The sequence below is a fragment of the Nitrospira sp. ND1 genome, assembly GCF_900170025.1.
Taxonomy (GTDB): domain Bacteria; phylum Nitrospirota; class Nitrospiria; order Nitrospirales; family Nitrospiraceae; genus Nitrospira_A.
The window spans coordinates 2,003,869-2,061,188 of sequence record NZ_FWEX01000006.1; the positions used below are offsets into that span (position 1 = coordinate 2,003,869).

Here is a 57,320-nt window from a genome sequence, read left to right on the forward strand (position 1 = left end):
GAAGCGAAATTGAAACTCATCCGTGATCTTCAGGCAGGAGGCCGACTCGTGGCCATGACGGGCGACGGCACCAATGACGCGCCGGCGTTGGCGCAGGCGGATGTGGCCGTGGCCATGAATACCGGCACCCAGGCCGCCAAAGAAGCGGGCAATCTCGTCGATCTGGACTCCAATCCCACCAAATTGATCGAGATCGTCGAAATCGGCAAACAGCTACTCATGACGCGCGGCGCGCTCACGACCTTCAGTATCGCTAACGATATCGCGAAGTATTTTGCGATCATTCCGGCGGCGTTTGCCGGCACCTATCCGGCCCTGGGCGCGTTGAATGTCATGGGACTGGCGACGCCGGAAAGCGCCGTACTGTCGGCCGTGATTTTCAACGCCCTGGTCATCATCGCGCTGATTCCGCTCGCGCTTCGGGGAGTCAAGTTCCGGCCGATCGAAGCCTCCTTGCTGCTGCGCCGCAATGTGCTGGTGTACGGACTGGGAGGGATCGTTGCCCCGTTCATTGGAATAAAGCTGATAGACCTGGTCCTGGTCGCCCTGGGATTGGTCTGAGGAGATCACAATGGTCGTTCAACTTCGATCCGCGCTGATGATGTTTTTCATTCTGACGATCCTGACCGGCGTGGCCTATCCGCTGGCCGTGACAGCAATCGCGCAGCTGCTGTTCCCCCATCAGGCCAATGGGAGTCTGATCTCTAAAGACGGCAAGCCGATCGGTTCTACGCTGATCGGCCAACCCTTCGACGATCCCAAGTATTTCTGGGGACGCCCTTCCGCGACCGCTCCCTTCCCCTACAATGCGGCGGCCTCATCCGGTTCGAATCTGGGCCCTACCAATCCCGCGCTGATAGAGACGGTCAAAATGAGGGTGGCTGCGTTGAAAGCCGCGGATCCCGGCAATGACACACCGGTTCCGGTCGATCTCGTGACCGCCTCAGGTAGCGGTCTCGACCCACATATCAGCCCCGCTTCGGCCGAATACCAAGTACGCCGGGTTGCTCGTGCACGGGGGAGGGAGGAAGCATTCGTCCGGACGTTGGTGAGTCAGCATACCGAAGGACGTCAGCTGGGGATGCTTGGTGAACGCCGGGTCAATGTGCTGGCGTTGAACCTTGCATTGGATGCGACCGACCCTCCTCGTTGACGCTTTTACGTCTGTCTTTTAGAATTCGCTCTGCCAATCTTGTGTCATCTCGCATCCATCATCAGATTCCTTTGTCAGGAGTGCCATGGAGAACCAGCGTCCGGACCCCGATGCCTTGCTGAGGCGCGTGCAGGCTGAAGAGGCCGAACAGGTGCGCGGCAAGTTGAAGGTGTTTTTCGGCGCGACTGCAGGGGTTGGGAAGACCTATGCCATGTTGCAAGCGGCACATGAGCAGCAACGCGACGGCATCGATGTGATGATCGGGTGGGTTGAGACTCACGGCCGGGCCGAAACGGAAGCCCTGGTTCAGGGGTTGCCGGTTCTTCCATCCCGGGAAGTGGTATATGGAGGCTCCAGGCTCCGTGATTTCGATCTGGACGCAGCCCTGTCGCGCCGGCCGCAGCTTTTGCTAATGGATGAACTGGCGCATACGAATGCCCCTGGGTCCAGGCATCCCAAGCGGTGGCAGGATGTGAGGGAACTCCTGCAGGCCGGTATCCACGTCTATACTACCGTCAACGTGCAGCATATCGAAGGCCTCAATGACGCCGTGGCCCAAATTACCGGTATTCGCGTGAGCGAAACCGTGCCGGATTCCATTCTCGAACAAGCTGACGACGTCGAATTGGTGGATCTTCCCCCGGACGATCTCCTGCAACGGCTCAAGGACGGCAAGGTCTATCTGCCGGACCAGGCGCAGCATGCCATCAAACACTTCTTTCGGAAAGGCAACTTGATCGCGTTGCGTGAGATGGCTCTGCGTCGGACGGCTGAGCGAGTCGATCAACAAATGGAAGTGTATCGCCGGGACCATGCGGTCGTCGGCACCTGGCCGGCAGCGGAAACCATCCTGGTCTGCGTGAATCTAAAATCCCGCGGGCCGATGTTGGTTCGCGCGGCCAGAAAGATGGCTACGGGCCTCCATGCCAGGTGGATCGCGGTCTATGTGGAAACGTCCATACATCTGCGGTTGACTGAGCAGGAGCGGAGCCAAGGTGTCGACACCCTGCGGTTGGCCGAGCGTATGGGCGCAGAGACAGTGACGTTGACCGGGGATGACGTGAGTGCGCAGCTGTTGGCGTATGCCCGGAGCCGCAATGTCACTAAAATCATTGTCGGAAAACCATTGCGCTCGCGCTGGAAGGAATGGCTGTTCGGTTCGGTGGTGGACGACCTCGTTCGCGGGAGCGGAGATATCGATATCTACGTCATGACCGGTGAAGCGGGGACCGGTCAACCTCTCGTGACCGGATTACTTCAACGGACCAGTGAGCGCCGGAACTACGGCTACGCCTCGGCGTTGGTGATGGCCTGCACGGCGCTGAGTGGGGTGATGGCTCCATACTTCGGGCAGGCCAATCTGATTATGGTGTATCTGTTCGGGGTGGTGGTCATTGCCACCAGATGGGGACGAGGTCCTTCGGCGCTGGCGTCATTGATGAGCGTCGCGGCCTTCGATTTCTTTTTCATTCCCCCTTACTATTCATTCGCCGTTTCCGATGTGCAATATCTGCTGACATTTGCGGTCATGCTCGTGGTCGCGCTGCTGACCAGCGGGCTTGCGTCTCACAAGAGCCGGCAGGCCGAGTCGGCCTTGATTCGTGAACAACGAACTGCCGCGCTCTACGCCATGAGTAGAGAATTGATCACTCAGCGTGAAGTGAACAAGCTGGCTTCTGTCGCGTCCCGTCATATCCACGACGTGTTCCATTGCCAGGTGGCGGTGTTTCTGCCCGATCGAGACGGGCGGGTGCATCTCCATCGAGGCGATGCGCTCCACTTTGACCTCGATCCGAAAGAAGCCGGCATCTCGCAATGGGTCTTCGACCATAAAGAATCTGCTGGTCATGGCACGAATACCCTTTCCGGATCGGATTCGCTCTATCTGCCATTGTTAGGATCTCATGGGGCGGTTGGTGTCCTGGCGGTGCGATCGTCGCGACCCGCCGAATTACTGGCTCCGGAGCAGCTACATCTTCTCGAGACCTTTGCGAATCAGATGGCGTTGGCGTTGGAACGTGCGCGCCTGGCGGAAGAAACACAAGAAGCCCACGTGCAGACTGAAACGGAGCGCATGCGAAACGCTGTGCTGAGCTCAGTGTCCCATGATCTCAGGACGCCGCTTGCCACGATTGTCGGAGCGAGCAGCGCGATACTGAACACGACCCGGCCCCTGTCGATTGAGAGTCAACACGAACTGGTCCGGTCCATCAGCGATGAGGCTGGTCGTCTGGATCGGTTGCTGAAGAACCTTCTCGATATGACCAAATTGGAGGCGGGTGCCATGCAGCTGCGAAAGGAATGGCATGCGCTGGAGGAAGTGGTCGGTACGGCGTTGGCTCGAGTGAAATCGCGCATCGCTACACATCCGGTGTCGACAACGTTCCCGGACAGTCTCCCTCTGGTGCTCGTGGATGGCGTCTTGATCGAACAAGTGCTGATCAATTTATTGGAAAATGCTGCGAAATATTCTCCTCCGGCCTCCCCCATCGATGTGACGGCCTCGGTGAAGGAAGGGATGATCGTGACGGAAGTCGCGGATCGAGGGCCCGGTATTCCGCGAGGGGAAGAGCGGAGGATCTTCGAAAAGTTTTATCAACTCCATCCCGATCGGGAAGGTGGCGTCGGGCTGGGACTGACGATTTGCCGAGGGATTATCGAATCCCATGGCGGGCGCATTTGGGTGGAAGCCCGCTCCGGCGGCGGATCGAGCTTCTGCTTCACGCTTCCGACAGAGCACAATCAGCCGACGGTCGAACCGGAACAGAACGGGCATGACCGCGCAGTCACCTAGGATCTGTTTGCACATGTCATCGACGCGGAGCCATGACGTGACCGTGCTGCTCATCGAAGATGAGGCGGAGATCAGGCGGTTCCTTCGCTCAACTTTGCCGGCTCATGGCTATCGGCTGTACGAAGCGACCACCGGCGCGGATGGACTGGCGCAGGCCTCCGCTCGCAATCCCGACATTATTCTGCTCGATCTCGGTCTTCCCGATATGAACGGCACCGCAGTGATTGAGAAAATCCGCGCCTGGTCGAACATGCCGATCATCGTGCTTTCCGCACGAGACCAGGAACAGGTCAAGGTGCAAGCCTTCGATCTTGGTGCCGATGACTACGTCACGAAACCGTTTGGCGTGGATGAATTGCTGGCCCGCATGCGCGCGGCTCTTAGGCATGCGACTCGCCCGGTTGGAGACGGGGTGGACGCGAGCTGTACGTTCGGCGATGTGACCGTCGATTTAGGGCGAAGACAAGTGTTTGTCTCGGGGGCGGAGATCCACCTCACGCCGATTGAATACAAGTTGCTGACGACGCTCGTGCGGTATGCCGGGAAGGTGGTGACGCATCGTCAGTTGCTCAAAGAAGTGTGGGGTCCCCTTCATGTAGACGAGGGACACTATTTGCGTGTGTATATGCGTCAATTGAGGAATAAGATCGAAGCCGATCCCGCTCAGCCGCGCCATTTAGTGACGGAATTGGGTGTCGGATATCGTCTCCGAACAGAATGAGAGCTCCAACGGACTTTTACAGATTCTTTACGCCTCCATGTTCGCTTTTAATCCTGTTTTGATGCGACATCACCTAATGTCTATGCCGTGAGAAGGTGGAGCGATGAGTGTCAGATGAAACCTGCTTTGCTGTTGCATAACGATGTCGGCTCAGCCATGGAGACTGCTCCTGCCGGTTTTTTGCGCCGACTCTGGTGGGTACTTCTCCTCTGTACGTTGGTCGTACCGGCGCATGCCGGTGAAATCAGCATCGCACCCGATCCGATTCCGGCAACCGGCACTGACCTCTGGCATTACGGGGCCTACCTTGATGTCGGCTACGTCGTGAATCCAAACTTTCCAGAGAATCACCTCTGGCGGAATCGTGCGACGGCGGCGCGGCACAATGAGTTTGCTCCCAATATGGCCCTGGCCTATGTTCGGAAAGACGCGACTGAATCATCGCGTTGGGGCATGGAACTCGGTGTGCAAGGCGGCTACGACTCCGAACGCTTTGCGTTTTTACAGGGTGAGCGTGAAGTCGGCGGGGCCGATACGCTTCGGCACATCCATCGTGCGAATGTGTCCTATCTGGCTCCGGTCGGGAAGGGGCTCACGATCACCGCCGGGCTTTTTAATAGCCTCATCGGCTACGAATCGCTCTATGCCAAGGACAATGTGAACTACACCCGGTCATGGATTGCCGACAACACGCCCTACATGATGTTCGGCGTCAATGCGAAATATCCGGTCACCGACAAGCTGACGGTCGCGGGGTTTATCGTTAACGGATACTATCACCTGTCGCATCCGAACGACCAACCGAGTTATGGGGGGCAGTGGGCCTACAAAGCGACTCCGCAACTCACCCTGACCCAGACGGTCTACGGGGGGCCGGATCAGACCAACACGGCACTGCAATTCTGGCGCTTCTACGCGAATCACATCGTCGAATGGAAAGGGGAGAACCTGACATTCGCGGCTTCCTATGATATCGGGACCGAAAACATCGCCGATCGTCCCGGAAATCCCAGGGCATTTGTGATGGGAGGCAATGTGGTCGCGCGATGGCATGTGACCGGACCTTGGGCTCTGGCGGTCCGGCCGGAGTTCTATTGGGACCGGAACGGCCGTTGGACCGGTTCGGAGCAATTCGTCAAGGCCGTGACCTCAACGATCGAATATCGAATCCCCTACAAGTGGACCAACACGACGCTGCGGCTTGAACATCGATGGGACGAATCGACCGGGGCGGGCGGGGGATTCTTCAGGCGTGGGGAGATCCAGCCTGGTGTGCTGAGCCTGACGCCGAATCAGCATCTGGTATTGCTGGGCATTCTCTGGACCTTCGACTCTCCGTGACCGGGCACTGAAAATGGCTTCGGGCTTCGTTCTCGCTTCGCTCAAGCCTTCGACGTACTGCCGGGAACGCCTCAGCCTCTCGCTCACTGCGGCCTCGCCCGACAGCCATGTTGAGCGCCCGAGAGACCAAGTTCCGCGGCGGGCTTCGGCTTCAACTGCCTCGCGACGATGCGCAGAAAACATCCGGGCCACAATCGGAATAAGGAGCGGTAGAAGTCTTACTTCATCGCTCTCTGCTTCTCCCTCAAGAGCCGGAGCATTTCGGCGAGTTCTTTGCTGAACCGTTCAAGTGCCACGTCCTTGGCTTCGGCCACTGCGGTCCTGTCCTCAAGCGATGGCGCCGGGCCGACGAGGGTCGTTTCCCCTTCCGCTGTTTGCGTGCCGTACAGATAGCCCGTGCGGACATCCCACAGGGTCCCTTCCATCATGAACAGCGCGTGGCTTTCGGTGCCGTGGGCGAGGTAGGCGCCGATGCCGGTGGCGTACCAGGCGGCGTGCCCGTTGTTGTACCGTTCCACGGCGGAGGCCCCATCGATGATCAGAAGCGCATCGGCGTTGTAGCGGGCGGCGGCCAGGCGAATGTCACGGAGTGTGGTCCCTTGGACCGTGGAGTTGGCGAGGAGGAAACTCTGCTGAAGAATGCCTTCTTCCTGTACCGGCGCGAGCGCCCGTTGCACACGGTCGGCGTCTGTGCTGACCCAGTCCACCCGTTGCAGCGCCGGGCGGCTTGGAAAATCTTCCTGTTTGAAAAAAACAGCCAGGCGATAGGGCGTCGGCAGGTTCGCCTGCAAGGTCATGGTGGATGCGATATCACGATCGGTGACCACCTCGGGATGATCGTGAAACGATTCCTGCAGGAGCTGACGGTTGAGACCGCGGGCTCCGGTGCAGGCGGAGACCGTGACCGACAAGAGAAGAAGGAGAAGAATGCGCAGAGGAACGGTTCTCATAGAACTCCCGTGGTTACGTTGATGCCGAAGGCCTGACCGGATTGATATGCGACAGATCTTCCAGTGCCAGCATTAGGGCATGGGTGCCGGATCGGCCATGGCCGAGCGCTTGTACCTTTTCATATAATTGATGCGCGAGTGTGAGTCCGGGCAAGGTGAGCTGTCGCCGTTGCGCTTCTTCCAACGCAATGCCCATGTCTTTGATGAAATGTTCGACGAAGAACCCCGGGTCAAAATTGCGGGCCAGAATGCGTGGCGCTAAATTGTCCAGTGTCCAGCAGGCTGCCGCGCCGCCGCGGATCGATTCCAGCATGCGATCTAGCTGCAGCCCCGCCTTGTAGCCATACAGGAGACTCTCGCAGACGCCGATCATGGTGCCGGCGATGACGATTTGGTTACAGAGTTTGGCATGCTGCCCCGTGCCGGGGCCGCCCTGATGGAGGATTGTCTTGCCGAGGCATTGCAGCAGCGGCATGATGGCTTGAACGGCGTTGGTCGTCCCTCCGACCATGATGGAGAGGGTAGCGTTGCGCGCGCCGACATCGCCTCCGGAGACCGGCGCATCCACGGTGAAGGCCCCGCGTGATTGAGCCGCCTGGGCGATCTCCTGCGCGAGCGACGGTTCGGTGGTGGTCATGTCGATCAGCACCATGCCCGGACGTGTGCCCGCCAGGATACCCTGCTTGCCGAAGTAGACGTCGCGTACGTCACGGGGGAATCCCACCATCGTCACCACGACCTCTGTCTGCTCAGCCACTGCGCGCGGCGAATCGGCCCAGGTTGCGCCCTTGGCCAGAATCAGCGATGCCTTGCTGCGATTTCTGGTGTAGAGGGTGAGTCGATACTGGTTGGCTTGGAGATGCTGGCACATGGGTGCGCCCATTATGCCGGTACCGATCCAGCCGACGTGTGTCTGTGCGGGAGTCACGAGGCGGGGAGATTGTTCAGGGAGAGGAAGCGCCATGAGTTATTCCACCAGCGGCATAATCCGGTTCGCGATGGCCTGTACGACGCCCTCCTGATCCATGGCGATCTTTCCGCTCTTGAAGCTCAAGGCATACCCTCCATGGCTCGGGGCCTGGACCGTGGCCTCCACTACCACGCGCGCCCCGTCTTCCACGTCAGGGTCTTTCACCATCGGGACGCCGCAGAGTCCCGGGACCGCGACCGGGAGCGTGGCCGTGTCATCTTCCAGGTTGAAGAGATAGCCGCCATAACAGGTCGAGCCGGCGGGGATCTCATAGGGATCGAGCGGCTGGACGTTGCGGGCTGTCCCTCGCAACGTGATCTGCCGCAAGTGGAACAGCGCGGGATCAGTCAGGATTTCCTGCACGGTGACGGCTTCTTGCGCGGCGACCATGTCGGTATGGAGGACCAGGAACGCCGTCAGGCCGAAGAGCAGTTTCGCAATAGAGCGATTCAGGATCTGGGAGCCATCGTGGATCATCGAGCGCATTCTACCATTCTTTGTCTCGATCATCGCCCTCATAGGCTTTCCGCCTGCGAGTCGATATAATCGCCGGCGATCACAGGGAGGCACAGCGATGAGCGACTTGCAGCGCCAGTTAGATACCTACATTAAGGACATTCGCCCGCGCTACGAAGACATGCTCGGGCAGGCAGTGGAAATTCCCTCTATCAGCATGGATCCCCGACATACGCCGGATGTGCGCCGGATGGCGGAACTGGCGGCGCAATATCTGCGGGCCGCCGGGGCGGAGACGCACATCGTCGAGACCCCGGGCTACCCGGTCGTGTCAGGCGGATGGACGGTCGATCCGAGCTACCCGACCGTGACCGTCTACAATCACATGGATGTTCAGCCGGCGCAGGAGCCGGAATGGAAACAGGCCCCCTTTGCGTTTCAAAACGACAACGGTATATACCGGGGACGAGGGGCGACGGACGACAAAGGCCCGGCGTTGGCGGCCTTGTTCGGCGCGCGTTATGCGATCGAGCAGGGGGTGCCCATCAACGTGCGATTCTTGTGGGAACTGGAAGAGGAAAACGGCAGTCCAAGCTTTGCGGCGGCCATCAAGAATCGTGCGGCGATCCCACGTCCGGACTCGGTGGTGATTTCGGATACGATCTGGCTGTCGAAGAATCAGCCTGCGATGCCCTATGGACTGCGGGGGCTGCTGGGCGCGCGCCTCCTCCTGCGTACCGGCTCCAAGGACGCCCATTCGGGCGTGACCGGCGGCGCGGCGCGAAACCCGCTGGCCGAGTTGATGGACATCGTCCATGCCTGCGTGGATGCCAAGACCGGTAAGGTGAAGATTCCGGGCTTCTACGAAGATGTGGTCGAGCCGACAAAGGCAGAGATCAAGAGTTTCCTGCAGTCTGGATTTCAAGTGAGCAAGTTCAAGCAGGCCTATGGATTCAAGACGCTTCGCACCCAGGATCCGGCAGAGGTCATGCGCCGTATTTGGGCCGCGCCGACGTTTGAGGTGCACGGACTCGTCGGCGGCTACCATGGGCCGGGGGTGAAAACGGTGGTCCCTGGCCATGGGGAGCTGAAGGTCAGCATGCGGCTCGTACCGAATCAGACTCCGGAGAAAGCCTTTGCGCTGCTCAAGAAACATGTCGCCAAGTTGAATCCGGAGGTGACGGTCGAGCGCGAGGGGATGTTGCATCCGTTCAGAGGCGTGTTTGACGGGCCATACGTCGATGCGGTGAAACGCGCCGTGAAGGCCGGATTCGGAAAAGAACCGGCCTTTATTCGCGAAGGTGGCTCGATCGGCGCGGTGGTGACGATGCAGAAAGCCTGGAAAGTTCCGATTCTGTTCATGGGCTTGAGCCTGCCTGAGCACGGCTACCATGCGCCGAACGAATATTTCGACTGGGGCCAGGCCTCAGGCGGGATGAAGGCGTTTGTGCATTATTTTGCGGAACTGGCCGCGAAGCGCTAAGCGGTATCCTGAGCTGTAGGAGAACGCCTACCAGTCCGGAGGTAATTTAAAAACATGACAATTGTCATATTGGTTTGAACTGACGATTCGGTATCCTGCCTGGGGTTCTGAATGAACCCATACCCATTCACTTTCAACAGGAGGAGCCGCAGCATTATGACAGTACGTAACATCCGCTTTCGTCAATCTGTGATTCGCACGGTCTTGGGATTGGCCGCAGTCTCGGGCCTGGCCATGCAGCCGGTCGAATCCGCGTTCGCGAAAGTCGTTGAAGTTTCCATGACCGCCGTAGAAACGAAACTCGTCATCGACGGGGAGGGACATACATATGACGCCTGGACTTTTAACGGTCAGTTTCCCGGTCCGGTGATTCGTGTGCAGGAAGGTGACGAGGTTGTCTTTTCACTGACGAATCCCGAGACCAACGGTCGCCCCCATTCCATGGATTTTCACGCGGCGGAGACCAACTTCCTGGAGCACTACAAGGAAGTGCGTCCCGGCGAGTCGCTGCAATATCGTTTCAAGGCCAAATGGCCGGGCATCTTTGCCTATCACTGCGGTGCCTCTCCCATGATTCAGCATATTGCGCGCGGCATGATGGGCGCCATTATCGTCGATCCCAAGGATCCCAAGGCGCTGCCGAAAGCCGATCGCGAGTATGTGCTGGTGCAGAGCGAACTGTTCAAGGATCCCGACGATGTTGACGGGATGTTCGACCGGAAGTATCAGCATGTGGTGTTTAACGGCTCCGTCTTCCGGTACGATCCTGTGCACAGCAAGGCGGGAGGCGACTTCCTGGACGCCAAGCCGGGGGAACGGGTCCGGTTCTATTTTGTGAATGCCGGCCCGAACAACGTGTCGGCGGTCCATCCGATCGCTGAAATCTGGGATGATGTGTGGGAGAGCGGGAATCCCGCCAACCATACGCGCGGCGTGCAGACGCAGCTGATTCCGCCGGCGGGCGCGGCGATCCTCGATATGGTGCTGGACAACAACGACGGGGTTTACCCGATCGTCACCCACTCCTTGACCGACGCCCTTCGCGGTGCCATTGCCCTGTTGAAGGTGGACAAGGATGCGCGGCAGTTGCCGCTCATGCCGTTTGTCACTCCTGCCAAGTAGTGGTGGATTCGCCGGGCGGCCTTGCGGCCGCCCGGCCTGCCGCTTCATTCGACTCTCCCACTTTCGTGAGCCGCTCTCAGTTTCTGCATTCGCTGACCACAGGTTCTGCCCCCACCCGATTTGAGTGGGTGCGCATAGAAGGCGAGCCCGTGCCTGGTTGGGACTCATCTCTGAGAGCGTCGGATGCCAGGCGCTACGTCAGGGAACTCATATCGATCACGAAGCGATAACGCACGTCGCCCCGAACAAGACGGTCGTAGGCGGCATTCACCTGCTGGATGGGAATGACTTCCACATCTGCGCCGAACATGTGTGTGCCGCAAAAGTCGAGCATCTCTTGAGTCTCCTTGATCCCGCCGATCAACGATCCGACCAGTCGCCGTCGGCGCATGATCAGGGGAAAGGCGCCGAGCTGCGCGGGCTTATCCGGAACCCCGACCAGAATCATGGTGCCGTCGGTCTTCAGCAGTTCCAGATAGGCATTCAGATCATGGGGCGCTGAGACGGTATCCAGGATGAAGTCGAACCGTTTGGTGAGTTGGGTCAACGTTTCGGGTTTTGCGGTAGAGTAGTAGGCCTGTGCGCCCAGCCGCTTCGCATCGGCTTGTTTCTTGTCGGAGTGGCTCAGGACGGTGACATGCGCGCCGAGCGCCTTGCCGATTTTGACGGCCATGTGCCCGAGGCCGCCTAACCCGACCACAGCGAGCCGATGGTTCTTGCCCACCCCCCAGTGCCGCAACGGGGAGTAGGTGGTGATGCCGGCGCACAAGAGCGGCGCCGCTTCTTCAGGGCGCAACCGTTTGGGAATCCGCACAATATAACGTTGATCGACGACGACCTTGGTGGAGTATCCGCCGTAGGTGGGTGTGACGCCGTCCCGCTCTTTACCGTTATAGGTGAAGGCGAGGTGGCCTTCGCAATATTGCTCCAGGCCCTTCTTGCATGCCTGGCATGTCCGGCAGGAATCGACGAAGCAGCCGACCCCCACGGTTTGACCGACGGAGAATTGTTTGACGGAGGCCCCGACTTTTTCCACCGTGCCGACGATTTCATGGCCGGGCACCATCGGAAAGAGTGATCCGCCCCATTCATCCCGCGCCTGGTGCACATCCGAATGGCAAATCCCGCAGTACTGGATCTTGATCAATACATCCTGTTTGCCCACTTCGCGGCGTGAAAATCTGAACGGCGTGAGCGGGGATTGAGCGTTGAGTGCAGCATACCCGTGGACGTCGATCATGATGGTCTGCTCCTGAAAAAATGGCGTGTTTGTGCTGTGATGCAGGCGTCGCTAAGGCGCTTGGGCCGGTTGATGTGTGTCGGGTTCGAGGGTGATGCCGAGAGTGGAGGGGTCCTGTTCCCACGCGCCCGGCGCAATCAGTCCGAGCAACGGAAGAAGGAACAATGCGCCCCCGATGACATCGACGATCCCGGTGCTACTGAGTTTCCGGCCCGTCACTCGGGACTGAGTCTGGTATCCCGTTTTGTGCACTTCGACGGTGAGGTCACCTCTTCGGGGGACCTGATACTGCAACGGCGTCGTTCCGGCTGCGGTGCCATTGATGAGGACCTGTGCGCCGGGTGGCTCTGAATTGACCATCAGTGGTTGCGTGCTTCCACCGAAAATTGAGCAGCCGGTCAGGCTGAAATGAGACGCGATCAGGGTTGCGACGATGGCACAACGACTTGCGCTGGCGGTTCTGGCCGTGACGGGCATGGACTCCTCCGTGGACATGATGATCACCATGGTTAGCACAGCGTATGCGGGCTGACAAGGCGGCGGAGGCTGGAGTGCGCGGGGCGGTGGAGTACTTCTGACTCCACCGCCCCGCTCCGTGTGTTGTCAGGCGTGGGGGGCGGCGGCGGTTGCCAGGATCGGTTGGAACATCGGATCGGCGTCCAGCACGGCTTTGAGCAGTTCCGAGTGCAGGAAGTACCGCCACACCTCATCCGACTTGCCGGGTACCTCGTCGAACCACCGCTTGGCTTCGGTCAGGTGCTGAAGCATTTTGGCCTTGTCCCCGTAGTTCGGCAAAAAGATCATGGTGTAGGCCATCGCATATTCGGCCAGAAACTTATCGAGTGGCAGTTCGGCCTGTGCCAGGGCGGCCTCGGCATCGGCATAGGCCCGAGGCGTCTCCGTATCGTGAAGGATCCGGTTCCAGGACACTTTGTTGATGCGGGACCAGGCCAGCTGGAGCAGGGCCTCGGACTTGGGCGTTCTCCGGTGCTCTGGAATATCCTTTACCAGGGATTCGAAGGTCTCGACCATGGGGAGCTGGTCGTTGTTCCATCGGTAGGCGATTCCAAGTCGAAACCGGTTGTCGAGTTGTTCCGGTCTGACCGAAACGAGCGTTTGAAGCGCCGGGATGAGACGATAGAGAAAGTCTGCCGGGGTCGGCTGTGAGAGCCCGCCCATTTCCATCCCGTTCGAGAGATCCAAGCGGGCTCCCTGCGCATAAATGTTCCAATAAAATTCGTCCACCACAATGCCCAGGGCAGGATCCTTTATGGGCACCTGATGGCTATTGCGGGCTTCACGCAGCAACACGCTATACAGGTGGCGGGTCAAGACCGTGAGGGCATCCGGCTGCTTCGGGTCGATGAGCAAGACGCGGTTGAGTAAGGCCACCCGGTCGCGCAGATCGGGAAAGATGGCGGCGCGTGCCGCAGCGGCTGTCAACGTGCCGGGTTGATCGTTCGGTCCCCACCAGGCCAGGGACTCAGGCAGTGCGCGGCTTGTTTCGGTGGCAAACGGAATCTTGTCTGCCATCATGCCCGGGGCTTCCGGCTGCGAGGCGACCGGCAGATTGAATACGGCGGTATCGCCGGGAAATCCATGCTGCTTCAGCCCGGTGAAGACGACCCACTGGGTAGTCACGGATTTCAATGCCAGTCTCGGGCGCTTGATCGTGTTCGTCCACTTGACGTTGCCGGGGGCATACGTGACCGGCGAGGTCAGGGGATCCTGATACTGCACAGACAGTTGGACCAGCGTCGTTGGAACTCCGAGCACCTTTCCTGCGCGTCCCAGGCGGAACGAACCGGACGGAATGGTGCGGCTGCCGACGACGGTCACGTGAAGGCCGCTCCCGGGGGGTGAGGTGCCCAGCACGTCGGCCACGAAGGTCGAGGCCGGCGCCCTCGGGAGATCGTCACCGAAAAACATCAGCGGGCCGGTGCTCGGCCAAATGATATCCATGGCAATGTCCGACCGCTTGAGCATGGGCGCATAGGCATCGGTCAGGGTTTGCCAGCAGGAATCGTAGGACGTGTCATTGGCCGGCGCGAATTGTTTCACCTTCGCCGGAGAGGCAACGACGTATCGGTATTGGCAGGCAAAGTCCAATTGTCCGGCGGTGACGCGATCGCCGTGCGCAAGGGCTTCGGCATATCGGACGGCGGTTTGGACCGCCGGTGGTTGCTTAGCGGAGGCGGTTGGGCGATGTCCCTTCCCGCCGGTAGCCGGTGCCGACTCGGCTGTCCCGGCCCAGAGACCGAGCGAGAGCGCGAGGGTCACGATGGCAATGGTCTGTCGTCGATGGAACAGGTTCCCGCGAATCATGCGAACGACCTCCGGTGGCAGTAAAAGAATGTCACTGTACCACGGGGCTCTTTTCAGGTGAAAGGGGCGTGCTGGGGCGATGCAAGATTACGGACCCGGTGGAGGGGGAGCGAGTGGCCGGGCAAAGCGGACCAAGGAGCGGATGTATTGGAGGACGGCCTGCTGATCCTCGGCGGGCAGCACGTTCTGCCAGGCCGGCATGGCCGTGCGGGGTTTTCCTTGGGCGATCGTGCGGAGCAACTCTTGATCCGTTTTGGCAGAGGTCGCCGCCGAGATGAGATTGCCCGGTCGAGGGGAGAGAAACGGGGCCTTGACCCCGTCGCCCTTGCCGGTTGTGCCATGGCACTCCATGCAATGCTCACGATAGATGGCTTGCCCGTGGTCGAAATTTTCTGAAGGTTGCGCGAGCAGGACGCCGGTTCCACCGCAGGTCAATAGAAGGGCGAGCAGGAGGCGGTCTGACATCGAAGGCAAATATCGTTGCGTCGGGCACAGCCGCTGATCACTCAACGACTCGTCTCTCGCCCCCTCTGCCGGTTGTTCCCCGGCCGGCGTGATCATCGGGCCAGTCACGATCGGGTTACGCCGTTGCCGCAGCCTTCAAAATCTGTCGGCGGAGGTTCGCACGATCGTTCTTGGAGAGTGCCGGGGAAGGACGGTTGCGGCAGAGCTGCACGGTTTGGCGCAAGGAGTCGAGAAACACTTCGCAATTCGGACAATCGCCGAGGTGGGCGCGAATTTCCTGACAGACGTCACCGGAAAGCTCGTCATCCAGATAGGCAGACAGCCGTTCGAGCACTTTGACGCAATTTCGTTTTCCGTGACCCTGGTGGAGGGTGGGCTTACGGGTGCCTGGATATGTGCGTACGCGATCAGCCATGGCGGTGCTTCTTCTTAGACTATACCAAACTATCGGTGCCCGGTGGTAATGTCCGGGTGAAATTCTGTCGCCAATCCTTTGCCGCTGAGTTCCTTGCGGACAAAGAGGCGGGCTCGATGCAGCCTCGATTTGATGGCCCGTTCGTTGAGCCCCAGAATACTCCCCACTTCTTTGGCGCTCAATCCTTCCATGTCGCGGAGCACCAGCACCATCCGGTATTTGCGCGGCAACTGTGCGATGGCGCGATCGAGTATCTGACGCAGTTCTTTGTTTTCAAGCGCCTCTTGAGGGCTGAGGCCCTCCATCGGGATCTGCAGGGCAAACTCGCCCTCCGATGTCGGCACGAATTCGGTCAGGGATAACTCGCGCTCCGGCTCGCCTTTGCGTTTGCGCCGCATACGCTGGCAGGCATGGGAGGCGATGGCGTAGAGCCAGGTCGAGACCTGTGCGTCGCCACGAAATCGGTCGTAGGCGCGATAGGCATTCAGAAACGTTTCCTGGACCAGATCTTTGGCCGCCTCGGCTTCACCGCACAGGCGATAGGCAAAGCGGTACATCACGTCGACGTGATCACGATACAGCTGATCGAATGGAGCGGAGGTGGAGGGGGAGACGCCGCGCCCGTCGGGGATTTCCGGCCGACTGTTCTTCCGTGATGCCATACGCGTCAGGGAGTCTACGGGGGGCGCCGGGCACTGTCAAGAAGCGGCCCGGATGTCGAGGCGCCGAAAGAGGGGCGTCAATTGACCCGTCGGATATCGACGAGTTCACCCTGCTGGTTAAGTTCGACGGTGATCGGGAGCCCTTCCTTTAGGGTTGCGAGAGCAGCCGGCCGTTGCGTGAGGGGAATGGACTGGGCTCCCTCGGGGCCCTGCATGGTGAGGGTGTCATGCGCGTCGGAACCGTAGGCCAGCGGCCCGGTGAGGAATCGGCGCGATGGACTTGTAAGACCGTCTTGATACAGATCGATGGCCACATGTCGATCCTGGATCCACACCGACATCTCCTGCCCGACCTTGGCGTTCCGTACACCGGTCTTTCCGCTGACTGTCACGATGCCCAGGGGGGTTTTCAGGAACACATAGTTCGACTTCAGTTTCGAGACCGTGCCGTTCAACAAGAGATGCAGCGACGAAGGTGTGCGGGGAACCTGATTGACCTGGAGGTCGAACTGCACATCGTGCAGACCTTTGATGGTTCCGGTCCCATCGACCTCGATGGTCAATGGTTGGTGATCCTGGCGTCCGGCGATTTTGGTTTCAAATGCGCCGAGTGTGAAGGATTGTTCGCCATCCGGAGTCCAGAGTGTGAGGGCGTTTTTCTCAGGGGAGGTAAAGTTCGGCATGCCGGTGACATACCGATGGACGAGTTTGTCGACACCCCTCTCGCGGATGTCGATGACACTGGTCGTACCATGCACCCACAGGGTGATCTTTTGTGAGGTCTTGATATCGCGAAGGGTGGATTTCGAACTCAGGGAGAGTGGCCCGATCGGGGTTTGCAGAAATACGATGCCGGGTTTCGACCGCCAGATCGCGCCGGAAATCTGAACCGAAGGGGACACAGGCGCGGGAGCTACCGCCGGTTCAGGGTTGTCTTCCGCGACCGGTTCGTTGGACTCAGCGAGCGGGGGCGGTTCAATGAGGGGTGTGGCGGTGTCCGCCCACGCTGGTTGTGCCAGGATAAGACAGGCGCCCAACCGGATCGAGAGAAAGAGGAGTCGCTGAGGGGAATTCGTAGAGTAAGCCATAGTGGTTATGAAATCGTCTTGAACGGAATGGTATGACGCCGAAAGAGTGGAGGAGAAACCTCCCATAGCTGGAGCGGGCCGGTTCCTGCCTTATCGCGCGTGGCGTACAACGTCTCCTGTGCGAATAACATGCTGATCCGCATGAGTCAAGCTGAAAGCCGTTCGAGACTGGCGAATCGCCTGGGCCGTGCATGGCGCAGGCTGAATCTTACCAAGGGGAGGGGCTCGACTGGTAATGGACTGTCAGGACGACGCGTGACTGCTGGCGTCTGGCTTGGTCTGGAATGCCGAATCCCCGGAGACGCACCGTGCCGCCGCCCCATCGGGCGAGGCGGGTGATTTCGAATTGGCTCCAGTCTTCTGCCGCGATGTGTTTCTCTAAATTGGCCAGGACGTCATGAAACAGGTCCATCAACGGATGACGGAGTGGCGTGGTCGCGGGGGCCTGCAGCCGGCGCGGTTCGTTCGTGAAATGGCGCGCGAACTCGTGTGCCCGGTCGTTGGTATGGAGAATGCGACCGTCCATGGAAAGGACGATGAGGCCGGTCTCGACCGACGAGGTCGGTGCAGCGGGGGCGGCGAGGTCTGGTTGCCCGATGAACATAGAGATAGGCTCCTCTCTGCTATGGCATGTCCCTCATGCGGTCAGCGAGGACGGTCGTCGCTGCCATTGAATGCTGAATGGAAAAGCAAGATGCGGGCCATTGCGTTGAGCTGAGAGAAGGGAGGAAATCTACGAAATGTTCAAGGAATCGTGAGCGGTGAAACGAAGGGGGCGAAGGAAAATGTCGTCGATTGTGTCGAATGCGTCGCGCTCCGGCAAGGCTGCCTCATTTTTTTCTGGTCAACAGTCGAACGGGCGTGCCGGAGAAATGATATTCCTTCCTGATCTGGTTTTCGAGGAAACGGAGGTAGGCCGGGGTCATATTGTCGGGATGTCCCACAAAGAGGGCGAATGCGGGAGGCCGTGTCGCAACTTGCGTCATGAATGCGGATTTGCTCGCTTTGGCCGGCTTTCCTTTTCTGACCGGCAACGGATGTTCTTCCAGCAGACCCTGAAAGAATTGATTCAGGGGGCCGGTGGGGACCCGTTTGCAGAATGAGAAATAGACCTGGTCGATCAAGGCGAACAAGCCGCGCAGAAAATCCTGCTCCAGCGCCGAAATGAACAGCACCGGTGCCCAGGCGAGGAACGGGAAGCGACGTTCAAGATCTTGTTTGTAGGCCTCGCGCGCGTGCACGTCGTCGGTCTTGAGATCCCACTTGTTGACGATGAGAATGCAGGCGCGTCCTTGCTTGAGGACGAGGCCCGCAATTTTAGTGTCCTGCTCGGTGACGCCTTCTTCCGCATCCAGCAGCAACACGGCGATGTCTGATCGGCCGATGGCGCGCAGGGATCGGGCGACGCTGTAGCCCTCGATGCCTCGTTCCACACGACCACGGCGGCGGATGCCGGCCGTATCGGTCAGCACGTACTGCCGGTCTTTGAATGTCGCGACCGAGTCGACGGGATCACGCGTCGTGCCCGGCACATCGCTGACGACGACGCGCGCTTCGCCGAGGACTGAGTTGACCAAGGTGGATTTGCCGACATTCGGACGTCCGACGATGGCGATGCGGGGCGTGTCGCTCGTGGCTTCTTCGTCGAGGGGCTCGGCCATGTGCGAGAAGAGATCGTCCAGCAACTCGGCGACGCCGATGCCATGTTCGGCCGACAGGGGATACAGCTGCTCCTGCCCGAGGCGATAGAAATCGGCGACCAGCGGATCGGCCTTCGGGGTATCGATTTTGTTGATCACGTAGTAGACGGGTTTATCGGAGCCGCGCAGGGTTTGTACGACTTCTTCGTCGGCCGGCGTCAGGCCTGAGCGGGCATCCAGAACCAGGACCAGGATATCCGCCTCGGCGATGGCGAGTTGGGATTGTTGCCGGATCAGGGACAACATGCCGTCGCTGGCTGTGGGGTCCAGCCCTCCCGTATCCACCAGGCGGAAGCGGCGATTGCGATAGGTCGAATCGGCGTAGTTGCGATCCCTCGTCACACCCGGCACATCGTCCACGATGGCCGCCCGCGTGCCGAGAATACGGTTGAACAGCGTCGATTTCCCGACATTGGGCCGCCCGATGAGGGCGATAATGGGCAACCGGCCGCCCTCAAGGGTGAAGAGCGGGGCCACAGGACCGCGCGTTTGTTTGGTGCGTGACATGGTGCGCGACGGTAGCATAGAGATTTCACCGAACACAATGACTCGTCTTGCCGCGTCGGTCTCCGGTATACTGCCAGGATGCTGTCACATCGCTCAGAGGCCCCCCATCAGTCCGTCGATTGGAGTCGGATCGACGATGTGTTGCTCGACATGGACGGCACGTTACTCGACCGTCATTTCGACAACTTTTTTTTCGAGGAAGAACTGCCGAGGCGGTATGCGGCGAAGCATGCGCTGACCTTCGAGGCCGCCCGGGATCGCTTGATGGCCATGTATCGTTCCGTCGAAGGGGAATTGGCCTGGACGGATTTACATTATTGGTCGGAGCGGGTAGACATCGATGTGGTGGCGATGCATCGCGAACTCGACCACATGATCGGGTTTCTTCCCGATGCCGAGGAGTTTCTCTCATCCTTGCGTCGATTGGGGAAGCGCGTGACGATCCTGACGAACGCGCATCGGGCAGGAGTGGATGTGAAAACCGCCAAGACGGGGCTGGATCGGCATGTCGATCGTATCGTGGATGCCTTCGAGGTGGGGTGGCTCAAGATGCGATCGGAGTATTGGCCGACCTGCCGGCAATTGGTCGGATTCGATCCTGCGCGGGCGCTCTACATCGATGACGATGAGCAATGTCTGGCTGCGGCGGAAGATTTCGGGATCGGCCGGATTTTTCACCGCTCCAGGTCGAGTTCTCAGGCTTCCGCCGTTCCTTCCGCGCGGTTTACCTCCATCGAACATTTCCACGCGATCCTGCCCGGCTAAGCCGTTTGTCGCGCATCCGGTTTTTTTGCACAATCCATCACGTGTCCTATTTGGCGGGATCGAGCAATTCCCGGAGCTTCTGCGCCAATTCAGTGGGGAGGAAGGGCTTCTGGATGAAGCCGGTGCCCGGTTCCGTGAGAAATGTCGGTAACACGCTCCCCTCGGCATATCCCGACATAAAGAGCACTCGTAACTCGGGCCATTGCCGACGCAGGTGCTCGGCCAAGGCCGGTCCTGTCATCTGCGGCATGACGACGTCCGTGAGCAGAATATGAATGGGGGTGCGGGCGGCGGCGACGAGGCGGAGCGCTTCCTGGCCGCTGGAGGCTTCCAGCAGGGTGTAGCCGTAATCGGACAGGGCCTGGGTGAGCAGCAACCGGACGGCATGCTGATCTTCGACCAGCAGGATGGTTTCCAGCCCGCAGTGTGGACGGGATGGAAGTGTCGGCGTGGCCGCAAGCGGCGGCGCCTCCACCAGTGGAAAGTAGAGGTCGAAGGTTGACCCCGCGCCGGGTGTGCTGTCGGCAAAGATGAACCCCTGGCTTTGTTTGACGATGCCGTAGACCGTGGCCAATCCGAGTCCGGTTCCTTTGCCTTCTTCTTTGGTGGTGAAGAAGGGTTCGAAAATATGAGACAGGGTCGTGCGGTCCATGCCCTGCCCGGAGTCGCGGATCGACAGGTGCGCATAGGCTCCCGGGAGTAATGCGGGATGGGGCACGGGGCTGTCCGGTGTAATCAGCAGGGCCTGCGTCGCCATCGTGAGTGTGCCGCCTGTAGGCATGGCATCTTTGGCGTTCACGGCCAGATTCAGTACCACTTGATCGATCTGTCCTCTGTCGGCGCGAATGGTACAGGGCCGCGAGTCAAGATTTCTGGTCAGGTTGATGTCTTCGCCGATCAACCGTTCGATCATGGAGCTGATCGACGAAAGCGCCTCGTTGAGGTCAAAGACCTGGAACGTCAACACTTGGCGCCGGCTGAAGGCCAGGAGTTGCCTGGTCAAGGCCGCCGCCCGCTGGCCGGCGGTCAGGATCTCCGTCAGCGAACGACGAAGCGGATCCTCGGCCCGCACCTGGTCCAACACGAGCGTGGCGCACCCGTTGATGACGGTGAGCAGGTTGTTGAAATCGTGGGCCACGCCGCCGGCCAAGCGGCCGATCCCTTCCATCTTGTGGGCCTGCCGGAGTTGATCTTCGAGTTGTTTGTGCTTCGTGATATCGACGAAGAATCCGATGGAGCCGACCGCCTGGCCGGTCGGACTCTGAAGTAGGCTGCCCCACATGTTCACATCCACCAGGGCTCCGTCCTTTTTCTGGCGGCACAGTTCCAGATTGCGCGGCGCGGCGCCGCTCATCACCGCCGTCCACAAGTCTTCCGACACCTTTTCCTGTCCGGGAGGCACATAAGGGAGCTCCTTGCCCAGCACCTCGTCTTTGGTCCAGCCGAAGAGGGCGGTGGCGGCGGCGTTCCAGGTGGTGACGAGGCCCGCTTGGTCCAATTCGATCATCGCCAGGGGGGACTCTTCGATGATGGTCTGAAGATGGGCGGTCGTCCGGCGCAACTCTCCGGTGCGTTCACGGACATGTTGCTCCAGCGCCTCTTGGGCTTGACGACGGTCCGACGCCTCCAGGGTCAGGGTCGCCATGGCGGCCAGGGAGGCCGCGAACGTCTGTTCCTCTGTGGTCCAGACTCTGGCCGGACCGATGTGTTCGAGGCATAACACGCCGACTACGCGACCATGCCTGCGGATCGGGGCGTCCAACATGGCCACGATGCCAAGCGGGGTAAGGTACGACGGAGTCAATTCCTTCGTGCGGGGATCGGTCTGCGCGTCATGGGCCGCGAGCGAGTAGGGTTCGGTTTCGAGCGCATGCAGGTAGGCCGGGTATTCACCGGTCGAGAGCGTGGTTCCCTGTAGATGGTGTTTGGGGGTGGCTTCGAACAGATCCTGCAGGATCAATGCGGACTGATTCTCGCCAAAGAGCCAGATGCCGGCTCGTTCGACGGCAAACGTGCTCACCGCATATTCGGTAATGACCGGGAAGGCTTGCTGCGGGTGTCCGCTGTGGATGGCCGGATCTTCCGCCAATTCATGCAGCACGGCTTGTTGTGTTTCTAATTTCCCCAAGCGCAGCCGTTCGGCTTCTTCGCGTTGTTTCCGGTCCGTGATGTCTTCCGATATCCCCAATAGATAGCGCGGCATGCCGGCCTGGTCGTAGAGGGGAAGTTTCTTGGTGTGGAGCCACCGGAGGCCATGATCCTTGGTCTGGATCGGTTCGGCCGGAATGTCCATCATCGTGCCGCCGGTCAGGACCTCGCGGTCTCTGGCGGTAAAGAATTCCGCCTGCTCAAGCGGGAAGAAATCAAGATCGTTCTTTCCCAGCAGCGCCTCTCGCGGCAGGCCGATCAGGTCTTCGCCCGCTTTATTGAACTGGACGAAGCGCAATTCTTGAGCGTCTTTTAAGAAGACCATGTGGGGAATGTGCTCGACGATGGACTCCAGGAGTTGGCGCGTCTGGGTCAGGGCATCTTCGATGCCTTTCTGTTCGGTCACGTTTTCGCACACGATGATGATATCGAACTGTCCGTCGGAGTTACGCACGGCTCGGGCGGCTTCTCGCACCCAGAGCAGGCTCCCGTCCTTGCGCATCTTCCGGAAATTCCAGCGGAGGACTTCTCCCGGCCGGCGGAGAGAGTCGGCAAAATGCTTGTCCATGCTGCCGTGGTCATCCGGGTGAACGATTCGCGCTACCGGTTGACCGATCAGCTCGTCGGCCTCGTAGCCCAATTCGGCGGCGGTGGTGGTATTGACCGTCAGCAAGGTGCCCCGGGCGTCGACGGTCAGCAACATTTCAGGGCTGCTCTCGAACAGCGCGCGGTATCGCTCCTGGCTGACGCGTAACGCTTCTTCGGTCTGTTTCCGGATGGAAATATCGCGTACCACGGCCTGGAACCCGATGACCTCCTGGTCGCGTTGCAGTAGTTGCACATTCTGTCCGACCCACAGGGTCTGTTGCGTGTGGGTGATCAGGGGGAATTCACAATAGGTGCTGGCCGTCTTCCGGAGAAATTGCCGGAGATAGAAACGTTCGGTCGGGCGGCGGTGATCGGGATGAACGAAATCCAGCGCACGATGGCCGAGCATCTCCGTCTCGTGATATCCCAGGAGCCGGATGACCGCGGGATTGATGAACGTGAAACGGCCGCTCCGGTCTGTCCGATAGATGATGTCCTGGGCATACTCCATGATAAAGCGATGGTGTTCGGTCTTGACGGTGAGGAGCAGTTCCATCTGCTCCCCTTCCTGCAGTTGCCCGGTCAGTTGATCCACCAGTTGGGCGTTGTGATATTTCAGCCGGAGGGTTTCCAGAACGGTGTTGGACGTCCGGTACGCCGTGTAGACCATGAGCAGCGAGAAGAGCATGGTGCAGATCGCCATCGGCAGGGCTTGCTCATGGTCGAGAGCGAAGAGTCGCAGGATGAGGGGTGTCAACATCGGAAGAGAGAACGACAGAAAGGCGTCGAAGCGAGCGGCTAGGGTGGACGCGGCGCCGGCTGTTATGCCTGCGAGCACGAAGGCCAGAAAAACCTGGTGGGCCGGTGAGGATTCCGGAAACAGCAACAGGGCTGAGGCGCCCCAGCCGAGCCCCGCGAGTGTCGTGCCGACCAGAAACGCCCGGTCCCAGCGTTCGATATTGACGAGCCCCGGCTTGTTGGCCCTGAACGATCGGGCGAGCCCGTATCGGCCTGCCGAGAGGATCAGATGGTACACCAGCCAGACGAGCAGCCGGTCGTGCGGGACGACATGCCAATTGACCGCGATCAGGGCGAGTGCGCAGCCGAGTCCGGCCACCAGTGCGGCCGGCATCGCCTCATAAAGAAGCGTCACCCGTTGCAAGGCGATGCTGCTGTCCCGCGCTGAATCTATGGGTTTGAATAGTGGAGAGGTCGACGGAGGCTCTCTGTCGGGAAACGACTGCGAGGAGGACATCCGGGTCACTCCCGTCTGTTGCATGGACCAATGCGAGGATCGTGCATTATACGGTGCAGTCTACAAAATTGCCGATAGGGATACAATTTTCCTGTTTCATGTCGTCACTGCTTCGGCTGGTTCCGAACGCGGTGCGAGGCCAAGGTCGTGACGAGTGTGTTAGGTGTCGAGGCTGGAATGCAGGGACGATTGTCCGTTGACGCGGGCGGTGCCGCGATACATTTCCCCGCCGACTCTCGGAACGCCGGGGAGACAATAACGATCAAGTTGTTCCAGTCGGAGACCTGCGTCGAGTACCAGTCGATCAATGCGGCGATTGAGATTGCAGCCGCAGGCCAGGCCGTGTTGCAGCGGGTTGAGTCGATCCTGCCACCGGGCGATGAGGGGATCGTCGCTGCGGCCATGCTCCAGGAACAGGAAGTGGCCATCCGGCTTCAGCACCCGGCGAATGTCGCGTAGCGCCCTCGCCGGATCCGGAATCGTGCAGAGGGTGAAGGTGCTGACCGCGTAGTCGAAGCTGGCATCGTCATAGGGCAATCGTTCGGCACTGACATGCTGAATGTGAACGGGGAACGAAGCCTGTGCCACCCGTACGGCGACTCGATCGGGCAAGAGCGGGGCGGGATCGACGGTGTGCAGAGCAGTCACGGTCGTGGGGTAGTGCGGCAGGTTCAGTCCGGTTCCGAACCCGATTTCCAGGACGACTCCATGTACCGGCGTCAGCAGGAGCCGGCGTTCGGTCTGAAACCGTTCGCCCCGGAGCACCCAGTCCATGAGTCGCGGAAAGATGTAGGTAGCGTACATCGGCGTTGGCAAAAGTCTGTGAGGTCGTGCGCGGTCGATCTTCGGCGATTGGTTGTCCCGGCATTTGAACAGGACTTGATTCCGGGATCAAGGGAGGGGGGATCCTTCGCGGTCGACTCGGTCCCTGTTTGTGCCGCCTCGTCCTTGTCGCTCCGTGCGGCGTGTGCTAGAGTCGTCCGTTCTTTCATTCAACAGGACTGGTTGCCCTGCGTATGACGATACCACAATGAGCAAGACGTACGATCATCAGGCCCTCGAATCGAAGTGGCAGACCTATTGGGAGACGCATCGCCCGTTTCGGGCGGTGGACGATCATTCCAAGCCCAAGTTCTATTGCCTCGATATGTTCCCATACCCGTCCGGGTCGGGTCTGCACGTCGGGCACTTGGAAGGGTATACCGCTACGGATATCGTATCCCGCTATAAACGGATGCGCGGCTTCAACGTGTTGCACCCCATGGGGTGGGATGCGTTCGGGTTGCCCGCGGAACAGTATGCGGTGAAAACCGGCGTGCATCCTGCCATCACCACTGCGCAGAACATTGCGACCTTTAAACGGCAAATGAAGCGCGTCGGGCTCTCCTACGATTGGGAACGCGAGCTCAGCACGACCGACCAGGACTACTATCGTTGGACCCAGTGGATCTTTCTGAAGCTGTTCGAACGGGGCCTTGCCTACGTGGCGGAAGTGCCGGTGAACTGGTGTCCTGCCTTGGGGACCGTGCTGGCCAACGAAGAAATCGTGGACGGCAAAAGCGAGGTCGGCGGGTTCGACGTCATTCGAAAGCCGATGCGGCAGTGGGTCTTGAAGATCACCGCCTATGCGGAGCGATTGCTGGAGGACCTGACCCTGGTCGAATGGCCGACCAGCACGCTCGAGATGCAGAAGAATTGGATCGGCCGGTCGATCGGCGCGGAAGTCGATTTTCCCTTGGCCGACAAGACGGGCAATTTGCGCGTGTTTACGACCCGCCCCGACACGCTCTTCGGTGCGACCTATATGGTATTGGCGCCGGAACATCCGCTCGTCGACATGGTGACGACGCCGGAGCAGCGTGCGCAGGTGACGGCCTACCGCGATGCGGCGTCCCGCAAGAGCGATCTACAACGTCAGGAACTAGACAAGGTTAAGACCGGTGTCTTTGCCGGCGGGTATGCCGTCAATCCGGTGAACCAGAAGCGCCTGCCGATCTGGATCGCCGACTATGTGCTCATGAGTTACGGCACCGGCGCGATTATGGCGGTGCCGGCACATGACGAGCGTGACTGGGCCTTCGCGACGCAATACCACCTGCCGATCCGAGAGGTGATTGAGGGTGGGGAGGTCGATAAGGCGGCGTTCGTCGAGACGGATCGGGGACGTGTCATCAACTCGACCACGCCCGATGGATCCTGCTCTCTCGATGGACTATTGCCCAGCGAAGCGATTCCAAAAATGACCGCCTGGCTCGAAACTCAGGGCAGGGGTAAGAAGACGATCAATTACAAACTCCGTGACTGGCTCTTTGCCCGGCAGCGTTATTGGGGCGAGCCCTTTCCGATTGTATGGGTCGACGGCGAGCCCCGTCCCTTGCCCGAGGAGCAATTGCCGCTCCCATTGCCTGAGACCAAGAATTTCAAACCCTCCGGCAGCGGCGAAAGCCCCTTGGCGAATCTCCACGACTGGCTGGAGACGTCGGATCCTGTCACCGGCAAACCGGCGCGACGGGAGACGAATACCATGCCGCAGTGGGCCGGGTCCTGCTGGTATTACTTGCGGTTCATCGATCCGAAGAATGCCATGCAGATGGTCGATCCGGCGAAGGAGCGCTACTGGATGCCGGTGGATCTCTACATCGGCGGCAGCGAACATGCGGTGCTGCACCTATTGTATAGCCGGTTCTGGCACAAGGTCTTGTTCGATGCCGGGGTGGTCAGCACGCCGGAACCGTTCAAGAAGCTGGTGCACCAGGGCATTGTGTTGGGCGAAGACAATCAGAAGATGTCCAAGTCGCGCGGCAATGTGGTGAACCCGGACGAGATGATCGACCAGTTCGGGGCCGACGCGGTGCGGCTCTATGAAATGTTCATGGGTCCGCTCGAATCGATGAAGCCCTGGAGTACCCGCGGCGTGGAGGGGATCACACGCTTTCTCGATCGGGTCTGGCGGCTGATGGTCGGCGACGAGGGCTCGTTGAGCCAGGCAGTCACGGATGCCGAGCCGGCGCCTGAACAGCTGCGGCTGCTCCATTACACCATTAAGAAAGTCACCGACGATATCGACGCCTTACGCTTCAATACGGCGATCGCGCAGATGATGGTGTTCACGAACGAGATGACGAAACTGGAGCAGCGGCCGCGCCGCCTGCTGGAACCGTTTGTGTTGTTGCTCTTGCCGTTTGCGCCGCATCTGAGTGAGGAGTTGTGGGAACGTCTCGGTCAACAACCGAGCGCCGGCCAGCAGCCATGGCCGCAGTTCGATCCCGCGTTGGTGGTCAGCGACCGGCTGACGATCCCGATTCAGGTGAACGGAAAGCTCCGGGGAAAACTCGAGGTCGATGCCGGGGCTTCACGCGAGCAGTTGGAGCCTCTGGCTAAGAAAGAAGTGGCTGAATGGCTGCAGGGGAAAGAGCCGAAGAAGGTCATTTACGTCGAGAAGAAATTGATCAACTTCGTGGTGTGATGCCGTGCGCCAGCCTGAACGTTACAGGAACAACGCAGCACGTGTCGGCCCGGAGCCTCCTGGCCGCGTGGCGTGGCTGATTATTTTCTTTGTGTTGAGTGTCTCGCTCCCCGGCTGCGGCTATCAGTTTCGTGTGCAGGGCGCCGGTCCCACCGTCGGCGGCGCGCCGGAGACAGCGACGACGCGGCCGCACGCGCCACGCCTGGCCATCCTTCCTATTGCCAACAGTACCTACGAGCCGAACTTCGAGGTCAAGCTCGCCAATTACCTGCGTCGGGAGTTCTCGGCTGGAGCCGGGGCGGAAATCGTGGGCCCTTCGGCCGGGGCCGATCTCTATCTGTCCGGACAGATCATGCAGATCACGCTGCCGACCTTGAGTTTCGACCAGACCACGACATTTGAGAGCCGGGTGGAAATGCTCGTGAGCGTGAGGATCGAAGAGGCCAAAACGAAAAAGGTCGTCTGGTACCAGGTTGCGAAGGGAACCTCTGAGTTTTTTCTGACCCAGGATCTGCAATTCAATCGGGTGCTGCAAAATCGGGCGTTGGAGCAAGCAGGCCGGTTCGTCGCGGAAGACCTGGCCTCACGATTCCTGCTCTTTCTGGATACGGGCGAGTTGGACAAGGCACTGAAGCGTCCGGTGAAAGCTGAGGTCGCTCCGGCCGGCGGGACACCGCCTTATGGGGCCCGATAATTGATGGAGAGTTTCTGCGGATGAGCGCTTCAGTGATGAGTCTGGAATTGCCCCAATCCCTCGCGCGCAGCGGGGTGATGCCGCTGTATGCCGTGGTCGGCGAAGAAGACTATCTCCGGGACCAGTCCGTGGCCGCGTTGCGCGCCGCAGCTTTGGGCCCGGCGGCGGATACCGGATTCAATTACGATATTTTTCACGGCGACGACTGCTCGGTTGAGGATGTGTTGGCCTGCGCGGCCGAAATTCCGGTGTTCGCCGAACGCCGCGTGGTGGTCTATAAGTCGGTGGAAAAACTCCCGGCCCGAGAAGGGGAAAAACTCCTCTCCTATTTCGCCGCTCCGAATGACACAACGACGTTGATCGTGGTGGGTGTCAAGATGGATGGACGGATGAAATGGACCCAAGCCTTGACGAAAGGGGCGGTGACGGTCAATTGCGCCCCGCTGCGCGATGCGCAGCTGTCGGCGTGGATTCGCCAGGAAGCGGCGGCGCTGGGTGTGCGCATCCACGAGGAGGCGACGCAATTGCTCAAGGAGGTGGGGAACGAGTCGCTCTACGCGGTGAAGCGGGAGTTAGAGAAGCTCGCCGCCTATGTGCCGCCAGACCGAACCGTGCAATCGGCGGATGTCGAGGCGTTGAGAGGGACGGAGTCCGGTGCATCCGTCTTCGACCTCATGAGCGCCATCGGTGCGCACGATCATGGATGGGCGTTACGGATCCTTGCGCGAAATCTTGAGAATGGAGAGGCTCCGCTCCGGATTCTCGGTGCCTTGGTCTGGCAATACCGACGGCTGTGGAAAATGAAAGAGCAGCTCAAAGCAGGCGGTCGGGAAGGGGAAGCGGCCAGGACGTTACGGATGGACCCATCCCGGGTGCGCGGGTTTCTGGCGCAATTCTCAGACGTGCAACTGACGCACACGTTTCGCTGGTTCTTGGAAACCGACTCGAAGCTCAAAGGCGGGAGTGGAAGCGCCCCTGTTCGGGTGATGGAAGATCTCTTGTTCCGACTCTGTGGCCAGCCGTCGAAATCAGCATCATCCGCAGCGCGGGTGCAGCCGGCACCACCGGTCCCGCGCCCGTCGGGTTCGAGACCGGTGTCGAATGTCAGAACCGTTACGCGGAAGCGGTGATTGCGTTCACACGCACGGTGAGCCGGGAGACTCGGCGCGAGGCCGTGTTGGGCTTCAAGACACCTTTGGTGACCGCTTTGCTCAACGCTGAAGTGGCTTCCCGCAGGGTGGCCTTGGCTTCATCCGGCTTCTTGGCCGTGATCGCATCCTGAACCTTGCGGAGGATGCTCCGGACCGAGCTGATGGTGGAGCGGTTGCGCAAACGACGCTTCTCAGATTGACGGGCACGGCGAATCGTGGATTTGTGGACAACAGGCATACGGATTCTCCTACGTTCAAAGCTTGAGCTTGTAGCATAGGATGAGAAGAGAGGTCAAGGACACTGAAAGGAGTCAGCCGAGCCCAGAGGCAACCCGGGGTAACGGCGTACACATGATGACACGGATTGATGCACGAGATCGGTTGATTGTCGCGCTGGATGTTCCCTCCGCGGCGGAAGCGGATGCGCTGGTGGCTCGCATGGGAGACCAGGTGCGATTTGTGAAAGTCGGCCTGGAGTTGTACACGGTGGCGGGGCCGGACATTGTCCGGAAGCTGGTGGACCGTGGGAAGCGGGTATTCCTTGATCTCAAGTTCCTCGATATTGAAGAAACCGTCCGGCGTGCGACGGCCCGGGTCGCCGCGATGGGTGCCACCTTTCTGACCGTCCATGCGAATCGAAAAGCGTTGATTGCGGCGGTGCAGGGACGGGGATCGTCCGATCTCAAACTGCTGGCGGTGACGGTGCTGACCAATTTCGACGGGGAAGATTTGCGGGAAATGGGCATTCAGCGAAGCGTGCAGGATTTGGTGACGGCGCGGGCCATGCTCGCGGCCGAAGTGGGCTGCGACGGCGTGGTGGCGTCGGGAGAAGAGCCGCAGGCGATTCGTGCCAAGGTGGGACCGGATCTGGTTATCGTGACCCCCGGGGTCAGGCCGGCAGGAAAAGGGACGGATGATCATGCGCGGGTGACGACGCCGACCCAGACCATTGCAGCCGGGGCCGACTATCTGGTGATCGGTCGTCCTATTCGCGATGCTCAGGATCCTCCTGCCGCCACGGCGGCCATCCTGGAAGAAATGCAAGCGGCCTTCGATCGCCGGGGGCGTTGACGGTCAAGTCCCAAGTTGATTTCGTCCATGCGACCGGGGATACAGAATGCGTCGCGACTTCGCCCGGCCATTCTACGCAGCAAAAGCTGAGTCAGGGTGAGGTCTCGGGGCGGTTGCGACTGTTCTTCGGGGTTTGTTAAGATGCGCGTTCCTCGTTAACCTGGTGTGGTGGGTGTAGCTCAGCTGGTTAGAGCGCCGGATTGTGGATCCGGAGGTCGCGGGTTCGAAACCCGTCACTCACCCCAACGTCTGCGGATACGGATCACTCGAGCGGGTAGCCAAATGACCGGTGGCAACAAACAGGTCGCTCCATTGGCCCCGCGCTCCTCGCCGGCTCCGGTCGCCACGACATTTCAGTTGCGGTCCTTTCGTCGTTTTTCCATTCAGTGTTCTGTGTATTACTCCAGCGATGCGCTCCAGGGAACCGGCGTCGCCTGGAACCTCTCCCTCAATGGGTGGCGTATCGACGGGACACATCCGGTCGAGCCCGGAACGGTCGTGACCCTCTGCGTGTTTCTTCCCGACCAGCATCCCACCGTGTTTATAGACCGCGCAGTCGTGCGGTGGTCGCGTGGGCAGGAATTCGGGATTGAGGTGAATGAGATCAAGGCCGATGAGCATGCTCGCCTCGAACAGTTCGTCACGGCCTTAGTCTGACCGCTGCCCTTCTCCATTTATCTTTTTCCGATCTATGAGATTGCGAAGCGGGACTGCCTGCCCTGACGAGAAACTGAATATTCTTGGCCATCCCCAGCGAGTTGAGTAGACTGAGTCGTCGCGAGGCTGAGACGGCATCGAGCCCTCTCCCTCGCCGGAAATCATGGCTAAGTCACAGACATCTCGTTCCCATTCCCGTGTGCCCGTCAGCTGCTTCCTCTATTATCTCGGGGAGGGCCTGGTCGGAACCGGCAAGGTGTGCGATCTTTCGGTCAAGGGCTGGCGGATCGACGGGGATAAGCCGGTCACGGTCGGCATGAAACTCACGTTGCGCGTCTTTTTGCCTGACCAGCCGAAGGCGATTGATGTAGATGGGGTGACGGTTCAGTGGGTGCAAGGCCGTGTCTTTGGGCTTGAAACCGTCAGGATGAGCGCTACCGCCCAAGCACGCATTCACAAATTTGTGGAGTCAGTGCTCAAGGAGTCGGGATCTTCACGAGTTGCGTGACTCCTTAATCGTTTATCGGTTATTCGGCTCTCCGACCTAGTCTGGGTCCGGTTCGCAGCAACAGCTCTCGTTTCCGTTCCCTCTTCCTTCCGTTTCGCCGGCGATACTACGAACCTCTCTGAGCAGGATAAAAACGATCGGGCCGGAGCGCCCCCACCTTTCGGGGACTATCAGGCTATTCGTTGTTTTTCATATTCTGCCGAGGCGTTTGCTTGGAGGAATGGATGGAACAACAGAATCGCCCGCGTTTTATCGTCGAGTGTACCGGATCACGCTCCGAAGATGGTTTGTTGGTGTGGAACGGCCGGATGCTCGATCTCTCGATTCCGGGATGGTCACGGACTGGACTCAAAGGATTGCAAGCGGGAGACTTACTCCAACTGCATTTGCATATTCCGGGGCAGCCCAGGCCCCTCTCGGTGAGGCTGGCGACGATCCGCTGGGCCAGCGAGTCGAAGCTGGGGGTCGATCCCATTCTTATGGATGCCGATGACCAACTCCGTTTGAACGACTTCGTCAGCGCCCATGACACCACTCCTCCGTTCAGTACGGATCGGAAAGAACAGATCGTCATTTCCGACGCCGGATAGCCGATTCGAATGTTCCTCCGCTTGTCCTCGCTCTTCTTCCTTACCTGCCGGCTCGTGATTCTGCGTACATGCGCCTTGTGTCATCGAGGTCTGCCGCCTATCGGGCTGCTGTGTTGGTGAAATGTGTGAGCGAGATGCGGAAGGTGGTCAAGCGGCGTGGCGGCAGGATTGCTTGACATCATCGGGCAAGATGGTGTCTCTTAGCGAAGACACGTTGTTACACACACCAGCCTTTCGCCGGTCCAGCTCGGTCATGTCATAGATGGTTTGCCAGGGCGGAGGCGTGCGAGACTTGACGTATGACGCCTGGCCCCCAACTTCCCGATGCGACCCATACCACCCCACTGACGCCCGAAACGGAGGCGCAGGTCGACCAATTCGCCCATACGGATATTTTGGTCGGGATTCCCAGCTTCAACAATGTCGAAACCATCGGGCATGTCGTCAAGGCGGTGAGCGCCGGCCTGGCCAAGTATTTTCCGGAAGCCCGCGCCGTATTGGTGAATTCGGACGGCGGCTCGACCGACGGGACGCAGCAGGTGGTTTCGCAGGCCGTCGTCGATCTCAAGACCCTCTTCATCGGCGATCAGCAGAGCTCGCTCCACAAGATCATCACGCCGTATCACGGCATTCCCGGTAAGGGGAGCGCCTTTCGCACGATTTTTGAAATTGCGCGTCGCTTGAAAGCCAAGGCCTGTGCCGTCGTGGACTCGGATCTGCGGAGCATCACCCCGGAATGGATTGAGTTGCTGGTGAGCCCGGTGTTTGAGCAGGGGTTCGACTACGTCGCGCCCTATTATCTGCGGCACAAGTATGACGGGACTATCACCAACAGCATTGTGTATCCGCTGACGCGAACCCTCTATGGTCATCGTATCAGACAGCCCATCGGCGGCGATTTCGGTTTTTCCGGCCAGTTGGCCCAGCACTATCTCGACAAGCATGTGTGGGAATCGGAAGTGGCCAAGTTCGGCATCGACATCTGGATGACGACGGAAGCGATCGCCAGCGGAGCGCGCGTCTGTCAAAGCTTTCTGGGCGCGAAGATCCACAACCCCAAAGATCCGGCGGCGGACCTGTCGGCGATGTTGGTGCAGGTGCTGGGCGCCGTGTTCGCGCTGATGGAAGATCACTATGCGGTGTGGGGCAAGACGGATGGCTCGAATGCCGTACCGTTGTTCGGGTTTCAATACGAGGTCGGGGTCGAGCCGGTCAACGTCAATGTCGATCGGATGATCAGCACCTTTCGGCAGGGCCTGAGTGATCTGGGGACGATTTGGGATCAGATTCTCGCTCCCGGCACCAGACAGAGTCTGAGGCCGTTGGGAACCTGTTCGGCGCAAGACTTTCGTATTGCCGACAATCTGTGGGCACGGGTCGTGTATGACGCCGCCGTGGCCTACCGCAATCGCGTGTTGCCGCGCGACCATGTCTTGAAGGCCTTCACTCCCCTGTACCTGGGGCGAACCGCTTCGTTTGTGTTGGATACCCAGGGGCTCACATCGAGCGAGGCCGAGGGCCGCATCGAAGCCTTGTGCCAGGCGTTTGAAAAGGATAAGTCCTATCTGGTGGCGCGCTGGAATGAGCCACATGCAGGGTAATGCGCGCAACTCGATCCATCTGAAGGCAGGCTGCAGTAGAGGCCGGAGGAGGGAAGTATGAAAGAATTTTTTGAGAAGGGGCTACTCGATCCCCTGGAGTTGATGGCGCGGCAGGTGCTTGCGGTGTTACCGAGCCTGTTGGCGATGTCGATCATTTTCTTCGCGGGATTGGTGGTCGCGTGGACCGCCAGTCAGGCGCTGGAGCGGTTGCTGCGGGTGGTCGGGCTGGATCGATTGTTCGATCGACTGGGAGTGACGGGCGCATTGCTGCGCGGAGGGGTCAAAACCGATCCGTCACGTCTGGTGGGGCAAGCGGCCTATTGGTTGGTTATGATTTTCGCGACCGTCGCCGCCTTGGGTGCGCTCAATCTCCAGCCGATCAACGATTTCGCCAAGTCGTTCCTGGCGTATGTGCCGCATCTCGTGACGGCGGGTCTCATTCTCGTCGCCGGTTGGTTATTATCCAACTTTGTGTCCCAGGCGGTTCTGATCGCCGCCGTCAATGCAGGGTTGCCTCCGGCGCGACTGGTGGCGACCTGCTCGCGATGGGGGATTCAACTGTTGGCGGTCGCCATGGCGCTTGAGCAACTCGGGATCGCCCAGAATATCGTGGTGGTGGGATTCGGCATTACACTCGGTGGGCTCGTCATGGCCGGGGCGATTGCATTCGGCCTGGGCGCCAAGGATTTGGCCAAAGACTATCTTGAGCGCGGGCTTTCGATCCGCACGCGGGACGGGGCGCCTGATGACTTGCGCCATCTCTAGGCAACCGCTGTTTCGACACCTAACATATAGCTGGTAAGGATCTAGCGTGACCGATAAAATTTCAGATGTCGATGCTGAGGCCAAGGCGCGGCGCTGGCTGGGCGGCGAAGCGGCCGTGCCCCGTTACCCGCACCGGCGCCAGAGCCCGTTCGTGTTCAACCGCTCGCTTGTGGGCCTTGTGGCGTTTGCGGTCGGACTAGGGTTTGCCGGTGGGCTTCTGGCAGGTCTCCAGTGTCGGCGTCGTCCTCCTGTCTCTGCGAAGGAGTAACCATGAGTCGACCATTGCAGCGTTGGTGCCGGGTGGTTCGGGAGTGCCGATCCGCTGATCGTCAAAGGGTCGGCAACAGATCCATGAGGCTTCGGTTCCATCCGACAGGCCCCACCCCTTCGGCGCGGGTGAGGTGGGGAAACTGCACGTCCGAATCGTAGGAACCGTCCGGCTTCCGGACGAGGATGGGGTAGGTCACTGCTTCCAGCATGGGAAGGTCGTTCAGACTATCCCCAATGCCCACGGTGATCAGGGCGCGTCCTTCCTGCTGTGCGCGCCGCTCGTACCAGGCAATGAGTCGCCGGCTCGCAACCCCTTTATCGTTTCCTCCCATCAAATGATAGAACCGGCCTCCTCGGGTCCAGCGCAAGCCGCGTGTTGCCGCCGCTGCTGACAAGCGGTTCCAGACCATCCCATTCGATTCCACAACAACCGGCTCATCGTATTCCCGTTGGGTGGCCAGCAGAGTCTCCGCAGGAGACAGCCCCGTGAGGTCTGACACCTCTTCGAGAGAGAGATCCCCGAACCCTCGCAAGCGACAGCCCAGATCCCCCCCGATTTCTTTCAGGGCCGTCCTGAGCCGGACATAGGGGGTGCCGATTTCGACCACCTCGTAGTCCCCGCGGGGTGCGGCCTGCTCCAAAGGAAATGGGAAATAGCCCATGGGGATGAACAACGCTCCGCCGTTTTCGACGATAAAGGGATGGCGATTGTCCAGGCGAAGTCGCAGCGGCTCCATTTCCGATCGGGTCTTGCTCGAAACCAGGATAAGCGTTGCACCCAGGGTCTGAATGGCAGAGAGGGCGCCCGTGGCTGCCTCGTAGGAATAGGTGGTGGCGTCGAGCAGGGTTCCGTCGAGGTCCGTAAGGATGAGGATGTGGGCCTTGGTCAAGGAGTCCTCCTTGATCACAGTATACGAACCCCCGGAGATGGATAACACATCATTCTCGGACAGTCAGTGCTCCCGTCTGCCGACGGTGGCGACTTCCAGACTGTGTGTCAGAACCGGCACAGGAGAATTCCTAATCAAGATCGTGCCCGGTAATGCCGAAAAGGATAGACACATGGCTGTGTCGGAGAGCTGGGTGACGTTATCCAGGTAAACGGCAGGCATTCCACGGTCATCACCGCATCATGGCTCAGAAGAGGACCATGTAGTGGCCAAGGCACTTCCCTTGCTTTCCCCCGAATGGTGCAGTTGTTCAAGGCGGTGGATTGCCCGGTTGGGATAGTCCCTGCTGGCATTCTAGTCATGGAGTCATGCGGCGCGAGAAATGTCTGTAACTTTATAGGTTTATACAGTGCGATCTGATAAGAAATCTCCTCTCAAGTCAGACAAAAAAGTCCCTCCGAAGGTCCAGAAAAAGGGGAGCATCGGCTTTAACAAAAAGTCGGCGCTTCTCGAAGATGCCATTACACAAATGAACGCCGGCAAGTACGGCCGGGCGTCCTCCGCGTTGAAAGACCTGCTCGCGCTTGACCCGCTCAACGCGGAAGCCCGGCGCCTCTTCGCCACTCTCCATCTGCGGCTCGGCAGTCTCATGAGCGCCAGGACGGCGTTCGAATCGCTGGCTCGGGAAGCGATGGAGCGGCAGGACTATTGGTTGGCGGAGTCGCTCTTGCGGGAATATCTGACGGCGGGACCCCGCTATGTTCCTTTCCTGGAGATGCTGGGCCGTGTCTACGAGGAAAAGGGCGACGTCATGGCGGCGGTGGCTGAGTACGGCAAGGCGGTGGAGGTGTTGCTGGAAGATCCGGACACCGACCATCCGAACCGGGCCAGCGATCTCTTTGTGCGGATTCGTTCCCTGGCCCCGGGAAGTCCGGTGGCCTTTCGTTTCGCGGCCATGTTCGACACGGTAACCGGGCAGGTCCTGCAGGTTACTCCCCAGCCTCCTGTGGTCGATTCTATCAACGAGACCGCTCACGCCCCGGCACTGATCGAGACTCCCCCTGTTACAGACTCTGCGGTGGTCATGCCTTGGGAGCAAATGGAGACGGCCTCCAGTGATGTCCCACGCCAACAGGAGATTCAGGTCTCGGCGGTCGAGCAGTCCCCTGAGGTGATTGCTTTCACCACCACCTCCTCGACGCTGGAGGCGGTGACAGAAGATCTGCTGCAGGCCAAGCCAGAGGAGTCACTGTCGGTTACGCTGCCCGTCGATTCGCCACAGGAGTCGGAGGTTCAACCTCAATCTGAGTCTTCAGTTTCAGCCGTTACCTCGGCGGTGGAGTCGGTGCAGGCTGCCGGTGAAAGTGATCCTCCTGTCTTAGAGGTCGATCCTGCTTCGATAGAGTCGGCCGAAATAGCTTCTGCATCGGTTGCCGAGGTGTTCACCCCCACGATGGACGCGTCGGCGAAAACCGGTCCCGACTCGGTCGCTACACTGTCGGCACACTCCGCGCCGATGCCCTGGGACCAAGTGGAAGAGGCCGCTGGGATCATTCCTCCGCAGCCAGAGGGACCGGCGGCGACGCCGGCGGACATTGCTCCTCCCCCTTCGGGAGAGGTGGGCCTCACGCCATCAGTGGCCGAGTCGCCAGCTCCGTCGATTGAGGTCCTCACGCAGTCCAGTGGGCACCCGATTGCCACAGCACCGGCGAGCCCTGCCCCCATGCCTTGGGACCAGATCGAAGAGGTTGCGGTCGTAATCCCCTCGCCACCGTCGAGTCCGGAACCGGTCATTGTTGACGCCGAGTCGTTGCCGCCAACGCAGAGCGAGGTCTCAACGCTGCCGCTGGCCGAATTAGCTCCATTCCAACCTGTCGAACCTGAACCGCCGGCTGCCGCCGCTCCGATGCCGTTCGAAGAGATGGACCTTGAGGCACCAGTGTCTGAGCCCATCGCGCCGACGATCGAAGTGCTCACGCAGGTCAGTAGCCATCCTATTGCCCAAGCGCCGACAAGTCCTGCGCCGATGCCCTGGGATCAGATCGAAGAAGCAGCGGGTGCTGTGGATCCGCGCACTGAGACCCTGATGGAGCCTGGAACGGACGAGGTTGAGAAGGCGATCGAGTCTCCTGCGCCAAACCAGGCGGCCGAGGTCAGTCAGGCCGCGGAGTCGGTTTCTTCATCGCGTCCTTCGGAACTCACCTCATCGGGACTCTCATGGGAGGAAATTCTTGCGGCTGTGGCGGCCATGCAAACGTCTCCTGCGCCCGCTCAGACGCTTTCGGATGGTGAGCAGAAGCCTGCGTCCGATGCTGCGGTACAGGAGCAGACGGCTGGCGCTCTCACGGCTCCGCCAGCTCCTCCAGAGGAAGAGTCACCCTTGTTCGAGGCGACGGTCCCGGACATTCCGGCTGATCAGGCCGGTGCAGCCACAACCTTGTCGGCGCCCATGCCATGGGAACAGATTGAAGTGGACGATGTCACGATTCCGCGCCAGGAGCCTGAGCCAGAATTTGGCCCGGCCTTTGCCGAGGGTGTCGTGGCAGTACAGGACTCCACGGTGGCGTGGCCTGCAGCGCCAGACGTGACTGAGGCAACGGTTGCTGGAGAGGCTTGTTTGGCTGAGACCGTCGCTGATCGCCCTGTGGAGCCTATTGCCACAGTGACCGCTGAATTGCGGATTCTCTCCCCGGATGCTCCGACCAAGGCGCCTGAGGATTCTATTCGTATTCCAGTCGAGCCCTACAAGGCGGTCGAGGTGCCGACTCCGGACACCGTGCCTGAAGCTGAACAACCGGCCGAATCCACGATCGATCGAGCGGTGGAAGCTCCGTTGCGTCTGGCCGACAGTGAGTCGGTTGTCGCCACGAGTTTAGAGGAACCACCTCCTGCTTCAGTCGAACCGGTGACGGAGTTTGCCATTGCCGTCAACACCGACGTGACGCCGATGGAACCGGAGCAGGTCACCGTCGAAGAGCCTCAGGCACCGGTCGGCGAGGCGGTTGCGGAACTGCCGTCGGAGCCAGTCCTGCCGGTGGAGCAGCCCGCGGAGATTCTCCGCGCACAGGAGGTCAGAGTCGAGCTTGCGCCGGAGGCGCTCGCGGAGAGTCGTGTTCCTGCCGCCACGCCTTCCCTAGCGGACGAGAAGCCGGTTGCGGGAGCCGAGCCGGTTGCACCGGATGCCCCCTTGTCGCCGGTTGTTCTGGGGGTGACACCTCAAGCAGAGCCGGAGATGGCGTTGACCGATCAGGAGCCATCCTCTCCATCAGCGGCTGAGGCTCGTGAAGTTGACACGGTTCCCATAAGCGAATCCATTGTTCCTCCGGTGGAGGCATCGCTCAATCCGGTCGCGCCGTCTCCCGAAGCAGCCTCACTTCCGCCGAGTCCTCTGCCGATCATTGTCGCAACGGAGGAACCGGTTTTGCCTCCGGTCGAGCCAACGCAAGCGGCGGTCGTCTCTCCATCGCCAGAACTCGTGGAGGCACCTGCTGAGTCTGTGGCTCCTTCGGAGGAGCAGGCGCCGCCTCCAACGGCTCAGGTGGTTTCTCCGCCCGACGCGGGTGAGGGGTTGCGGATTCTGTGGGATGACACGTCGTCTAAGCCGACTCCGAGCGCCTCAACCGGGAACATGCTGACACGCTGGCTCAAGAAGCCCGCAGAACCCGTTCTGGCTGAAGTTGCTGAAGCCACTCCCCCAGCGACCATTCCCGATGAAGCCCCGACTCTTGTTCCCGCCTTGTCTGTCGAGCAACAGGAGCCCGCCGTTGTGGCGGTGGAACGCCCGCACGACGAACAGGAAACTGTGGCGCCTATGCCCGTGGACGCGCCCGTTGCTCGCCCCAAGCCGAGTCAGCCTGTCGGCGCCGGCGCGTGGACTCGAATGGGCGAGCTGGTGGCCTCTCTGGTTGGAGCCGGGGTGTCGACGACCCAATCGTTAGTCGTCATGGTCTTGGCGCTGGTCGGGCTCACGCTGGTACTGATCGGCGGAGCGGTCGGTGTGGTCGCACTGACATGGCTGGTCCTGGAGGAGCAGCCCAGCGCGGCCTATCGCACCATGACGTCGGTACCGCAACGTACATTGCAGGATTCCAGCAAGAACGGATATGTCCTTCTCCTTGGATTCGGTGCAGCGGCGTCTCAGGATCCTGTGCAGGCCGGGATGGACCGGCGCGTTGAGGGGGCCGATCGTGCCTATGCCCACGCTTGCCTGACCGGTGAGGGAGTATCATCCGGCGGGGATCAGGGGGCTTCGGCGGAGTTGGCGGGCAAGTGGATGAAGACTGCCGATCCGGCGGCGCAGATGCGCGCGGAGGCGACGGGTGTGAAGGGATGGGCATCCCGGGCCGAGGTCAGCATGGGCCGATACCGGCAGTGGTTGACGAAGCCCTTTGAAGACTGGGGCTATGGACAATCGATCACCCCGAACTGTGGTCTGATTCTCCATGCCCATCGACTCTATATCGCCGAGGGGTTTGCGCAGGATGTCGAGGCCGGGGTCACACGACTTGAGACCGATCTGACGGCCTGGCGGACGGTGTTGGGGCAGGCCAAGACGCTGCCGGTAAAAATGCTGGCCAGTGCTGCGATGAATGATGACATTGTGGTCATGAGCGGACTCTTGCTCCGGCCTGAACTTGACGACCGGTTCGTCAGCCGATTGGCCAAACTCGCCCGGCCGCTTGAACAGGCAGAGCAGTCGGTCCGTTGGCCGATGCAGAGTCAGTTCGTGCTGGCCACCAAGACGCTGGACGAAGCGGTGAGCGAGGACCGGTCCGATGCCCGACCGTTCTACGGCTCCGTCGCGGCCGCGTTGCCGTTGCCGAAGCAGCGCCGGTTCAACGCCTATGCGCAATATTATGAAGCCGCGGGCAAGGCTGCTGCAGAGGGGCGGTACACCGATTTGCCGAAACAGTCTCAGTTCGTGCACGCGCCCCCGTATGGGCTCGGGGACATCGTGATGAATCCCATTGAAAGCCTCGTCGGGGTGGATCCCCTTCCGACATGGGAGACCTACGCAGGTCGAGTGCTGGAAACGGATGCGCGCTTACGGCTGGCATCCCTGCAGGCCTGGTTACGCCGGACACCACCGGAACAGGACCTGCTCACCAGAATTGCCAAGGCGGGGCAAGGCGTCTACGACCCCTTCACCGGTTTCCCCATGCTGGTGAATATGAAGAAGGGCGTTCTCTATAGTGTCGGCCAGGACTTGAAGGACAATGAAGCACAGGATCGGTTCGACCTGGTGGCGCCAATTCCCTCGGTCGCATGGGCCGGTGGAAAGCGGCCTGCAGACGCCGATAAATCCAAGTAACCCGATCCCTTCAACCACATTCTGGACTGCTGCTGACCCTCCCTCCCACCTTCCCTTTTTCTGCCCGGTCAACCGGAAGCATCCTGGTGCGTTGTCCTCTCCTAGCCCGGACTATTCATGAATACCTGCTCCGGCGTCCGATCCTCTCGCCCGGCGAGGGTTTTCTCGTTCGGCCTCCTCGACGGACTGCGAGTACGCCTGCGTCGGCCTCACGTGCGAGCAGCCTCGGCGGGCTTCCGTCTCGAACGCCTCGCGACGGCATTCATGAATAATCCGGGCTAGTCGGTTTGGATGCGGTTTTCCAAAAGGGGGAGAGGGTGTGACTATCCACAGACGAGAAGAGGGGATGGTCGGCGATGCCATGGTGCATTGCCTGCCTTTCCTTGATTTCACGGTCGTTCGGGTCGAGAATCGAACCGACCTCAGATTCCCCGGGGCCACCCGTATCTGCGTTCGTAGAAGTGCTCAATATGGGACTTGCCCGCAGCAGGCGGTCCTCGTGTCGGCAGGTATTGGAGATTGCGGTCTGGCAGGTTGCCGCGTGGAAGTGGATAGGCGGGAATGAACGGCTGTCATTCCCAGATTGCCGTCGATGGACAGCCAGGCAGTCTGTGCCTGGGTGAGAGGGTGGGATCACTGGATCGAACCCAGGCATTGGATCGGTTCCTGGCAGGGATTGAGCGGCGCGCATTCCGCATGGCACATATTGCCACGGGGAATAAGGATGAGGCGCTCGATCTGGTGCAGGATGCCATGTTGAAGCTGGCGCACAAGTACGGCGAACGGGCCGAGGAGGAGTGGGGCCCGCTGTTCCACTGTATTCTGCAGAGCCGCATCCGCGACTGGTACCGCCGCGAGAGGGTGCGCAACCGCCTGCGGGAATTTTTCCGCAGCCCTCACGATGAGGAGGAGGGGGAGGATCCCCTGGGGCAAATTGCCGATTCGACCGCCGTGGCGCCGGATGAGGACGTGCAGCGTAAACGTGCTTGTGCGGAACTGGATGTGGCGTTGCGAGCCCTTCCGCTGCGACAGCAGCAGGCGTTTCTGTTACGCATTTGGGAAGAACTGGATGTCGCGCAAACGGCTCAAGCTATGGGCTGTTCGCAAGGCAGTGTCAAAACGCATTTGTTCCGGGCGTTGCAGGTGTTGCGAACGCGATTGGGAGCGCATTGGCCATGAACGAACGATCGGATGAACAACGGGATCCGCTCGCGGTTGCGGCGAAACACCTCCTCGATCGCAGTGTGCAGGATCTCGATCAGAAGACAGTGCTGTCGGTGCAGCGGGCCAGACTGGCTGCGCTGGACGCGGCTTCGCGGCGCCGGCAACCTTGGCTTCGGTGGGCCGGGGGTGTGGCGCTGGCATCGATGGCCACGCTGATGGTCACCATCTGGCTGTGGCAATCCAACGGAGCGAATCACTCCCACCTCCTGCTCGAAGATCTCGAACTGATGCAATCCCCTGAAAATATCGAATTGTCGGAAGATCTCGAATTTTACAACTGGCTGGCCGATGGCACCGCCACGACCGGCTAGTCCTTGGCTGTGGCTCGGTCTGTGTCTGTGTGCCTCACTGGCCCAGGCAGCTCCGGAGCCGGCGCCGCGACCGGAAGAGGTCGATGTCGATGTTCTCGACTTTCTGGGATCCTGGCAGAACGACTCCGGCCGCTGGGTGGATCCATTCCAAATTGGTGAGGATCTTCCCAGAGACGAACGTCCGACTTCGAAGGACGATACGAGAGACCCAGCGACAAGTCCTCGAAGACCGTCGAAGGGCGGCGAGCAGAAGCGTAATTTGAACGTGCCACCTGATCCGATGAGGATGCAGACCGGACCATGAGAGCGTTGCTGGTGTGTGTAATCGTGCTGGCATGCGGCGTGGCCTCTGCCGGGGCGCAGGGCGATTCGGCGGGCGTGCCGTGGAGCCAGTTGAGCCCCGGCGAGCAGCAACTACTGCAACGGTTCAGTGACAACTGGGATCAGCTGCCCCCGCGTAAACAACAACGGTTGCGTAACGGGGCGCAGCAGTGGGGGACGATGACGCCGGAAGAGCGTCAGGAAGCCAAGCAACGGTTCAAACAATGGCGGACGCTTCCGCCGGAGCAGCAGCAACAGCTACGCGAGCGGTATCAGCAGTTCCGCCAGCTTCCCCCTGAGCAACGCGAGTCGGTGCGCGATGCCCGGCGGTGGTTCAGGTCCCTCCCACCCGAACAGCGGAAAGAACTGCGGGAAAAATTCAAACACATGTCACCGGAGGAACGGCGCGCGTACCGGCGTGAACTTCGTCGTCAGTATGGCGGGAATGTCGGTGGGCAGGCCCCCGGCGGATCGTCGGCGCCGTAACGGTTGAGGTGTTTCGCTCGGACTCCCTGGGGGACGCTCTTCATGAGGACCTAGCGGGGAGTAGATTCAGGGGCTGAATCCGGGGGATTTGTCCGGTTGTCCTTCACATAGACGCTGCCGGGCCGGCTCTTGGCGACCTTCTTCAATTCCGAGGCAATCTTACTGACATCTCCCGGGTGGGAGATGTCGCGATGTTCGTTCGTCACCAGGGCGATGGACAAACTCATAATGGGAAATCGTTCGTGGTTGCCGCGGCGGTCGACGGAGTCGATGAACCCTGCCTGTCGATCTTCCGGATCGTAGAAATCCGGAATGACCAGGTCGAACCGCTTGATGAGAGTCTGGCAAATCGCATCGATGGCGGAGGGAGCGCTCATGAACACAAAGTCGTCTCCACCCACATGCCCGACGAATCCGTCGGTACCGGTCAGTTCGCTGACCACGGTCGTGAGGATTCGGCAGGTGACTACCAGGACTTCGTCGCCGCGGGCATAGCCATACCGGTCGTTGAACGATTTGAAGTTGTCGATATCCAGATAGGCCAAGGCGAAGGGTGCCCGGCTTTCGATGCGCGCGGTCGTTTCATGGAGAATCGTGCTGTTGCCGGGGAGTCTGGTGAGGGGATTGGCGTCCAGCGAGCGTTCAAGCCGGCTCAGGCAGAGGCGCACCCGTTGCGGCACTTCGTCGGGACGGTAGGGCACGGCGATATAGTCGTCCACCCCGAGCGTCGCCCAATCCAAATCGTTGACCCGGATATCACGCACCAGGATGATCAGGGGCAACCGTCCCAGGAAGGGGTCGGCGCGCAAGTCCCGGGCTAACGTGTCTGCCGAGCGGCCGTTGGTGCCTTCGGCGGCGAGCACGAGACAGGGCGGATCATGCACCAGTTCGTGCATCGCCAGGCGGCCCGCATCCGCTGCCACCACCGTAAATCCAGACCGGTTCAGCCCGGTCGTTAACCGCTCGATTTCAAGCGGATCGCTGTGCAGCAACAAAATGCGCCGATTCGATGGAGACCCGCTCATAAGTAGTCGTCGATGGTCTGGAACTCTTCCGTCGCCTGGGTAAGGCAGTGGGCGAGGCTCTGCGCATCCAGGCCCACCAGATCCCAGGCTTGCCGGGACAGCGGCGGGACCAGGTTGTCGCCGGGATTGCCGCAGGCCAGACCCTTCACCAATACATCGGCGACGTGCACGATGGCAGTTTGGAGCTTCGCGTCCTGAGCAGCCGCAGGAGTGTGGTGGTGGAGAATGGGCTCGCGAAGGCTGGTCGGAAGGTGCCAGGCGCTCGCGAGCCAGCCTCCGACATCGGCATGGGTCACCTCGAACAATTCCTGCTCCACGTCCATCAGGGGCTGGGACGTGTTGCGGGTCACGGCGGTGATCCGTTGGCCGACATCGGGCCATTTGACGTACAGCACGACTTTGCCGATGTCGTGCAAGAGCCCGGCGACAAACACTTCCTCGGGATTTTTCATGGCCGCCTTGGTGCCCAGAATGTGTGCGGTCATCGCGACTCCCAGTGAGTGTCGCCAGAGTTCGTTCATGCCGGCGTTCCGCATCATGTCGAAGGCAGTCGCGCAAAGCGTGAGGCCCTTCACCACGTTCAAGCCCAGGACCACTACGGCGTGGGCGACCGACGCAATACGCGAAGGAAATCCATAAAATGGCGAATTGGCAAGCCGCAAAACTTTGGCGGACAGCACTTGGTCTTTTTCGATTAGAGTTCCGATCTCTTCCGCCGATACGTTGGGGCGGCCGATCATGGAGGCCAGTTTCTGGACGACATGCGGGAGGGTCGGTAACTCACCGACTTGCTCGATTCGTCGGTGGAGATCAATTTTCCTTGAAGGATTCATGCCGATGGCGTCGCCTCCGGATTGTCGCTGATTCCATGCGTGGTTCGAAGGTGGAGACGAATTGCCTCGCGCAGTAGACATTGAATCGGATCCTGGGCCACCAGTCGAAAGCGGTGGTCGAGCTCGGCTTCCAGCTCGTCGAGCGTCTTGCCGCTCGCGTCACCCGCCTCCCCCTCCACATAGACGGACGTCAGGCCGAGGCGCTGCAATCGGGAGAGGGTCGCTTCATCCAACTCGGCGCCGACAGGAAGCACCACCAACCCTGCATTGTTGGTGACAGGTTTGGCGAGAATCATGCCCGTTGTGAGTTCTTCGATGACGACGCGCTTCATGGGTGCGCTCGCGTGTGTTCGATACGTTCACCTGGGAGGTCAGTCACAATGGCATTCCCTGTGGGGACGATTCGCCCCTCCGGACATGAGGGCGTCCGTGTGGTCTCTATCGGAGTAAACTCCACCGATCTTGAGGGGGCCGAAGGGGCTGGGTGACCGGCGGCTCACTGGAAGTCCGGCACGACTTGACAGGATGGGGGACATTCCACAGAATCGGGTGATTTGTCAGAGGCTGTGGTTTCAAGAAGGGAGTGCGAGATGAAGAGCGAGATTTTGTATCCCGGGGCCTTTCCGATGGTGCGTGTGTATCTGAACGAAGGCGAGACGGTGAAGGCCGAATCCGGCGCCATGGTAGCGGCCTCGCCGACGATCGATATCGAAAGCAAGATGGAAGGCGGTTTTCTGGGCGCGTTATCGCGGAAGATGCTGAGCGGCGAGAAATTTTTTTTCCAGACGCTGCGCGCCAGCCGCGGAGCGGGAGAAGTGCTCCTGGCCCCGACGGTGCCCGGCGAAATTGTATTGCTGGATCTCGATGGCGTGAATGAATACATGGTGCAGAAGGATGGGTTTCTGGCCGGCGCGGAAGGAGTGAAGATCGAAAGCAAGATGCAAAGTCTCACGCGCGGCTTGCTGGGCGGAGAAGGGTTTTTTATCCTGAAGATCGGCGGGACCGGTCAGCTGATCCTGAACAGCTTCGGGGCGATCCACAAAATTGAGCTGAAGCCGAACGAAGAGTACATCGTCGATAACAGCCATCTTGTCGCCTGGACTTCCACCACCACGTACAATATCGAAAAGGCTTCCTCCGGCTGGATTGCCAGCCTGACGTCGGGTGAAGGACTGGTGTGCCGGTTCCGTGGTCCCGGCGTGGTCTACATTCAAAGCCGCAATCCCGGAAGCTTCGGGAATTGGATCAGACAATTCATCCCCGTCTCTGAGTAGCGGCCGACTGGCGGGCGCTGAAAACGCCTGCCAACTTTGTTCTCGGTTCGAAAAAATCCTCAACGTACCCCAGAGGGTACGCCTCCGGTTTTTTCTCGCCTGCGGCCGCGTTGGCCGCCGTTTTGAACGCCCGCTTCACAGACACGATTTTTTCATGAGGAAAGTCCAAGTCCGATGAACCCTACTCCCAACGCGCTTTGTTTCGGTGATGGCCTGCCGGGAGCGGGTGCGCCTTGCTATGGTACGGTGTCGGCGGATGGCCTGACCATTGCTCCGGTCGGGCACTCTTTGCTTGTCGAAGAGGCCATCGCGTTCACGGCCATGTCCGTTGAGGCCGGGGGCCTGGATCATGATCAGCTGGTGGTGTCGTGGGGAGTCGGCGCATCGGTCCGGACGCTGTATCTCAAGGATCCGGCATTGATCATCGCGTTTCGTCGTGCCGCTCCCTCTGCGTTGATGGCGCATCTTGAGCGGGCAGCCGAGCAGGTTCGTCGCGCGCGCCACAGCCATCGTGTCTTGTGGGGCAGCGCCGTGGGGGTGGTGGTCGGACTGGGGTTGATGGTGTGGTTCGGGTCGGATCTGATCGTCGAATGGGCGGTCGCCCGCATACCGGTTCAGTGGGAACAGAAGCTCGGCGAAACGGTTTACCAGGATTTCTTGTCCAAAGAAACGGTGCTCAAGGAAGGCCCGGCTGTCAGTGCGGTCCAGGAAATGACTCAGCGCATGACGGCCAAGATTCCCAACAACCCCTACACGTTCCAGGTGTCGGTGGTCCAGAGCCCGATGGTGAACGCGTTTGCGTTGCCGGGGGGGTATGTGGTGGTGTTCACCGGCTTGATGAAGAAGGCGGAGAGCGGCGAAGAAGTGGCCGGGGTATTGAGTCATGAGTTGAACCACGTGTTGCAGCGGCATGGGATGGAACGCCTCGTGAAGATGATGGGGTTAGCCGCGGTGGTGAGTATTCTCGTCGGAGATCAGCAAGGCCTGATCGGTCTGGCTAGGCAACTGGGCTTGGAGTTGGCCACGTTGAAGTTCGGCCGCGAGCAGGAGACGGAAGCGGATGTCACCGGCATTCGCCTCTTGTCTGATGCGCGAATCGCCCCGGACGGCATGATCCGGTTTTTTGAACGTCTCTCGGAAAAAGACAAAGAACGTGTGGAGCTCTTCTCCTCTCACCCCATGAGCGCGGCCCGTGCCGGGCGGTTGAAAGCGGAGCTGGCCGCATTGCCCAAGCAGACCCCCGAGCCGTTCACCTTCGAGTGGAAAGGCGTTCAGGATTCACTGGGCGCGTCCGAACCAAAAAAATAATCGCGGAGCTGCGGATGCGGATCGGAGTGGTTTCGGATACGCATGGACTGTTCGATCGGGCGTTACTCCGTCACTTTTCCGGGGTCGACCATATCCTCCATGCCGGGGATATCGGCAAGCGTGGTGTCATCGAGCAGCTGACACAGATTGCTCCGGTCACAGCCGTATCCGGCAACGTGGATGGGTTCGAGGCGAGCGGGTTTCCGGTGGAGCAGGTGCTCGATCTGGCGGGATATCGGGTTGCCCTCTATCACCGGCTGTATGAAGGGGGGCGACTCACCCGCGACGGGACTGGATTCTTGACGCGGACACATCCGGCGATTTGTGTCTACGGACATACCCACCAACCGAAGGTGGAATGGCAGGAGGGAGTATTGTTGTTCAATCCCGGGTCCGCCGGACCGAAACGGTTTCACTTGCCGCGTGCAGTGGGCCTGCTCGTGCTCGATTCCGGGACTATCGACGCGCGGCACATTGTGCTGGCCGATCGGGCGGAGTGAGGTGGCCAGTCCGCGTGCAGGATTTTTTGCTCTACATGGTGGGGAGCGTTGGCTATAATGAGCAGGTCATTCATGGGGACCATCGGGCGGAGTCATTCACTTGTGTAAAGGAGGAGGACTTATGCTGAGACAATTGATCGTTGCGTTGGGTGTGGTGGCGGTGGCGTCCCAGGCCGGGTTGGCCATGGCAGCGAATCCTGATACCGGACCAGGTTGCGGTCTCGGGAAGCTGGCGTGGGCAGACTATAAGAATCAGAAGAACATTGCGCCGCAGGTCATGATGGCCACGACCAACGGCACATTCGGCAGCGGCACCTTCGGGATCAGCTCCGGGACGTCCGGGTGCACGAACGATGGGCAGGTCATGGCGGATCAGAAGACCACCATGTTTGCACTCTTGAACTTTGAGAATTTGACGCAGGAGATGGCGCAGGGCAAGGGTGAGCATTTGGCCTCCCTGGCGTCGCTCATGGGGATTCCGGATGAACAGCATCCGGCGTTTTTCGCGTTAACCCAGGAACGCTACACGGCGCTCGTGCAGGACGGTGAAACCTCGTCGGTGGCGTTGGTGAAGACGCTGAATGACGCGGTGTCGAAGAGCCCTGTCCTCGCTCAAGCCGTCAGCCGCTAATGATGCCAGGGCTCCGGTCATCGGCCGGAGCCCTGTTCGCCTTTCTGCTTCCCATCGTGCCCATCCTGTTTCCTTTGGTAGTCATTTTTTTGCTCGCGACTTCTGTCTCGGCGGAAGATCCGCCCACGCCTTATTTGACGCAACTCCTTCAACAGGCCCGCCAGGCGAGATTGGCGGATGCGCGCGAATGGCATCTCCTGTTGCACTATCGTGCCAATTTGTTCGGCGGTTACACGAGTGAGCAGGACGACCCCGGGTTCTTTCTCGCGCCGGAGGGGAAAACCGATCCCCAGGCGGAACTTGATGCGACGCTGAGACAGTTTTTTTCGCCGGAGCTGGTCGGTCGCTCCAAGCAGCCGGCTCAGTGTGCGTTTGTCGCGCGGTATGCCTGGCTGGGGGAGCAACTGCGGTTCGACCCGATTCAGCTCCCACCCATGCCGTGCGAACGGTTCGAACGATGGATCGAGGAGTTTCATGCTCGATCCGTCACGCTCGTGTTCCCGTCGGCCTTCATGAACAATCCGGCTTCCATGTTCGGCCACACCTTCTTGCGCATCGATCAAGAAGGACAAACGGCTCAGACTCGTTTGCTGGCCTATACGATCAACTTTGCGGCCGACGTCCCTCCGGATGAAGGTCTCGCCTATCCGGTGCGCGGCATTTTCGGCGGCTACCGGGGGCAGTTCTCTACCGTCCCCTATTACCTGAAGGTGCAGGAATATCGGGACATCGAAAATCGCGATATCTGGGAGTATCGACTGAATCTTCACGATCGGCAGATCCGCCGGCTCCTCATGCACGCCTGGGAACTTGGGAACGCGTCGTTTGACTATTTTTTCTTCAAGGAAAATTGTTCGTACCACCTGTTGTCGTTGCTGGAGTATGCGGATCCCTCGCTGCACCTCATCGAACGGTTCCGTTTCTGGACTATTCCGGCCGACACGGTTCGAGCGCTTGCCGCCGAGGCGAGCCTCGTACAAGAAATTGCTTTTCGCCCGTCCCGTGTGACGCTCATTCGTCGTAAACGAGAACACTTGACGGACTCGGAGCATAGGCTGGTGAAGCGATTGGTGGGCGATGCGTCGGCCGCTCAATCGGAGGCTGTTCGGAGTCTGCCGCTCTCCCGCCAGGCGTTCGTGCTGGATGTCGCGTCCGACTATGTGCGGTACAAGGCTGAGCGCGACGAGGCGCAGGCGGCGACGGCTCGAGATCACAACCGGCAGATCCTGACCGCACGGAGTCTCTTGCGAATTCCGTCAGAGGATCTCTCGATTGCTCCCTTCGCCATGCAGCCGGAGCTGGGGCACAAGACATCGCGCGCAAGTCTGGGGGCAGGTTGGCGCAATGACGACAGCTACGAAGAGGTTGGTGTGCGGATGGCGTATCACGATCTGCTGGATCCGGAACCCGGCTATACCCCGGATGCGCAGATCGAAGTGGGCTCGATCAGTGTGCGCCATTACAATCGAGCGGACCAGACAAGAATCGAACGGGCCACCCTGCTGAACGTGCTGTCGCTTTCGCCGATCGATAGTCTGTTTCATGCGCCGTCGTGGAAATTAAATATTGGCATGCAGACAATCAGCCATCGCGAATGCCAGTTGTGCAGTAACTGGAATTTCAACGGCGGGATCGGGGCGGCCGCGGAAACACATATGCTCCGCCGCGAAGTATGGTTTGCGTTTGCCGAGGTGGAGGGGAATTACAGTCGAGCCTATGAGGAGAGGCATCGGGTCGGCGGCGGAGCGTCTGTCGGCTTTTATGCCGATCTGGCCGAGCGGTGGCGGCTGCTGGCTTCGACCAGCTACTTGCGGTATGCGTTGGGTGAAAGGACCGACGATGTGCGCTGGTCGGTGGGCCAGCGGTATACGCTCGCGCAGAATTGGGCGCTTCGCCTGGAGTACAGTCACCGCGATCACGACAATGATGTACTGTTCACCGTGCAGGCATTTTTTTAGCTTGCCTGCACGGCGGACTGGAAATTTCGGAGATTACGGAATGGGCGGGGACTGGGTCAGGCTGGAGAGAGGAGGCGCTGCGGATGTGGCCACGCCTTCGATTGGCTTAAGCGTGACGGCCACCGCGTCGGGTTCGATCGTATACCCGCCACCGCTCAAGACATCAACCAGAATTCCGACCAATCCCCCTAGAATCACATTTCCCGCTACCCACCAGGAAAGGTGGCTTTCGACTCTCGACTGATTCTCCTCGAATCCTTCTTTGGTCAGCACCACCGCATGGTCCTTTTTGCGCTCGACCTTGGTGGCTAGGGGCGTGACGCCTCGTTCCGTCCCATCGATGACGACTTTCGCGCCGGCCGGTTCCGAGGAAACGTTGAGTTCTTCGTTGCCACCCAGGTGAACGATCGTGGCGCAGCCGGACACGACGCTGCTCAAAGCAAGGAGGAAAGTGGTCAGGATTGCTCGAATGGTCATTACGCGCATGGTACGTCCTCAGGCTGTGTTGATGGTCGCCAGATCGTGTGTTTTGGCCGGTAAGCTCCTGGTCCAAAGAAAATTCTAGCAGGTGTTCGTCAGAGGTCAACGCAGCCGAATGGCTTGAAGTGTGGGTTTTCGATGGGCGGAAATACTCCGGGCTCGTGGATGATTGGAAAAACGAACGTGCCTCCGTACGGTCGGCTCTTCTACATCGCCTGACACCTCGAACGCACATCGTTGCGCTGAGTTTCGGTCTCAGCCTGTTGAGTCACCCCATCAACGGCCCCTTCTCAGTGGGGCCGTAAGGCCCTAGGGTTTGTACGGCCCTGTTCGACGGCTCTTGCGCGTGAACCGGCTTTGCGATTGACAAGCCCGGAGAGGTTACCTATACTCCCGCCACGTAGAGCCCCAACTTGGTGGGCGCCATCAACTAACCTCGAGAGGGAGGACTTATGAAGAAGGTGACCGTCTTGTTTTCTCTGAGCCTGATCAGCGCAGCGTATCTCAGCCTCACGGGCTGTCAGATCGTGGCGTCTCCGATGGCGGGTGGAATCTACAATGAAACGAAGTACGGCGATGTGGCCACGACCCACAACAGCGCCACGAAGGAAGGTAAGGCCTGCGGTACCTCGATTCTGGGCTGGGTAGCAACGGGTGATGCCAGCGTCTCGGCGGCGAAAGCGGCCGGCGGAATCACCACGGTGGCTTCCGTTGATCACTCGGCGAAGAACATTCTCGGCATCCTTGGCGAATGGTGCACGATCGTTAAGGGCAGCTGATCCGGTTTGTTATCCCTCTGAGAAAGGGTCTTCGGGATACTCTCCCGGAGACCCTTTTTTTCTTTCTTCGTTCAGTGGCCTCCTACATGGTACGGTACGACGTGTATGTGGCTTCCCATCTTCCTGTGTTTTCTCTTAGGTTCCCTCTGGCATCCGCTCGCAGCCGGCAGCGCGGAATTCGGCCAAATCGATCTGGGCGGGTATTTGCTGGGGAGTTGGCCGAGGGACCAGACCCTCTTCAACCAGGGCGATACGGTGCCGGCTTCAGTGCAGCATGGCTTCGGCGCGGGGTTGAAAATCGGCCTCTTTCCCCATGCCACGCGCCGGATGCTCGGAATCGAGATTGATTCCTACGGGCATGGCGGCGCACTTTCCTTCCCGAATACAGCGAACGGACAGAACAACGGGACCGGACGCTCAAGCTTGCTGGTGTTGAATACGATGGTCAACCTGGTGCTCCGGTATCCGGGTGAGGTGGTGACACCGTATATCGGAATCGGTGGCGGCTGGTCGCATGGGACTTTGCTCAATCCCAATATCATCGGACGGGTCGACAAGGATTTCGAGTCCGCGCGCGCATTCGGTCATCAGTATCTGGCGGGGGCTCAGGTCATGGTGAGTCCGAAGGTCTATGTCTTCGGAGAGTATCGTTACTTCTCTGCCAACTACCATTGGGACGGCCTCGCGGTAGATTTTCACGTTCATTATGGAGTGGTCGGGGTTGGGCTGCGGTTCTAAGCTGCCATGAGTCTGCTCGATCAATTCTTTGTCTATCATCCGGAGCCGTGGAAAGAGGGCGATTGGTCCGCCGCCGGCGGCGTGCCGTTGGAGGATGTCTGGTTTCAGGCTGCCGATGGGACGAAACTGTTCGGTTGGTATGCGGAGCAGTCTGCTGCTTCTCCGTTCCTGCTGTGGTGTCACGGCAATGCCGGCAATATGGTCCATCGGTTGGACAATCTCCGTGCCCTATATCGGTTGGGGCTCTCGGTGTTTCTCTTCGATTATCGAGGATATGGGAGGAGCCAGGGGCGGCCGTCGGAAAACGGGCTGTATCAGGATGCGATCGGGGCCTATGACTATCTCACGCGCGTTCGTCGAATCAGGCCGGAACGTCTGGTGATTGTCGGTCGCTCGCTGGGAGGCGCGGTGGCCGGGGAACTGGCGACGCAGCGGCCTGCCATGGGGCTGTTGCTGGAGTCCTGCTTCCCTTCGATCGAGGCCGTGGCCCGCCATCATTATATGGGTTTGCCGCTGCACTGGCTGCTGGGAGCCTCGTTTCGATTAGAGGATCGGCTCCCACATCTGTCATTGCCCAAGCTGTTCGTGCACGGAGATCGTGACGACATTATCCCGATCGAATTGGGCCAACGGGCCTTTGCCGCCGCGAAAGCGCCGAAGGAGTTCTACATCGTGCGCGGGGCCGATCACAACGATGTGCCGTCGGTCGGCGGGCGGGCCTATTTTGCCAAACTGTCCGCCTTCATTGCCGCTGCGCTCGGTCGCTGAGGTGGTGAGAGGCGCTCCGCACCTTCTGCGTTTTTTCTGGTCAGCATGGACTCGCTTGGTAAGATGCGATGGAGCGATCGCGTGTTCGGCCGTGAGGTCGGCATGAGGCCTCGTCATCATCTGGCAGCTGTCCGTATATTCTGCTAGAGTGCGTCCGCTTGCCGCACTGGATAGGTGCGGCGGTTCAGTCGAATCGGGCATGATGGGCTCTCGGTGAGGAGGCATGGTGCATCGGATAGGGGTGAACGCAAGAAGGTTCGTGAGGGTGGTGTGTGCAGGCGCGGTCTTGACGGTGGTGGGATGTGCCGGCGGGCCGTCTCAAACCGCGTTGAATACAAGTGCCGGGGTGGACCCCGTTGCACGGGCGGAGTCTCGAGGCCAGGGGGTGAAGACAGTTCAGGTCGCTGTGGCCCCAGCCGTCTCGTCCAATGTGATTTTGGTAGCGAATAAGAACGCTCCGCCTGCGGCTACGGAACCGACTGTCGAACCGGCCGAAGATCCGTTTTACGATCCGTTTGCCAAAAGCGACGAGCCTGCGGGGGGGGAAGAATATGACCCGTGGGAGCCGCTCAATACGAAAGTGTTCGAATTCAACAGGCAAGTGGACCGCTGGGTCCTCAAGCCGGCTGCGCAGGGGTATAACGCGGTGGTGCCGAACCCGGTGCAGATCGGGATCAGTAACCTGTTCTATAACATCCGCTTTCCGTCCCGGCTGATCAACAATCTCGCCCAGGGCAAATTATCCGGTGCCGGCACCGAGGTCGGCCGGTTCCTGCTGAACAGCACCTTCGGATTAGGTGGGCTGGTCGATGTCGCGAAGTATATGGACATCACGACGCCTGAAGAAGATACCGGGCAGACATTGGGGTATTACGGCATGAAGCCCGGGCCCTACGTGGTGCTGCCGTTTCTGCCTCCGTTTACCCTGCGGGATCTCATCGGGTATGTCGGAGATATCGCCCTGAACCCGATCAACTGGATGGTGTTCCCTATTATCGAGGTGAACGGTATTCCTTCCTTGGTCGCCCATCACAATCGGACGACCTCGTCCATCGCACAGATCGGCGGCCGGGTCGAAGAAATTCTGAACGATCGCTCGTTGAATCTGGAGAAGTTTCAGGGGGTAGAGGAAGCGACCCTTGATCTGTATACGGCAGTGAAGAACGCCTACATTCAGAAACGGCGAAACGCGATCAGGGAATAACGGTTATTCAATCACCCTGAGGTCGCGACCCACCTTCGCGAAGGCGGCGACAGCCCGCTCAAGTTGCGGGCGGGTGTGGGCTGCAGACAGCTGCAGGCGAATGCGAGCCTGTCCTTTCGGTACGACCGGATAGCTGAATCCCACCACGTAGATCCCTTCCTGTAGCAGGCGGTCGGCCATCTGTGTCGCTATCGTTGCTTCCCCCAGCATGACCGGAATAATGGGATGGGTGCCGGGCATGAGGGTGAAGCCGAGAGCGGTCAGCTGCCCCCGGAGCCAGCGGGCCTGCTCCATCAAGGTATGGCGCAGGTCGTCGCCTCGTTCCACCAACTCAATGGCCTTCAGTGCCGCTGCGGCGATGACTGGGGGCAAGCTATTCGAAAAGAGATAGGGCCGTGAGCGTTGTCGTAACAGCTCGATCAGTTCTTGCCTGCCGGTGGTAAATCCTCCGGTTGCCCCGCCCAGCGCCTTGCCAAGGGTGCTCGTGACGAGGTCGATCCGCCCGGCGACTCCGAAATGATCCGGAGTGCCGCGCCCGCCTTTCCCCAACACTCCGGTGGCATGACTGTCGTCGACGACCACGGCGGCATCGTATCGATCGGCCAGCTCCACAATGCGGTCCAGCTTCGCCAGATCGCCGTCCATTGAAAACACCCCGTCGGTCACGATCATGCGCACGCGGCTCGATGCCGATTCCCCCAGTCGTGTTTCCAACTCGGCCATGTCGGCATGGGCATAGCGCAGACGGGCGGCTTTGCAGAGCCGAATGCCGTCGATCAGGCTCGCGTGGTTCAAGGCATCGCTGATGATGGTATCCCGCTCGTCCAGCAGGGTTTCGAACAGTCCGCCGTTGGCGTCGAAGCAGGAGCTATAGAGGATGGTGTCTTCAGTGCCGAAGAAGGTGCTGATCGCCGCTTCGAGGGTTTTGTGCAGTCGTTGCGTTCCGCAGATGAATCGCACGGACGCCATGCCATACCCGAATTCTCTGAGTCCGTCGGCGGCCGCTTGCCTCACATCCGGATGATTCGCCAACCCGAGGTAATTGTTCGCGCAGAGATTGACGACGTCCCCCTGTGCCACCTGAATCTCGGTGCTCTGCGGGCTCAGGATCTGCCGTTCGGTCTTGTAGAGACCGGCGGCACGGATCTCTGCCAGTTGTTGTTCGGCGGCTTTTTTGAGCGAGGTGTAGGCCATCTTCCTCGTGAGAGGTGAAACGTCAGGTGTGAACAGGAAGCCGCAGCCTCCTCACTCATGAGTGACCTATGGAAACAGGACTACTTTGCCGCATTGGCCGGATTTGATCAATTCAAATCCTTGGGCAAAGTCTTTGAGGGGGAAGGTATGGGTGAGGACGGGGCGGATATTGAGGCCGGCTTTGAAGAGGCCGGCCAGGCGATACCAGGTGCTGAACAGGCGACGACCGGTAATCCCATGGACACGGATGCCTTTGAAGATGACCTCGTTGGCGAGGTCGCAGGTGACGGGGCCGGTGGGAATGCCGAACAGTGTGACGCGGCCGCCGTTTTTCACCGAGCGGAAGGCGTGGTGCAAGGCCGTGGGATGTCCGGACATTTCCAACGACGCATCGACGCCTTCTCCCCTCGTGATGTCGAGAATCGCTGCGGCAATGGCCTCCGGGCCGTCGGTCTTGGCGTTGAATACGTGATCGACGCCCACTTGTTTGGCCAGGCTCAGGCGGTAATCACTGACGTCGGTGGCGATAATGGTAGCGGCTCCTGCGGTGCGGGCGACGGCCGCCGCGAACAGGCCGGTCGGGCCGCAGCCGGTGATCAGAACGGTGTGGCCGGTCAAGTCTTCCACGAGGGCCGCATCGACGGCATTGCCCAAAGGTTCTTGTAGGCAAGCCAGCTCCGGCGGAATGTCCGGAGACGTCTTCCAAAGCACGGTTTCAGGGAGCACGACGTAGTCGGCAAACGAGCCATCCAGATCGACGCCGAGAATCCGGTAGTTCTTGCACACGTGGGCCTGGCCCGTGCGGCATTGAAAGCAGGCGCCGCAGGTCAGGTGCGATTCGGCTGCGACATAGTCGCCGACGCGCACGAGCGTGACATCCGCCCCGACGGCCACTACCTCGCCGCACATTTCATGTCCGATTGTCCTGGGAGGATGAATGCGGCTGTGAGCCCAGGCATCCCAGTTATAGATGTGGGCATCGGTTCCACACAGCGACGTGGCTTTGACCCGGATGACGGCCTCAGATGGGCCGGGTGTGGGATCTGGGCGATTAGTATAGGTCAGCCCCGGTTGAGCGTCGGTCTTCACGAGTGCGCGCATGGGCTCATTATAACAAGACGGTGGGAAATGCCTAGCCGAAGCGAGAACTTGCCCGGCCAGGTT

Annotated in this window: 53 protein-coding genes and 1 tRNA gene (1 of these 54 running past the window's edge); 32 read left to right on the forward strand and 22 right to left on the reverse strand. The window is 60.0% G+C overall.

Features of this window, described 5'->3' with window-relative positions; translation table 11 throughout:
* The 5 genes from kdpB to NSND_RS14220 form a co-directional block, all read left to right on the forward strand.
* On the forward strand, window positions 1-561 hold the 3' portion of the coding sequence (gene kdpB / locus NSND_RS14200) for a potassium-transporting ATPase subunit KdpB (protein WP_080879628.1). 1,569 nt of this gene lie to the left of the window's left edge; the window shows 561 of its 2,130 coding nt (coding positions 1,570-2,130); its start codon lies beyond the left edge, outside the window; its stop codon occupies window positions 559-561.
* Between the two features lie 10 nt (window positions 562-571).
* Complete coding sequence (kdpC, locus tag NSND_RS14205) at window positions 572-1,153, forward strand: potassium-transporting ATPase subunit KdpC (RefSeq protein ID WP_080879629.1); 582 nt, start codon at window positions 572-574, stop codon at window positions 1,151-1,153.
* Window positions 1,154-1,238: 85 nt separating this feature from the next.
* Window positions 1,239-3,947: a sensor histidine kinase gene (locus tag NSND_RS14210; protein WP_080879630.1), complete on the forward strand. Its 2,709-nt coding sequence runs from the start codon at window positions 1,239-1,241 to the stop codon at window positions 3,945-3,947.
* 13 nt (window positions 3,948-3,960) lie between these two features.
* Window positions 3,961-4,668, forward strand: a complete 708-nt coding sequence (locus NSND_RS14215) for a response regulator (RefSeq protein ID WP_080879631.1) — start codon at window positions 3,961-3,963, stop codon at window positions 4,666-4,668.
* Window positions 4,669-4,782: 114 nt separating this feature from the next.
* The gene (locus tag NSND_RS14220) at window positions 4,783-6,009 is read left to right on the forward strand and encodes an outer membrane beta-barrel protein (RefSeq protein ID WP_080879632.1); all 1,227 of its coding nucleotides are present in this window, start codon (window positions 4,783-4,785) and stop codon (window positions 6,007-6,009) included.
* A gap of 218 nt (window positions 6,010-6,227) precedes the next feature.
* Here NSND_RS14220 and NSND_RS14225 read toward each other — a convergent pair whose 3' ends face one another.
* Genes NSND_RS14225 through NSND_RS14235 form a run of 3 tightly spaced genes read right to left on the reverse strand, consistent with a single transcriptional unit; the run spans window position 6,228 to window position 8,415 of the window.
* Window positions 6,228-6,959, reverse strand: a complete 732-nt coding sequence (locus NSND_RS14225; RefSeq protein ID WP_080879633.1) for a hypothetical protein — start codon at window positions 6,957-6,959, stop codon at window positions 6,228-6,230.
* Between the two features lie 13 nt (window positions 6,960-6,972).
* Window positions 6,973-7,923, reverse strand: coding sequence for an NAD(P)-dependent oxidoreductase (locus tag NSND_RS14230; RefSeq protein WP_080879634.1), 951 nt, complete (start codon window positions 7,921-7,923; stop codon window positions 6,973-6,975).
* 3 nt (window positions 7,924-7,926) lie between these two features.
* Entirely contained in the window at window positions 7,927-8,415 is a 489-nt protein-coding gene (locus tag NSND_RS14235; RefSeq protein WP_080879635.1) for a hypothetical protein, read from the reverse strand.
* Between the two features lie 88 nt (window positions 8,416-8,503).
* On the opposite strand from NSND_RS14235, the gene NSND_RS14240 reads away from it, so the two are divergent.
* Together NSND_RS14240 and NSND_RS14245 are read left to right on the forward strand one after the other, a co-directional pair.
* The gene (locus tag NSND_RS14240; RefSeq protein WP_080879636.1) at window positions 8,504-9,868 is read left to right on the forward strand and encodes a M20/M25/M40 family metallo-hydrolase; all 1,365 of its coding nucleotides are present in this window, start codon (window positions 8,504-8,506) and stop codon (window positions 9,866-9,868) included.
* Between the two features lie 156 nt (window positions 9,869-10,024).
* Window positions 10,025-10,990, forward strand: coding sequence for a multicopper oxidase domain-containing protein (locus tag NSND_RS14245; protein WP_080879637.1), 966 nt, complete (start codon window positions 10,025-10,027; stop codon window positions 10,988-10,990).
* A gap of 193 nt (window positions 10,991-11,183) precedes the next feature.
* On the opposite strand, the gene NSND_RS14250 is transcribed toward NSND_RS14245, so the two are convergent.
* The 9 genes from NSND_RS14250 to der form a co-directional block, all read right to left on the reverse strand.
* The gene (locus NSND_RS14250) at window positions 11,184-12,230 is read right to left on the reverse strand and encodes an NAD(P)-dependent alcohol dehydrogenase (RefSeq protein ID WP_080879638.1); all 1,047 of its coding nucleotides are present in this window, start codon (window positions 12,228-12,230) and stop codon (window positions 11,184-11,186) included.
* Between the two features lie 51 nt (window positions 12,231-12,281).
* The gene (locus tag NSND_RS14255; RefSeq protein WP_235000258.1) at window positions 12,282-12,725 is read right to left on the reverse strand and encodes a PEGA domain-containing protein; all 444 of its coding nucleotides are present in this window, start codon (window positions 12,723-12,725) and stop codon (window positions 12,282-12,284) included.
* 108 nt (window positions 12,726-12,833) lie between these two features.
* Window positions 12,834-14,555, reverse strand: coding sequence for a hypothetical protein (locus NSND_RS14260; protein WP_080879640.1), 1,722 nt, complete (start codon window positions 14,553-14,555; stop codon window positions 12,834-12,836).
* 87 nt (window positions 14,556-14,642) lie between these two features.
* The gene (locus NSND_RS14265) at window positions 14,643-15,128 is read right to left on the reverse strand and encodes a c-type cytochrome (RefSeq protein ID WP_143833561.1); all 486 of its coding nucleotides are present in this window, start codon (window positions 15,126-15,128) and stop codon (window positions 14,643-14,645) included.
* A gap of 7 nt (window positions 15,129-15,135) precedes the next feature.
* The gene (locus NSND_RS14270; protein ID WP_080879642.1) at window positions 15,136-15,435 is read right to left on the reverse strand and encodes an anti-sigma factor family protein; all 300 of its coding nucleotides are present in this window, start codon (window positions 15,433-15,435) and stop codon (window positions 15,136-15,138) included.
* 29 nt (window positions 15,436-15,464) lie between these two features.
* Entirely contained in the window at window positions 15,465-16,097 is a 633-nt protein-coding gene (locus NSND_RS14275; RefSeq protein ID WP_080879643.1) for an RNA polymerase sigma factor, read from the reverse strand.
* Window positions 16,098-16,174: 77 nt separating this feature from the next.
* Window positions 16,175-17,185, reverse strand: a complete 1,011-nt coding sequence (locus NSND_RS14280) for a hypothetical protein (RefSeq protein ID WP_080879644.1) — start codon at window positions 17,183-17,185, stop codon at window positions 16,175-16,177.
* A gap of 208 nt (window positions 17,186-17,393) precedes the next feature.
* The gene (locus NSND_RS14285; protein ID WP_080879645.1) at window positions 17,394-17,789 is read right to left on the reverse strand and encodes a hypothetical protein; all 396 of its coding nucleotides are present in this window, start codon (window positions 17,787-17,789) and stop codon (window positions 17,394-17,396) included.
* Between the two features lie 226 nt (window positions 17,790-18,015).
* The gene (gene der / locus NSND_RS14290) at window positions 18,016-19,392 is read right to left on the reverse strand and encodes a ribosome biogenesis GTPase Der (RefSeq protein ID WP_235000259.1); all 1,377 of its coding nucleotides are present in this window, start codon (window positions 19,390-19,392) and stop codon (window positions 18,016-18,018) included.
* A 78-nt stretch (window positions 19,393-19,470) separates the two neighbouring features.
* Here der and NSND_RS14295 point away from each other — a divergent pair, with 78 nt between their 5' ends.
* Window positions 19,471-20,157: an HAD family hydrolase gene (locus NSND_RS14295; RefSeq protein ID WP_080879647.1), complete on the forward strand. Its 687-nt coding sequence runs from the start codon at window positions 19,471-19,473 to the stop codon at window positions 20,155-20,157.
* Between the two features lie 46 nt (window positions 20,158-20,203).
* Here NSND_RS14295 and NSND_RS14300 read toward each other — a convergent pair whose 3' ends face one another.
* A complete protein-coding gene (locus tag NSND_RS14300; protein WP_159450795.1) occupies window positions 20,204-24,025 on the reverse strand; it encodes a PAS domain S-box protein in 3,822 nt (1,273 codons plus the stop codon).
* Between the two features lie 282 nt (window positions 24,026-24,307).
* The gene (locus NSND_RS14305) at window positions 24,308-24,952 is read right to left on the reverse strand and encodes a class I SAM-dependent methyltransferase (RefSeq protein WP_080879649.1); all 645 of its coding nucleotides are present in this window, start codon (window positions 24,950-24,952) and stop codon (window positions 24,308-24,310) included.
* A 226-nt stretch (window positions 24,953-25,178) separates the two neighbouring features.
* Between NSND_RS14305 and leuS the strand changes: the two genes are divergently transcribed.
* The 3 genes from leuS (at window position 25,179) to holA (ending at window position 29,438) form a co-directional block, all read left to right on the forward strand.
* Window positions 25,179-27,614: a leucine--tRNA ligase gene (gene leuS, locus NSND_RS14310; protein ID WP_080879650.1), complete on the forward strand. Its 2,436-nt coding sequence runs from the start codon at window positions 25,179-25,181 to the stop codon at window positions 27,612-27,614.
* 67 nt (window positions 27,615-27,681) lie between these two features.
* On the forward strand, window positions 27,682-28,308 hold the full coding sequence (gene lptE, locus NSND_RS14315) for an LPS assembly lipoprotein LptE (RefSeq protein ID WP_159450796.1): 627 nt from the start codon (window positions 27,682-27,684) through the stop codon (window positions 28,306-28,308).
* Between the two features lie 20 nt (window positions 28,309-28,328).
* The gene (holA, locus tag NSND_RS14320; RefSeq protein WP_080879652.1) at window positions 28,329-29,438 is read left to right on the forward strand and encodes a DNA polymerase III subunit delta; all 1,110 of its coding nucleotides are present in this window, start codon (window positions 28,329-28,331) and stop codon (window positions 29,436-29,438) included.
* Here the strand turns inward: holA and rpsT are convergent.
* Window positions 29,422-29,697, reverse strand: coding sequence for a 30S ribosomal protein S20 (gene rpsT / locus NSND_RS14325; protein ID WP_080879653.1), 276 nt, complete (start codon window positions 29,695-29,697; stop codon window positions 29,422-29,424). The genes holA and rpsT overlap by 17 nt on opposite strands.
* Window positions 29,698-29,810: 113 nt before the next feature.
* Here rpsT and pyrF point away from each other — a divergent pair, with 113 nt between their 5' ends.
* The 8 genes from pyrF (at window position 29,811) to NSND_RS14365 (ending at window position 34,919) form a co-directional block, all read left to right on the forward strand.
* On the forward strand, window positions 29,811-30,530 hold the full coding sequence (gene pyrF, locus NSND_RS14330) for an orotidine-5'-phosphate decarboxylase (protein WP_080879654.1): 720 nt from the start codon (window positions 29,811-29,813) through the stop codon (window positions 30,528-30,530).
* 168 nt (window positions 30,531-30,698) lie between these two features.
* Window positions 30,699-30,775, forward strand: a tRNA-His gene (locus NSND_RS14335).
* A 37-nt stretch (window positions 30,776-30,812) separates the two neighbouring features.
* A complete protein-coding gene (locus tag NSND_RS14340; protein ID WP_080879655.1) occupies window positions 30,813-31,187 on the forward strand; it encodes a PilZ domain-containing protein in 375 nt (124 codons plus the stop codon).
* Between the two features lie 163 nt (window positions 31,188-31,350).
* Window positions 31,351-31,695, forward strand: a complete 345-nt coding sequence (locus NSND_RS14345) for a PilZ domain-containing protein (RefSeq protein WP_080879656.1) — start codon at window positions 31,351-31,353, stop codon at window positions 31,693-31,695.
* A gap of 224 nt (window positions 31,696-31,919) precedes the next feature.
* Window positions 31,920-32,285 carry a hypothetical protein gene (locus NSND_RS14350; protein ID WP_080879657.1) on the forward strand — a complete coding sequence of 122 codons (366 nt, stop codon included), beginning with the start codon at window positions 31,920-31,922 and terminating at the stop codon, window positions 32,283-32,285.
* Between the two features lie 299 nt (window positions 32,286-32,584).
* Window positions 32,585-33,886, forward strand: coding sequence for a glycosyltransferase (locus NSND_RS14355; RefSeq protein WP_080879658.1), 1,302 nt, complete (start codon window positions 32,585-32,587; stop codon window positions 33,884-33,886).
* 57 nt (window positions 33,887-33,943) lie between these two features.
* Complete coding sequence (locus NSND_RS14360; protein ID WP_013250693.1) at window positions 33,944-34,651, forward strand: mechanosensitive ion channel family protein; 708 nt, start codon at window positions 33,944-33,946, stop codon at window positions 34,649-34,651.
* 46 nt (window positions 34,652-34,697) lie between these two features.
* Window positions 34,698-34,919 (forward strand): hypothetical protein, encoded by a 222-nt coding sequence (locus tag NSND_RS14365; protein WP_080879659.1) that lies wholly within the window; start codon window positions 34,698-34,700, stop codon window positions 34,917-34,919.
* A gap of 61 nt (window positions 34,920-34,980) precedes the next feature.
* On the opposite strand, the gene NSND_RS14370 is transcribed toward NSND_RS14365, so the two are convergent.
* Window positions 34,981-35,811 carry an HAD-IIB family hydrolase gene (locus NSND_RS14370; protein ID WP_200810539.1) on the reverse strand — a complete coding sequence of 277 codons (831 nt, stop codon included), beginning with the start codon at window positions 35,809-35,811 and terminating at the stop codon, window positions 34,981-34,983.
* A 409-nt stretch (window positions 35,812-36,220) separates the two neighbouring features.
* On the opposite strand from NSND_RS14370, the gene NSND_RS14375 reads away from it, so the two are divergent.
* The 4 genes from NSND_RS14375 (at window position 36,221) to NSND_RS14390 (ending at window position 43,464) form a co-directional block, all read left to right on the forward strand.
* Window positions 36,221-41,122 (forward strand): tetratricopeptide repeat protein, encoded by a 4,902-nt coding sequence (locus tag NSND_RS14375; RefSeq protein ID WP_080879661.1) that lies wholly within the window; start codon window positions 36,221-36,223, stop codon window positions 41,120-41,122.
* Window positions 41,123-41,749: 627 nt separating this feature from the next.
* The gene (locus NSND_RS14380) at window positions 41,750-42,301 is read left to right on the forward strand and encodes an RNA polymerase sigma factor (protein ID WP_080880889.1); all 552 of its coding nucleotides are present in this window, start codon (window positions 41,750-41,752) and stop codon (window positions 42,299-42,301) included.
* The gene (locus NSND_RS14385; RefSeq protein ID WP_080879662.1) at window positions 42,298-42,657 is read left to right on the forward strand and encodes a hypothetical protein; all 360 of its coding nucleotides are present in this window, start codon (window positions 42,298-42,300) and stop codon (window positions 42,655-42,657) included. The genes NSND_RS14380 and NSND_RS14385 overlap by 4 nt, the downstream gene beginning before the upstream one ends.
* A gap of 300 nt (window positions 42,658-42,957) precedes the next feature.
* The gene (locus NSND_RS14390) at window positions 42,958-43,464 is read left to right on the forward strand and encodes a DUF3106 domain-containing protein (protein ID WP_080879663.1); all 507 of its coding nucleotides are present in this window, start codon (window positions 42,958-42,960) and stop codon (window positions 43,462-43,464) included.
* A gap of 50 nt (window positions 43,465-43,514) precedes the next feature.
* Here the strand turns inward: NSND_RS14390 and NSND_RS14395 are convergent, their stop codons facing one another.
* From NSND_RS14395 to NSND_RS14405, 3 genes are read right to left on the reverse strand one after another with little or no spacing between them, the layout of a single operon-like run.
* Window positions 43,515-44,489: a GGDEF domain-containing protein gene (locus NSND_RS14395; protein WP_080879664.1), complete on the reverse strand. Its 975-nt coding sequence runs from the start codon at window positions 44,487-44,489 to the stop codon at window positions 43,515-43,517.
* The gene (locus tag NSND_RS14400; RefSeq protein WP_159450797.1) at window positions 44,486-45,322 is read right to left on the reverse strand and encodes an HDOD domain-containing protein; all 837 of its coding nucleotides are present in this window, start codon (window positions 45,320-45,322) and stop codon (window positions 44,486-44,488) included. Before NSND_RS14400 ends, NSND_RS14395 begins: the two co-directional genes overlap by 4 nt.
* Window positions 45,319-45,654, reverse strand: coding sequence for a hypothetical protein (locus NSND_RS14405; RefSeq protein WP_080879666.1), 336 nt, complete (start codon window positions 45,652-45,654; stop codon window positions 45,319-45,321). The genes NSND_RS14400 and NSND_RS14405 overlap by 4 nt, the downstream gene beginning before the upstream one ends.
* A gap of 258 nt (window positions 45,655-45,912) precedes the next feature.
* Between NSND_RS14405 and NSND_RS14410 the strand changes: the two genes are divergently transcribed.
* The 5 genes from NSND_RS14410 to NSND_RS14430 all read left to right on the forward strand — a co-directional run bounded on the left by NSND_RS14410 (window position 45,913) and on the right by NSND_RS14430 (window position 50,993).
* Window positions 45,913-46,596, forward strand: a complete 684-nt coding sequence (locus NSND_RS14410; protein ID WP_013250681.1) for a TIGR00266 family protein — start codon at window positions 45,913-45,915, stop codon at window positions 46,594-46,596.
* Window positions 46,597-46,770: 174 nt separating this feature from the next.
* Window positions 46,771-47,904, forward strand: a complete 1,134-nt coding sequence (locus NSND_RS14415; RefSeq protein WP_080879667.1) for a M48 family metallopeptidase — start codon at window positions 46,771-46,773, stop codon at window positions 47,902-47,904.
* Between the two features lie 14 nt (window positions 47,905-47,918).
* On the forward strand, window positions 47,919-48,404 hold the full coding sequence (locus tag NSND_RS14420; RefSeq protein ID WP_080879668.1) for a metallophosphoesterase family protein: 486 nt from the start codon (window positions 47,919-47,921) through the stop codon (window positions 48,402-48,404).
* 121 nt (window positions 48,405-48,525) lie between these two features.
* Entirely contained in the window at window positions 48,526-49,035 is a 510-nt protein-coding gene (locus NSND_RS14425) for a DUF3015 domain-containing protein (protein ID WP_080879669.1), read from the forward strand.
* Complete coding sequence (locus NSND_RS14430; RefSeq protein ID WP_235000261.1) at window positions 49,035-50,993, forward strand: Lnb N-terminal periplasmic domain-containing protein; 1,959 nt, start codon at window positions 49,035-49,037, stop codon at window positions 50,991-50,993. Before NSND_RS14425 ends, NSND_RS14430 begins: the two co-directional genes overlap by 1 nt.
* Before the next feature lie 33 nt (window positions 50,994-51,026).
* Here NSND_RS14430 and NSND_RS14435 read toward each other — a convergent pair whose 3' ends face one another.
* Window positions 51,027-51,479, reverse strand: a complete 453-nt coding sequence (locus tag NSND_RS14435) for a PEGA domain-containing protein (RefSeq protein WP_080879670.1) — start codon at window positions 51,477-51,479, stop codon at window positions 51,027-51,029.
* A 446-nt stretch (window positions 51,480-51,925) separates the two neighbouring features.
* Between NSND_RS14435 and NSND_RS14440 the strand changes: the two genes are divergently transcribed.
* The 4 genes from NSND_RS14440 (at window position 51,926) to NSND_RS14455 (ending at window position 54,962) form a co-directional block, all read left to right on the forward strand.
* A complete protein-coding gene (locus NSND_RS14440; protein ID WP_080879671.1) occupies window positions 51,926-52,252 on the forward strand; it encodes a TRL-like family protein in 327 nt (108 codons plus the stop codon).
* Between the two features lie 105 nt (window positions 52,253-52,357).
* Window positions 52,358-52,990, forward strand: a complete 633-nt coding sequence (locus tag NSND_RS14445) for an outer membrane protein (RefSeq protein WP_080879672.1) — start codon at window positions 52,358-52,360, stop codon at window positions 52,988-52,990.
* 6 nt (window positions 52,991-52,996) lie between these two features.
* Window positions 52,997-53,758, forward strand: a complete 762-nt coding sequence (locus NSND_RS14450) for an alpha/beta hydrolase (RefSeq protein WP_080879673.1) — start codon at window positions 52,997-52,999, stop codon at window positions 53,756-53,758.
* Between the two features lie 385 nt (window positions 53,759-54,143).
* The gene (locus NSND_RS14455; RefSeq protein ID WP_159450798.1) at window positions 54,144-54,962 is read left to right on the forward strand and encodes an MlaA family lipoprotein; all 819 of its coding nucleotides are present in this window, start codon (window positions 54,144-54,146) and stop codon (window positions 54,960-54,962) included.
* Between the two features lie 3 nt (window positions 54,963-54,965).
* Here the strand turns inward: NSND_RS14455 and NSND_RS14460 are convergent, their stop codons facing one another.
* Window positions 54,966-56,156, reverse strand: coding sequence for a glycine C-acetyltransferase (locus tag NSND_RS14460; protein WP_080879675.1), 1,191 nt, complete (start codon window positions 56,154-56,156; stop codon window positions 54,966-54,968).
* A gap of 66 nt (window positions 56,157-56,222) precedes the next feature.
* Window positions 56,223-57,257: an L-threonine 3-dehydrogenase gene (tdh, locus tag NSND_RS14465; protein WP_080879676.1), complete on the reverse strand. Its 1,035-nt coding sequence runs from the start codon at window positions 57,255-57,257 to the stop codon at window positions 56,223-56,225.
* Window positions 57,258-57,320 lie beyond the last annotated feature (63 nt).

Coding starts and splice junctions, on each gene's coding strand:
- kdpC (WP_080879629.1), top strand. CDS start 572: ATGGTCGTTCAACTTCGATCCGCGCTGATGATGTTTTTCATTCTGACG.
- NSND_RS14210 (WP_080879630.1), top strand. CDS start 1,239: ATGGAGAACCAGCGTCCGGACCCCGATGCCTTGCTGAGGCGCGTGCAG.
- NSND_RS14215 (WP_080879631.1), top strand. CDS start 3,961: ATGTCATCGACGCGGAGCCATGACGTGACCGTGCTGCTCATCGAAGAT.
- NSND_RS14220 (WP_080879632.1), top strand. CDS start 4,783: ATGAAACCTGCTTTGCTGTTGCATAACGATGTCGGCTCAGCCATGGAG.
- NSND_RS14225 (WP_080879633.1), bottom strand. CDS start 6,959: ATGAGAACCGTTCCTCTGCGCATTCTTCTCCTTCTTCTCTTGTCGGTC.
- NSND_RS14230 (WP_080879634.1), bottom strand. CDS start 7,923: ATGGCGCTTCCTCTCCCTGAACAATCTCCCCGCCTCGTGACTCCCGCA.
- NSND_RS14235 (WP_080879635.1), bottom strand. CDS start 8,415: ATGCGCTCGATGATCCACGATGGCTCCCAGATCCTGAATCGCTCTATT.
- NSND_RS14240 (WP_080879636.1), top strand. CDS start 8,504: ATGAGCGACTTGCAGCGCCAGTTAGATACCTACATTAAGGACATTCGC.
- NSND_RS14245 (WP_080879637.1), top strand. CDS start 10,025: ATGACAGTACGTAACATCCGCTTTCGTCAATCTGTGATTCGCACGGTC.
- NSND_RS14250 (WP_080879638.1), bottom strand. CDS start 12,230: ATGATCGACGTCCACGGGTATGCTGCACTCAACGCTCAATCCCCGCTC.
- NSND_RS14255 (WP_235000258.1), bottom strand. CDS start 12,725: ATGTCCACGGAGGAGTCCATGCCCGTCACGGCCAGAACCGCCAGCGCA.
- NSND_RS14260 (WP_080879640.1), bottom strand. CDS start 14,555: ATGATTCGCGGGAACCTGTTCCATCGACGACAGACCATTGCCATCGTG.
- NSND_RS14270 (WP_080879642.1), bottom strand. CDS start 15,435: ATGGCTGATCGCGTACGCACATATCCAGGCACCCGTAAGCCCACCCTC.
- NSND_RS14275 (WP_080879643.1), bottom strand. CDS start 16,097: ATGGCATCACGGAAGAACAGTCGGCCGGAAATCCCCGACGGGCGCGGC.
- NSND_RS14280 (WP_080879644.1), bottom strand. CDS start 17,185: ATGGCTTACTCTACGAATTCCCCTCAGCGACTCCTCTTTCTCTCGATC.
- NSND_RS14285 (WP_080879645.1), bottom strand. CDS start 17,789: ATGTTCATCGGGCAACCAGACCTCGCCGCCCCCGCTGCACCGACCTCG.
- der (WP_235000259.1), bottom strand. CDS start 19,392: ATGTCACGCACCAAACAAACGCGCGGTCCTGTGGCCCCGCTCTTCACC.
- NSND_RS14295 (WP_080879647.1), top strand. CDS start 19,471: ATGCTGTCACATCGCTCAGAGGCCCCCCATCAGTCCGTCGATTGGAGT.
- NSND_RS14300 (WP_159450795.1), bottom strand. CDS start 24,025: ATGCCGGCCGCACTGGTGGCCGGACTCGGCTGCGCACTCGCCCTGATC.
- NSND_RS14305 (WP_080879649.1), bottom strand. CDS start 24,952: ATGTACGCTACCTACATCTTTCCGCGACTCATGGACTGGGTGCTCCGG.
- leuS (WP_080879650.1), top strand. CDS start 25,179: ATGAGCAAGACGTACGATCATCAGGCCCTCGAATCGAAGTGGCAGACC.
- holA (WP_080879652.1), top strand. CDS start 28,329: ATGAGCGCTTCAGTGATGAGTCTGGAATTGCCCCAATCCCTCGCGCGC.
- rpsT (WP_080879653.1), bottom strand. CDS start 29,697: ATGCCTGTTGTCCACAAATCCACGATTCGCCGTGCCCGTCAATCTGAG.
- pyrF (WP_080879654.1), top strand. CDS start 29,811: ATGATGACACGGATTGATGCACGAGATCGGTTGATTGTCGCGCTGGAT.
- NSND_RS14340 (WP_080879655.1), top strand. CDS start 30,813: ATGACCGGTGGCAACAAACAGGTCGCTCCATTGGCCCCGCGCTCCTCG.
- NSND_RS14345 (WP_080879656.1), top strand. CDS start 31,351: ATGGCTAAGTCACAGACATCTCGTTCCCATTCCCGTGTGCCCGTCAGC.
- NSND_RS14350 (WP_080879657.1), top strand. CDS start 31,920: ATGGAACAACAGAATCGCCCGCGTTTTATCGTCGAGTGTACCGGATCA.
- NSND_RS14355 (WP_080879658.1), top strand. CDS start 32,585: ATGACGCCTGGCCCCCAACTTCCCGATGCGACCCATACCACCCCACTG.
- NSND_RS14360 (WP_013250693.1), top strand. CDS start 33,944: ATGAAAGAATTTTTTGAGAAGGGGCTACTCGATCCCCTGGAGTTGATG.
- NSND_RS14385 (WP_080879662.1), top strand. CDS start 42,298: ATGAACGAACGATCGGATGAACAACGGGATCCGCTCGCGGTTGCGGCG.
- NSND_RS14390 (WP_080879663.1), top strand. CDS start 42,958: ATGAGAGCGTTGCTGGTGTGTGTAATCGTGCTGGCATGCGGCGTGGCC.
- NSND_RS14395 (WP_080879664.1), bottom strand. CDS start 44,489: ATGAGCGGGTCTCCATCGAATCGGCGCATTTTGTTGCTGCACAGCGAT.
- NSND_RS14400 (WP_159450797.1), bottom strand. CDS start 45,322: ATGAATCCTTCAAGGAAAATTGATCTCCACCGACGAATCGAGCAAGTC.
- NSND_RS14405 (WP_080879666.1), bottom strand. CDS start 45,654: ATGAAGCGCGTCGTCATCGAAGAACTCACAACGGGCATGATTCTCGCC.
- NSND_RS14410 (WP_013250681.1), top strand. CDS start 45,913: ATGAAGAGCGAGATTTTGTATCCCGGGGCCTTTCCGATGGTGCGTGTG.
- NSND_RS14415 (WP_080879667.1), top strand. CDS start 46,771: ATGAACCCTACTCCCAACGCGCTTTGTTTCGGTGATGGCCTGCCGGGA.
- NSND_RS14420 (WP_080879668.1), top strand. CDS start 47,919: ATGCGGATCGGAGTGGTTTCGGATACGCATGGACTGTTCGATCGGGCG.
- NSND_RS14425 (WP_080879669.1), top strand. CDS start 48,526: ATGCTGAGACAATTGATCGTTGCGTTGGGTGTGGTGGCGGTGGCGTCC.
- NSND_RS14430 (WP_235000261.1), top strand. CDS start 49,035: ATGATGCCAGGGCTCCGGTCATCGGCCGGAGCCCTGTTCGCCTTTCTG.
- NSND_RS14435 (WP_080879670.1), bottom strand. CDS start 51,479: ATGCGCGTAATGACCATTCGAGCAATCCTGACCACTTTCCTCCTTGCT.
- NSND_RS14440 (WP_080879671.1), top strand. CDS start 51,926: ATGAAGAAGGTGACCGTCTTGTTTTCTCTGAGCCTGATCAGCGCAGCG.
- NSND_RS14445 (WP_080879672.1), top strand. CDS start 52,358: ATGTGGCTTCCCATCTTCCTGTGTTTTCTCTTAGGTTCCCTCTGGCAT.
- NSND_RS14450 (WP_080879673.1), top strand. CDS start 52,997: ATGAGTCTGCTCGATCAATTCTTTGTCTATCATCCGGAGCCGTGGAAA.
- NSND_RS14460 (WP_080879675.1), bottom strand. CDS start 56,156: ATGGCCTACACCTCGCTCAAAAAAGCCGCCGAACAACAACTGGCAGAG.
- tdh (WP_080879676.1), bottom strand. CDS start 57,257: ATGCGCGCACTCGTGAAGACCGACGCTCAACCGGGGCTGACCTATACT.